Origin of the sequence: Embleya hyalina (assembly GCF_003967355.1) — a bacterium.
In the GTDB taxonomy this organism is placed as follows: domain Bacteria; phylum Actinomycetota; class Actinomycetes; order Streptomycetales; family Streptomycetaceae; genus Embleya; species Embleya hyalina.
In genome coordinates this window covers 1-57671 of sequence record NZ_BIFH01000041.1, presented here as the reverse complement: position 1 = coordinate 57671, position 57671 = coordinate 1, and the positions used below count along the sequence as shown (strand labels likewise).

The 57671-nt window shown below is 70.5% G+C and carries 48 protein-coding genes and 7 pseudogenes (1 of these 55 running past the window's edge); 35 read left to right on the top strand and 20 right to left on the bottom strand.

Annotated features, from left to right (window positions below; genetic code table 11):
- On the top strand, window positions 1-1939 hold the 3' portion of the coding sequence (locus EMA17_RS41165; RefSeq protein ID WP_246127230.1) for a dipeptide ABC transporter ATP-binding protein. Its footprint begins 44 nt before the window's first position; 1939 of the gene's 1983 nt are visible here — the last part of the coding sequence; its start codon lies beyond the left edge, outside the window; its stop codon occupies window positions 1937-1939.
- Between the two features lie 401 nt (window positions 1940-2340).
- Window positions 2341-3069, top strand: a complete 729-nt coding sequence (locus EMA17_RS41160; RefSeq protein ID WP_126642351.1) for a GntR family transcriptional regulator — start codon at window positions 2341-2343, stop codon at window positions 3067-3069.
- Between the two features lie 15 nt (window positions 3070-3084).
- On the opposite strand, the pseudogene EMA17_RS41155 reads toward EMA17_RS41160, so the two are convergent.
- A pseudogene (locus EMA17_RS41155) lies at window positions 3085-3491 on the bottom strand (transposase); the annotation flags it as partial.
- Between the two features lie 388 nt (window positions 3492-3879).
- Here EMA17_RS41155 and EMA17_RS41145 point away from each other — a divergent pair.
- From EMA17_RS41145 to EMA17_RS41130, 4 genes and pseudogenes are all read left to right on the top strand, one after another.
- Window positions 3880-4785: an alpha/beta hydrolase family protein gene (locus EMA17_RS41145; RefSeq protein WP_126642350.1), complete on the top strand. Its 906-nt coding sequence runs from the start codon at window positions 3880-3882 to the stop codon at window positions 4783-4785.
- A 132-nt stretch (window positions 4786-4917) separates the two neighbouring features.
- Window positions 4918-5889, top strand: a complete 972-nt coding sequence (locus tag EMA17_RS41140) for an alpha/beta hydrolase family protein (protein ID WP_246127229.1) — start codon at window positions 4918-4920, stop codon at window positions 5887-5889.
- A 111-nt stretch (window positions 5890-6000) separates the two neighbouring features.
- Entirely contained in the window at window positions 6001-6387 is a 387-nt protein-coding gene (locus tag EMA17_RS41135) for a DUF2255 family protein (RefSeq protein WP_126642349.1), read from the top strand.
- 162 nt (window positions 6388-6549) lie between these two features.
- Window positions 6550-6785: pseudogene (locus tag EMA17_RS41130) on the top strand (transposase family protein); the annotation flags it as partial.
- A gap of 3 nt (window positions 6786-6788) precedes the next feature.
- Here the strand turns inward: EMA17_RS41130 and EMA17_RS54780 are convergent.
- Window positions 6789-7706, bottom strand: coding sequence for a sulfurtransferase (locus EMA17_RS54780; RefSeq protein ID WP_246127237.1), 918 nt, complete (start codon window positions 7704-7706; stop codon window positions 6789-6791).
- Between the two features lie 264 nt (window positions 7707-7970).
- A pseudogene (locus tag EMA17_RS41115) lies at window positions 7971-8521 on the bottom strand (TetR/AcrR family transcriptional regulator); the annotation flags it as partial.
- Between the two features lie 82 nt (window positions 8522-8603).
- Between EMA17_RS41115 and EMA17_RS41110 the strand changes: the two are divergent.
- Window positions 8604-9524 (top strand): NADP-dependent oxidoreductase, encoded by a 921-nt coding sequence (locus EMA17_RS41110; RefSeq protein ID WP_126642419.1) that lies wholly within the window; start codon window positions 8604-8606, stop codon window positions 9522-9524.
- Between the two features lie 433 nt (window positions 9525-9957).
- Here EMA17_RS41110 and EMA17_RS52765 read toward each other — a convergent pair whose 3' ends face one another.
- Window positions 9958-10269, bottom strand: a complete 312-nt coding sequence (locus EMA17_RS52765; RefSeq protein WP_170222339.1) for a hypothetical protein — start codon at window positions 10267-10269, stop codon at window positions 9958-9960.
- Between the two features lie 218 nt (window positions 10270-10487).
- On the bottom strand, window positions 10488-10841 hold the full coding sequence (locus EMA17_RS41100) for a hypothetical protein (RefSeq protein ID WP_126642348.1): 354 nt from the start codon (window positions 10839-10841) through the stop codon (window positions 10488-10490).
- Between the two features lie 434 nt (window positions 10842-11275).
- Between EMA17_RS41100 and EMA17_RS52220 the strand changes: the two genes are divergently transcribed.
- Window positions 11276-11446, top strand: a complete 171-nt coding sequence (locus EMA17_RS52220) for a hypothetical protein (RefSeq protein WP_160161745.1) — start codon at window positions 11276-11278, stop codon at window positions 11444-11446.
- A gap of 87 nt (window positions 11447-11533) precedes the next feature.
- Here the strand turns inward: EMA17_RS52220 and EMA17_RS41095 are convergent, their stop codons facing one another.
- Both EMA17_RS41095 and EMA17_RS41090 read right to left on the bottom strand, forming a co-directional pair.
- Window positions 11534-12187 (bottom strand): response regulator, encoded by a 654-nt coding sequence (locus tag EMA17_RS41095; protein WP_126642347.1) that lies wholly within the window; start codon window positions 12185-12187, stop codon window positions 11534-11536.
- Window positions 12184-13137, bottom strand: coding sequence for a HAMP domain-containing sensor histidine kinase (locus EMA17_RS41090; protein WP_126642346.1), 954 nt, complete (start codon window positions 13135-13137; stop codon window positions 12184-12186). The genes EMA17_RS41095 and EMA17_RS41090 overlap by 4 nt, the downstream gene beginning before the upstream one ends.
- A 337-nt stretch (window positions 13138-13474) precedes the next feature.
- On the opposite strand from EMA17_RS41090, the gene EMA17_RS41085 reads away from it, so the two are divergent.
- The 3 genes from EMA17_RS41085 to EMA17_RS41075 all read left to right on the top strand — a co-directional run bounded on the left by EMA17_RS41085 (window position 13475) and on the right by EMA17_RS41075 (window position 16416).
- Window positions 13475-13945, top strand: coding sequence for a cation:proton antiporter regulatory subunit (locus EMA17_RS41085; protein ID WP_126642345.1), 471 nt, complete (start codon window positions 13475-13477; stop codon window positions 13943-13945).
- A 4-nt stretch (window positions 13946-13949) separates the two neighbouring features.
- Complete coding sequence (locus EMA17_RS41080) at window positions 13950-15167, top strand: cation:proton antiporter (protein ID WP_126642344.1); 1218 nt, start codon at window positions 13950-13952, stop codon at window positions 15165-15167.
- A gap of 139 nt (window positions 15168-15306) precedes the next feature.
- Complete coding sequence (locus tag EMA17_RS41075) at window positions 15307-16416, top strand: acyltransferase family protein (RefSeq protein ID WP_126642343.1); 1110 nt, start codon at window positions 15307-15309, stop codon at window positions 16414-16416.
- 375 nt (window positions 16417-16791) lie between these two features.
- Here the strand turns inward: EMA17_RS41075 and EMA17_RS41070 are convergent, their stop codons facing one another.
- Window positions 16792-17328, bottom strand: a complete 537-nt coding sequence (locus tag EMA17_RS41070) for a hypothetical protein (protein ID WP_126642342.1) — start codon at window positions 17326-17328, stop codon at window positions 16792-16794.
- Between the two features lie 583 nt (window positions 17329-17911).
- On the opposite strand from EMA17_RS41070, the gene EMA17_RS41065 reads away from it, so the two are divergent.
- Window positions 17912-18406, top strand: a complete 495-nt coding sequence (locus tag EMA17_RS41065; protein ID WP_126642341.1) for an NUDIX hydrolase — start codon at window positions 17912-17914, stop codon at window positions 18404-18406.
- Between the two features lie 310 nt (window positions 18407-18716).
- The gene (locus tag EMA17_RS41060) at window positions 18717-19856 is read left to right on the top strand and encodes an NUDIX hydrolase (RefSeq protein ID WP_126642340.1); all 1140 of its coding nucleotides are present in this window, start codon (window positions 18717-18719) and stop codon (window positions 19854-19856) included.
- An 811-nt stretch (window positions 19857-20667) separates the two neighbouring features.
- On the opposite strand, the gene EMA17_RS41055 is transcribed toward EMA17_RS41060, so the two are convergent.
- Window positions 20668-21486 (bottom strand): hypothetical protein, encoded by an 819-nt coding sequence (locus EMA17_RS41055; RefSeq protein WP_126642339.1) that lies wholly within the window; start codon window positions 21484-21486, stop codon window positions 20668-20670.
- 257 nt (window positions 21487-21743) lie between these two features.
- Between EMA17_RS41055 and EMA17_RS41050 the strand changes: the two genes are divergently transcribed.
- Together EMA17_RS41050 and EMA17_RS41045 are read left to right on the top strand one after the other, a co-directional pair.
- Entirely contained in the window at window positions 21744-22076 is a 333-nt protein-coding gene (locus tag EMA17_RS41050; RefSeq protein ID WP_126642338.1) for a hypothetical protein, read from the top strand.
- 47 nt (window positions 22077-22123) lie between these two features.
- Window positions 22124-22711, top strand: a complete 588-nt coding sequence (locus EMA17_RS41045; RefSeq protein WP_126642337.1) for an SMI1/KNR4 family protein — start codon at window positions 22124-22126, stop codon at window positions 22709-22711.
- Between the two features lie 221 nt (window positions 22712-22932).
- Here EMA17_RS41045 and EMA17_RS53065 read toward each other — a convergent pair whose 3' ends face one another.
- Both EMA17_RS53065 and EMA17_RS41035 read right to left on the bottom strand, forming a co-directional pair.
- Complete coding sequence (locus EMA17_RS53065) at window positions 22933-23436, bottom strand: hypothetical protein (RefSeq protein ID WP_174861513.1); 504 nt, start codon at window positions 23434-23436, stop codon at window positions 22933-22935.
- A gap of 132 nt (window positions 23437-23568) precedes the next feature.
- A complete protein-coding gene (locus tag EMA17_RS41035) occupies window positions 23569-23880 on the bottom strand; it encodes a hypothetical protein (RefSeq protein ID WP_126642336.1) in 312 nt (103 codons plus the stop codon).
- A gap of 309 nt (window positions 23881-24189) precedes the next feature.
- Between EMA17_RS41035 and EMA17_RS41030 the strand changes: the two genes are divergently transcribed.
- Complete coding sequence (locus EMA17_RS41030) at window positions 24190-25191, top strand: AraC-like ligand-binding domain-containing protein (RefSeq protein ID WP_126642335.1); 1002 nt, start codon at window positions 24190-24192, stop codon at window positions 25189-25191.
- 344 nt (window positions 25192-25535) lie between these two features.
- Window positions 25536-25979: a hypothetical protein gene (locus EMA17_RS41025; RefSeq protein WP_170222340.1), complete on the top strand. Its 444-nt coding sequence runs from the start codon at window positions 25536-25538 to the stop codon at window positions 25977-25979.
- 543 nt (window positions 25980-26522) lie between these two features.
- Here the strand turns inward: EMA17_RS41025 and EMA17_RS41020 are convergent.
- Window positions 26523-27140, bottom strand: a complete 618-nt coding sequence (locus EMA17_RS41020) for a lanthionine synthetase LanC family protein (protein WP_126642334.1) — start codon at window positions 27138-27140, stop codon at window positions 26523-26525.
- Window positions 27141-27729: 589 nt separating this feature from the next.
- Between EMA17_RS41020 and EMA17_RS41015 the strand changes: the two genes are divergently transcribed.
- The 5 genes and pseudogenes from EMA17_RS41015 to EMA17_RS41000 all read left to right on the top strand — a co-directional run bounded on the left by EMA17_RS41015 (window position 27730) and on the right by EMA17_RS41000 (window position 31880).
- On the top strand, window positions 27730-28998 hold the full coding sequence (locus EMA17_RS41015) for a helix-turn-helix domain-containing protein (protein ID WP_160161744.1): 1269 nt from the start codon (window positions 27730-27732) through the stop codon (window positions 28996-28998).
- 481 nt (window positions 28999-29479) lie between these two features.
- Window positions 29480-29668, top strand: coding sequence for a hypothetical protein (locus EMA17_RS54775; protein WP_246127227.1), 189 nt, complete (start codon window positions 29480-29482; stop codon window positions 29666-29668).
- A 241-nt stretch (window positions 29669-29909) separates the two neighbouring features.
- Window positions 29910-30287 (top strand): annotated as a pseudogene (locus EMA17_RS54770) (acyl-CoA dehydrogenase family protein); the annotation flags it as partial.
- A gap of 325 nt (window positions 30288-30612) precedes the next feature.
- Window positions 30613-31500 carry a phenylalanine 4-monooxygenase gene (locus EMA17_RS41005; protein ID WP_126642332.1) on the top strand — a complete coding sequence of 296 codons (888 nt, stop codon included), beginning with the start codon at window positions 30613-30615 and terminating at the stop codon, window positions 31498-31500.
- Entirely contained in the window at window positions 31497-31880 is a 384-nt protein-coding gene (locus tag EMA17_RS41000) for a 4a-hydroxytetrahydrobiopterin dehydratase (protein WP_371863122.1), read from the top strand. Before EMA17_RS41005 ends, EMA17_RS41000 begins: the two co-directional genes overlap by 4 nt.
- 126 nt (window positions 31881-32006) lie before the next feature.
- Here EMA17_RS41000 and EMA17_RS56180 read toward each other — a convergent pair.
- Window positions 32007-32652 (bottom strand): annotated as a pseudogene (locus EMA17_RS56180) (transposase).
- Window positions 32653-32713: 61 nt separating this feature from the next.
- Window positions 32714-33094 (bottom strand): annotated as a pseudogene (locus EMA17_RS54755) (hypothetical protein); the annotation flags it as partial.
- A gap of 289 nt (window positions 33095-33383) precedes the next feature.
- On the opposite strand from EMA17_RS54755, the gene EMA17_RS40985 reads away from it, so the two are divergent.
- Window positions 33384-33851, top strand: coding sequence for a VOC family protein (locus EMA17_RS40985; RefSeq protein WP_126642330.1), 468 nt, complete (start codon window positions 33384-33386; stop codon window positions 33849-33851).
- 57 nt (window positions 33852-33908) lie between these two features.
- Here the strand turns inward: EMA17_RS40985 and EMA17_RS40980 are convergent, their stop codons facing one another.
- Window positions 33909-34382, bottom strand: a complete 474-nt coding sequence (locus EMA17_RS40980; protein WP_126642329.1) for a peptidoglycan-binding domain-containing protein — start codon at window positions 34380-34382, stop codon at window positions 33909-33911.
- Window positions 34383-34982: 600 nt separating this feature from the next.
- Here EMA17_RS40980 and EMA17_RS40975 point away from each other — a divergent pair.
- From EMA17_RS40975 to EMA17_RS40960, 4 genes and pseudogenes are all read left to right on the top strand, one after another.
- Window positions 34983-35717, top strand: a complete 735-nt coding sequence (locus tag EMA17_RS40975; RefSeq protein ID WP_126642328.1) for a dienelactone hydrolase family protein — start codon at window positions 34983-34985, stop codon at window positions 35715-35717.
- Between the two features lie 466 nt (window positions 35718-36183).
- Window positions 36184-37002, top strand: coding sequence for an LPXTG cell wall anchor domain-containing protein (locus EMA17_RS40970; RefSeq protein WP_126642327.1), 819 nt, complete (start codon window positions 36184-36186; stop codon window positions 37000-37002).
- A 179-nt stretch (window positions 37003-37181) separates the two neighbouring features.
- A pseudogene (locus EMA17_RS40965) lies at window positions 37182-37526 on the top strand (MarR family winged helix-turn-helix transcriptional regulator); the annotation flags it as partial.
- 125 nt (window positions 37527-37651) lie between these two features.
- Window positions 37652-39034, top strand: coding sequence for an MFS transporter (locus tag EMA17_RS40960; protein ID WP_126642326.1), 1383 nt, complete (start codon window positions 37652-37654; stop codon window positions 39032-39034).
- A gap of 270 nt (window positions 39035-39304) precedes the next feature.
- On the opposite strand, the gene EMA17_RS40955 is transcribed toward EMA17_RS40960, so the two are convergent.
- The 3 genes from EMA17_RS40955 to EMA17_RS56170 all read right to left on the bottom strand — a co-directional run bounded on the left by EMA17_RS40955 (window position 39305) and on the right by EMA17_RS56170 (window position 40942).
- Window positions 39305-40219, bottom strand: a complete 915-nt coding sequence (locus EMA17_RS40955) for a PfkB family carbohydrate kinase (protein ID WP_246127224.1) — start codon at window positions 40217-40219, stop codon at window positions 39305-39307.
- A 288-nt stretch (window positions 40220-40507) separates the two neighbouring features.
- Window positions 40508-40642 (bottom strand): hypothetical protein, encoded by a 135-nt coding sequence (locus tag EMA17_RS56175; RefSeq protein WP_371863121.1) that lies wholly within the window; start codon window positions 40640-40642, stop codon window positions 40508-40510.
- Between the two features lie 21 nt (window positions 40643-40663).
- Window positions 40664-40942, bottom strand: coding sequence for a helix-turn-helix domain-containing protein (locus EMA17_RS56170; protein ID WP_371863120.1), 279 nt, complete (start codon window positions 40940-40942; stop codon window positions 40664-40666).
- Between the two features lie 129 nt (window positions 40943-41071).
- Here EMA17_RS56170 and EMA17_RS40945 point away from each other — a divergent pair, with 129 nt between their 5' ends.
- The 7 genes from EMA17_RS40945 to EMA17_RS40915 all read left to right on the top strand — a co-directional run bounded on the left by EMA17_RS40945 (window position 41072) and on the right by EMA17_RS40915 (window position 52033).
- On the top strand, window positions 41072-42538 hold the full coding sequence (locus EMA17_RS40945) for an MFS transporter (RefSeq protein WP_174861512.1): 1467 nt from the start codon (window positions 41072-41074) through the stop codon (window positions 42536-42538).
- A 415-nt stretch (window positions 42539-42953) separates the two neighbouring features.
- The gene (locus EMA17_RS40940; protein ID WP_126642324.1) at window positions 42954-44573 is read left to right on the top strand and encodes a serine/threonine-protein kinase; all 1620 of its coding nucleotides are present in this window, start codon (window positions 42954-42956) and stop codon (window positions 44571-44573) included.
- 76 nt (window positions 44574-44649) lie between these two features.
- Window positions 44650-45897, top strand: a complete 1248-nt coding sequence (locus EMA17_RS40935) for a serine/threonine-protein kinase (RefSeq protein WP_246127223.1) — start codon at window positions 44650-44652, stop codon at window positions 45895-45897.
- A 227-nt stretch (window positions 45898-46124) separates the two neighbouring features.
- Window positions 46125-47888 (top strand): SidA/IucD/PvdA family monooxygenase, encoded by a 1764-nt coding sequence (locus EMA17_RS56165; protein ID WP_371863119.1) that lies wholly within the window; start codon window positions 46125-46127, stop codon window positions 47886-47888.
- Between the two features lie 613 nt (window positions 47889-48501).
- Window positions 48502-49458 carry a sensor histidine kinase gene (locus EMA17_RS40925; RefSeq protein WP_160161743.1) on the top strand — a complete coding sequence of 319 codons (957 nt, stop codon included), beginning with the start codon at window positions 48502-48504 and terminating at the stop codon, window positions 49456-49458.
- A 187-nt stretch (window positions 49459-49645) separates the two neighbouring features.
- The gene (locus EMA17_RS40920) at window positions 49646-50350 is read left to right on the top strand and encodes a response regulator (RefSeq protein ID WP_126642321.1); all 705 of its coding nucleotides are present in this window, start codon (window positions 49646-49648) and stop codon (window positions 50348-50350) included.
- 159 nt (window positions 50351-50509) lie between these two features.
- Window positions 50510-52033 (top strand): nitrilase-related carbon-nitrogen hydrolase, encoded by a 1524-nt coding sequence (locus tag EMA17_RS40915; protein WP_126642320.1) that lies wholly within the window; start codon window positions 50510-50512, stop codon window positions 52031-52033.
- A gap of 272 nt (window positions 52034-52305) precedes the next feature.
- Here the strand turns inward: EMA17_RS40915 and EMA17_RS40910 are convergent, their stop codons facing one another.
- Window positions 52306-53313 (bottom strand): outer membrane protein assembly factor BamB family protein, encoded by a 1008-nt coding sequence (locus tag EMA17_RS40910; RefSeq protein ID WP_160161742.1) that lies wholly within the window; start codon window positions 53311-53313, stop codon window positions 52306-52308.
- Between the two features lie 2043 nt (window positions 53314-55356).
- Between EMA17_RS40910 and EMA17_RS40900 the strand changes: the two genes are divergently transcribed.
- Window positions 55357-55977, top strand: a complete 621-nt coding sequence (locus tag EMA17_RS40900) for a hypothetical protein (protein ID WP_126642318.1) — start codon at window positions 55357-55359, stop codon at window positions 55975-55977.
- Between the two features lie 314 nt (window positions 55978-56291).
- On the opposite strand, the gene EMA17_RS40895 is transcribed toward EMA17_RS40900, so the two are convergent.
- Window positions 56292-57386 carry a barstar family protein gene (locus EMA17_RS40895; RefSeq protein ID WP_126642317.1) on the bottom strand — a complete coding sequence of 365 codons (1095 nt, stop codon included), beginning with the start codon at window positions 57384-57386 and terminating at the stop codon, window positions 56292-56294.
- Between the last annotated feature and the right edge of the window lie 285 nt (window positions 57387-57671).

The window sequence follows — 57671 nt, the reverse complement described above, 5'->3', positions numbered from 1 at the left end:
GACCACGAGCACCGTCCTGAAGGTGCGCGACCTCGGCGTCGACGCGGTCGGTCCGGACGGTACCGACCCCATCGTGTCCTCGTTCGACCTCGACCTGGCCCCGGGCGAAACGGTCGGGATCGTCGGCGAGTCCGGGAGCGGAAAATCCCTGACCGCCCGCGCCATCATGGGTCTCCTGCCGGGATCACTCGTCGCCCGCGGCCAGGTCGAGTACGGCGGCCGCAACCTCCTCGAGCTGTCCGAACGCGAGTGGAGCCACGTCAGAGGACGCGAGATCGGGTTCGTACTCCAGGACCCGTTCACGATGCTCAACCCCGTGTTTCGCTGCGGGCGCATCATCGAGGAGTCGTTGATCCGGGATGGCCGCCGACGCCCGCCGCGATCCGAGCGCAGGGCGGAGGTCCTTCGCCGACTCGCCGAGGTCGGACTCACCGACCCCTCCGTGGCGGACCGGTACTCCTTCCAGCTCTCCGGGGGAATGCGCCAGCGCGTCGCCGTGGCCGCGGCGCTCGCCCGCGATCCGAAGATCTTGATCGCCGACGAACCGACGACGGCTCTGGACGTCACGACCCAGAAGGAGATGCTCACCCTGCTGCGCGGCGTCCAGAAGGCGCGGGGAATGAGCCTCGTACTCATCACCCACGACCTGCGTGTCGCCTTCGCGATGTGCGACCGCATCCACGTGATGTACGGCGGCTCGCTCATCGAGGTCGCGCCCGCCGCCGACCTGGAATCCAGGCCGCTGCACCCCTACGCCCAGGGCCTCCTGCTGTCCGAGCCCTCGCTCGACCGCCGGGTCGTCGAGCTTCCCTCCATCCCCGGGTCGGTCCCCAAGGCCCGCGAGGTCGTGGACTGTTGTGCCTTCGCCACCCGGTGCGAGTGGGTCGCGGACACGTGCCGCCAGGGACGGCCGCCGCTGCTCGAAGTCGGCAGGCTGCGCCGGTCGGCGTGTGTGCGTCTGCCGGAGATCGGTGCCGCCATGGACGCGAAGCGCGCCCGGATCGACGTCGCGGAGCCCCCGACGAGCGAGGCGCGGTCGGAGCGACCGCTGATCGAAATCCGGGACCTGCGCAAGGAGTTCCGCATCGGGAAGCGCACCGTCACCGCGCTCGACGGGGTGTCGCTGTCGGTGAACCAAGGCGAGAGTGTCGCCATCGTCGGGGAGTCGGGCTCGGGCAAGACCACCCTCGCCCGTACCCTCCTCGGGCTCGAGCGGTGTACCAGCGGAGACATCTGCATCGACGGCGTTCCCGCGCACGACTGGTCCAAGCTGAGCGCCGCGGACCGACGTCGCCTTCGTGGGACCGTGCAAATGGTCTTCCAGGATCCCTACGCGAGCCTCAACCCGATGCGAAGCATCGGATCGACCCTGTCCGAGGCGATCAGGTCGCACGATCGCGGCGTCAAGGACACCGCGGGAGGGGTGGCCGACCTGCTGAAGACGGTCGGTCTCCCTCCCGCGTACGCACAACGCAAACCGGCCGCCCTCTCCGGCGGAGAGCGTCAACGTGTCGCGATCGCCCGGGCACTCGCGGTCGACCCGCGGCTCCTGGTCTGTGACGAACCCGTCTCCGCCCTGGACGTCTCGGTACGAGCCCAGATCGTCAACCTGTTCGCAACGCTCCGGCGCGAACGGGGAGTCGGCTTCATCTTCATCACGCACGACCTTTCGATGCTGCGGCAGATCACCGAGCGCGTCTGCATCATGCATCGCGGACGTCTCGTCGAATCCGGTCCGGTGGACCGAATCCTCGACCATCCGACCGACCCGTACACCGTCAAACTGTTGCAGTCGATCCCCCGGTCGGGTGCCGCCTGGATCGACGCACCCGTCACGACGGAAGCCCGACGCACACCCGCAGGCGGCGGGCGGCGAACCGGCGGACGCGACCTCATGGGTGAAGTGTGCGACGGCGGAGATACTCATGGGGCGGCGTGATCACCCCGGTTCCCGAACTCCTGCGAACAGGACCGGCTCGTCCAGGCGAGGATCGCTTCCTGGACCGGAGAGCGGTTGCCTGCCTTCACCTCACAGTGCCTGGCGCAGACGTCGAGCCGTTTGCATGCGGGCGGGTCGGCGCCGGCGAGGTGACGTCCACCTGCGGAACCTGCCGTCGGACGGGTGACGCAAATCCAAAACCGCGCCGCGCCGGCTCGCCGCCCCAGCGATGGCGCCGTGTTCCCGACCCTCGCCGAGGCGCCGCGCCGGGCGCCCACCACGGCTTCAGCCCCTGCCTGCACGGCGAGCCTGCCGCCGACCCGACCCGACCGGAGCGGCGGGTCCACGGTGACATTGCCCAGTGACCGTAGACACGACCACGCCATCGGAGGAACCACCGGATGATCGCAGACGCCGAGGTGTCGACCGGACCAACCACCTCCGTGGCGGAAACCGGAGACCAGCCGCTCAACCTGCCGCGCGTGCAGGGGCACAGGAGCCTCCGCGACCAGGTGACGCACGCCCTGCGCACCGCACTCGTCGCCGGCGAGCTACGCCCCGATGTGGTCTACTCGGCGCGCACCCTGGCCGCCCAGTTCCGCGTCTCGGTCACCCCGGTCCGCGAGGCCGTGCTCGACCTTGTCAGGGAGGGCCTGGTCGAGGTGGTCCGCAACAAGGGCTTCCGGGTAGCCGTGCTCTCCGGCCGCGACCTCGACGAATACACCGAGATCCGCTCGCTGATCGAGATCCCGGTCACGGTACGCCTGGCTCGGACGGCCGACCGCGCCGCACTGGAGGCGCTGCGCCCGCTGGCGGCCGCGATCGTGGCCGCCGCAGAGCGGCGCGACCTCGTCGGATACCTGGAATCCGACCGGCGGTTCCACCTCGGCCTGCTCACCCTCGCCGGCAACCAGCGCTTGATCGAGGTAGTCGGTGACCTGCGCAAGCGCTCGTGCCTGTACGGCCTCATGGCGCTCCCCGAGCGCGCCGTGCCGGTCGTCACGGCGCAGGAGCACGCAAAAATCCTCGATTTGCTCATCGCCGGAGACGGTGAAGGCGTACACCGAGCCATGTCTGAACACCTCGGCCACATCCGCTCACTGCGGACCGACCCGACGCACGAACCGTGATTCCTGATCTTGTTGTCAAGCGGCGAGGGTGACGGATGGTGTGGGCTGGTAGCACCGTCCGTCACTCCGTTCCGCAGCAGGGCCTACAGGACGTTGACGCGGCGGCGGGCGAGGGCGAGGACGGCCTGGGTGTGTCGCGTGCCCTCGGCCCGCTTGCGGTCGTGGAACCGTCGCGACTCCTCGCAACAGCGGATGCCGATCAACGCGGACGTGCAGAACACGCTTCGGAGGCGCCGGTTGTAGCGCTGCGGGCGGCGCAGGTTGCCGCTGACCTTGCCCGAGTCGCGCGGGGCCGGGGCGACGCCGGCGAAGGCGGCGAGGCGGTCGGGGGTGACGAACGCGGCCATGTCGCCGCCTGTCGCGGCGAGGAACTCGGCGCCGAGGAGTGGTCCGATGCCGGGCATGCTCGCGATCACGGCGGCGTGTTCGTTCGGTCCACCGAGACGGCGCGTTCCCGGGGTCGGGCGAGTCGGCCGGCTCGATCGCGAGGGCGACGCACTCTTCGATCCGATGGCGGTAGGCGGCGACGACCATCTCCGCGCGATGGGGAAAGTGTCAGTACACGGTGCCCAAACCCACTCGAGCGCGGCCGGCGATGGCACGAATGGGCGCGTTCACGCCTTGCTCGACGAAGACCCGGGCCGCTGCCGTCAAGCGTGCCTGGCGGGTGCGCCGGGCTCCGGCCGCCCGGGCGCCTCCTTCTCGCGGCACGGCCCCTCCTTGATTAGCGGAACACGGTTCCGTTAAAGTAAACGGAACGTCGTTCCGCGAAGTATGCGGCACGTGCCCTCCACGAGGAAACGAGCACCCATGCCTATTTCCGCACAGCAGCCGACGATCGCGATCAAGCCGATCGTCGTTCCCGCCGATGGTCGAGACTTCGAGTTGCAGGTGAAGGTGACCGCCCCCGTGCGGGGCGCCGATCTGCCCGTCATCGTGTTCTCCCACGGCAACGCGTGGTCGATGGACGGCTATGAGCCGTTGGTCGACCGCTGGGCCGCCGCGGGCTTCGTCGTCGTCCAGCCCACGCATCTCGATTCCCGCCGGTTCGGCATCGGGTTCGACGACCCGCGCTTCGGTGCCATCTGGCGGGTTCGGATCGCCGACCTCCATGGTGTGCTCGACCACCTCGGCCACGTCATGGAGCAGGCCGGCCTCGCCGACCGGGTCGACCGGTCACGAATCGCGCTGGTGGGGCACTCCTGGGGCGCCCAGACCGTGGGCGCGCTCCTGGGTGCCCGTGTCCTCGACGACGCCGGCAACCCCGGTGAGGACTTCTCCCGCGACGGCATCAAGGCCGGCGTCCTGATCGCCGCGACCGGAACGGGGGACTCCCTGACCCCGTTCGCCGTCGAGCACCTGTCCTTCATGAGGCCGGACTACGGCACCATGACCACTCCCGCGCTCGTCATCGCCGGCGAGAAGGACCAATCCAGGATGTCCACCCGAGGCCCGGACTGGTTCTTCGACGCCTACCGCCTGAGCCCCGCGCCGAAGCGACTGATGATCGTGGCGAACGGCGAGCACACCCTGGGTGGCATCGCCGGGGAAGCCGTGACCGAGACCACCGACACCGACCCCGCCCGCGTGACCCTCGTGGCCGACGCGGTCGGCGCCTACCTGTTCGACGCTCTCGACATCCGCACCGACGCCTGGTCCGAGTTCCGCGTTGCGGTGGAGACCGAGCGGAGTGCATCCCTGCGGCGCAAGGACTGACGCCCGCGATCCCTGCTCCCGACCCCCGCCCCGGGTCGCACAGACCGGGGACGGTCGGTCGCGGGGCCTCGGTACCCGCCGAGGCACCCCGGAGCGCACTACCGGTGGCCCCTGGGCCGGATCGGAGACCTCATGACCGAACACATCACCATCCCCACTCGGGCAGGCGAGCCACTGTCCGGACCGCTCGTCTCGGTGGCGCCCATCGCGTTGCCGTCCCAAAACCGGCCGGCCGAGCTTCAGTTGCGGGTGACGGCGCCGATGACGGACCGCAGGTTGCCCGTGGTCGTCCTCTCCCATGGGCACGGTCCTTCCCAGTACGTCTCGTCGCTGTACGGGTACGCCTCGCTCGCGAACCACCTGGCGGCCAGTGGCTTCGTGGTCCTTCAGCCCACCCACGCGGACTCACTGACCCTCGGGCTGCGCGGTGCCGACTCCCCCGAAGCGCCGCTCTACTGGCGCTCACGCGCCCACGACGTGTCACGCGTGCTGGACCATCTGGGAGTCCTGGCCGAGTTCGTGCCCCAGGTCGCCGGACGCCTCGACGTCGACAACGTGGCCGTCGTCGGGCATTCGATGGGCGGTCACACGGCGGGGATGGTGCTGGGCGCCCGCCCGCGTGACCCGGCCACCGGGGAGCCGGTGAACGCCCGCGACGAGCGGATCAAAGCCGGCGTGATGATGGCCGCCCCGGGTCGCGGTGGCGACGCCCTCGATCCGAACGCGGCGCGTCGCTACCCGGTCCTCGCCGACACCGACTTCACCGCTATGACCGCACCCACGCTGGTCGTCGCAGGCGACCGGGACCATGCCCGGCACCTCAACGTCATCGGCGCCGCCTGGCAGGCGGACGCGTACCACCTGGCACCCGGCCCGAAGTTCCTGCTCGACGTGCACGGCGGCGAACACAGCCTCGGAGGAATCTCCGGATACGACGTCGCCGAGACCACCGACGAGAGCCTCCCCCGAGCGGCCATGGTGATGCGCCTGACCGCCGCATTCCTGCGCACCCAACTCGGACTCGACCCCCACGCCTGGACCGAGGCGACGACACGGCTGGCTCGCGAGTCAGCCCACCTGGCAACGGTGCGCGAGAAGAGATGATGCGGCACGTGGGCTCCTGATCCCTCCCGCCCCGGCCCGTGACCGTTACAGCCGCCATGCCGACCACGGGACGGCGTCGACGACCGTCCACCTCACCGACCGAGGACCGCCATGACCCGCTGGACCCACGACCGGTTCCACCACATCGCTCGCGGCAACGATTTCCGCATCGCCCCCGACCGCGACGCCAACCTGACCCCGGGACGGTTGATCCGGATCTGGGCAGTGACGATCGAGGAGGACATCTACGCTCGCTCCGCCAACCCCAACTCGCGATGTTTCGCCTCCGCGGTGACCCACCGGCGCGGCTCCGTGTCCATCGACGGCAATGCGCTGCCTGCGGAGTTCACCCTGGTCACCCGGGACGCAGTCAAGGACCACGTCGACGACGCCTACCGCAACAAGTACGCCGACGACCCCCACCTGTCCGAAGACCTGCTCAAGAGCTCACGCAACCAGATCGCCCGGGTTCGACCGCTCAAGTCTCCATCCACGTAGCGGTTGGCCGCGGCCGTCGCGGGCCGGCTGCTCGGGGTCGGCGCCAAAAGCGCATGTCCACTCGACCCGGCTTGCCGCGTCGTCGCGGACCTGGGCGTGTGTTCCGGAAGCTTCGCCCATGTGCCGTCCGCCTCCCAACGGGCGAACCGCTCGCGGACCGGCAAAGGCCGGCCGTGGGCGGTGCCGTTGGAGGACCGGGTGTTGCCGATCTCCACATACCGGCGTGCGAATCTGACACTGCGGCAGCTCGCCCCGCTGTTCGGCATATCGAAGTCCGCCGCGCCGCCGACCGCGTCGTCAACCACCACGGCCCGCTGCTCGTGCTCCAACCGTGTAAGCGGTTCCGCATGGACACCGTCCCGATCATCGACGGCCACCTCGTGCCCACCCGCGACCACGACTCAAACGGTCGGGTGGCGGGGAGCGGTGGGGTTGTTCGGGTTGCTCAGCCACTCCATCAGGCCGCCGTCGTAGACGCTCACCGTTGTGTGTCCGGCGTCCACCAGGCACAGCGCGACCAGCGGGGCGTTGAGCCCGGAGTTGCAGTACACGATTGCCGGGCGTTCGGCGGGGATGTGCTCCAAGAGCCGCCGGCGGTCGGGGCGGGGGCGGAGGGTGGGGGAGCCGGGCCAGTTGATCGAGGGGTAGGGAAGGGCCTCCGTACCGGGTTGGCCCAAGGAGGGGAACGGTGCGTCGAGGCTGCCGGGCAGGCTGGTGGACATGACCTGGGCGGCGCCGGGGGGAAGGACGGACACGTCGTCGGGAAGTTCGGGGACTGCGTTGACCAGGGTCGCGCCGCCCGGGTTGGTGATGGCGTCGAGGACTTGGGCGCGGTCGGCCCACATGTCCGTCCTGGGACGGGCTGTGAAGACGGCCGGGGCAGGCGTGATCTCGCCGGAGGAGATGGGGCGAAGCTCGGCCGTCCACTTGCGCAGGCCGCCGTCGAGGAGCGCCACCCGTGTGTGCCCGGCGGCCTTGAGGATCCACCAGAGTCGGGCCGCGTTCTGCCCGAACTCGTTGTCGTAGACGACGACGGTCGTCGCGTCGCCGACGCCCAGGCGCCCGAAGACCTCGGCGGCACGCCCGGAGCCGGGGCGGGTGATGCCGAATGGGCTGTCGAGTTCAACCACATCTTGGACCAGGTCGGCGAACACGGCACCAGGGATGTGGGCGCGCCGGTAGGCATCACGCATCGGGCGCAGGTGCGGGGCATCGGGCGCCAGCAGTACCGATGCGTCGAGGATGCGCAGCGCGGGGTCGTCCAGATGGGTGGCGAGCCAGTCGGTGGTGACCAGCGCGCTCGGGATCTCGATAGCCATGGAGGTAAATGACCACAGACGGACGATCCGAGCAAGATTTCTTGCCGAAACAGCAAAGTGCGGCCGGCGGGCGGGTACTCGGAGCACCGATCCACCACGCCGCTTGTGCGTGCGGCGGCGTTGGCCTGGTGTCAGGGCCATGGCTGAGATCGAATCCTTTCCGTGCATGTTCCCGAACACGACCTGGAGGACCTGCGGGAGCGTCTCGACCGCGTCCGGTAGTGACCCGCAGGGTTGTTGACATGACAACTGGCGCACGGTTCCGGCCGCGCGTACTTCGGTGAGTGCCTGCCGTGCCGGCGGGCAGAAGTCCTCGTCGTTGGCGGTGTCGATCCACCGGTCATAGGCGATCTCCCAGACGAGCGTGCCCAGTTTCGCGGCCACGCGCGCGGTTGGGTCGGGGACTCCGCGGTGGTTGAGGGCCTCGATCATCGAGGCGGTGAGGTCGATTCTTTTCAGGGCTGCGCGTTCGCGCAGTTCCGTATGGGCGTTCGGCACGGCCTGGCGTCGGCCGCTGAACTCGCGGCGGTCGGCGGTGAAGAACGTTCGGCCGAGCGCGTCGAGAGCGTTCGCCACCGAGTCGAGCGGCCGGCTGCGGGCGGCGCCGAGGCGATGCCTTCGACGAGCAGATCGGTCATCGTGCCCGTGCCGAAGGGCACTTCGCGCTTGTCCGGGAAGTGCCGGAAGAACGTGCTCTTGGTGGGTCCTGCGTGCTCCGCGACCTCGATCACGGTCGTGTTCTCGTAGCCGTGCTCCTCGAAGAGGTCGAGGGCGGCGGCGAGTCGTCCCGGTGCGTCGGGTTGCCGGCGGGCCATGGGAGCAGTGCACGGGACTTCGTCCCATCACTGGTGTACGGTTATGAGACCAAGTCCCATCACTGGCCGGGAGAGGTCACCGATGAGTAAAGCTGTCCGGTACCGGCGATTCGGCGGTCCCGAAGTGCTCGAACTGCAGGAGATACCCGAGCCGCACGCCGCACCGTTCGAGATTCGCGTGCGGGTCACGGCTGCCGGGTTGAATCCGATGGATTGGCAGATCAGCACGCAGCCCGACATGGCGGCGCGGTTCGGCATCACCTTGCCCGCCGGGTTCGGCAGCGATTTCGCGGGGGTGGTGGACGAGGTGGGCGCCGAAGCCACGGGATTCGCGATCGGCGACCGGGTGTACGGGGCCGCGATCGGCCGGTCCGTCGCCGATTTCGTGCTGGTCAAGACGCCCGCAGCCCACCTGTGGCGCACCCCGGAGAGCGTCGACGACGAGGTGGTGGGCACGCTTCCGGTGTCCGCTCTGACGGCCTCCGCCGCGCTCGCCGCGATCGGGCTTCGCGGCGGGGACACCGTCCTGATCGGTGGGGCCGCGGGTGGCGTGGGCATCTTCGCCGTGCAGTTGGCGAAGCTTGCGGGTGCCCGGGTGCTCGGCACGGCTTCCGAGGGCACGTTCGGCTTCCTGCGCGGGCTCGGCGCCGAACCCGTGGCGTACGGCCCCGGTTTGGCGGACCGGGTGCGGGACCTGGCGCCCGAGGGGATTACCGCCGCGACCGACCTGTTCGGAAGGGAGGCGGCCGAGACCGCGCTCGAACTCGGCGCGGCACCCGAGCGGATCTCCGTCGTAGCCGACGGACCCGCCCCGCCGCCCGGTGTGCGCAAGGTCGGCGCCCTCGATGCGGGTCCGGGCGCCATGGAACGGATCGCCGACGCGATCCATGCCGGCGAGATCACGGTTCCGATCGCGGCGACCTTCCCGGTCGAGCGGATTCGCGAAGCGGTGACGACGCAGGCCGAGAGGCATGTTCACGGAAAAATCGTGATCACACTGTGAGCCGGCACAAGGCGGACCCGTAGGTCTTCGCGCTGGACCAGGTCGCCCGGGCCCACGCCTGCGGCGAGACCGACCATACCTGCGGCATCTGTCCCACCGCTCGTCGCCGGCCCACGACCGGCCGGCCCGGACCAAGCCATGCCGCCCGGCCCCGAATGTCCGGCAACCACCGGGGCGCAACCGTGCCCCGGCGACGCAAAGGCCCGTCACCCTGAACCGCCAACGGGGCGGCGGGCCCGGCCGGGACACTCCCAACCACGAGACATAGTGCGCGGACAACGCCCTCCCGCCGCGTTGGGCCCGCTCGTCGAAGGGATCCACCGGATCCCGGAAATCACTTCGGACGGCCTTCGGTCGAGACTCCGCGGCACGCCCGCCCGGCGTCGAGGCGATTCTCGTTCGGGCCTCCATCGAACAGCGGACGCCTGGCCGGCTACGCGCCTGCGCCAACGACGAGGGCCGGTTGTTCCTGCTCGACCGCAACCGCACCAACCGTGTCCGCTGGTATCCGATGGTTGTCCGCGGCAACCGCGAGAAGCACACGCACCCGCTGACGCCTTCCCAGCCGCCGTACGCGACCGGCGTTCGGCGACCGGACACACGCCTCGGGGGCCGCGATCGACCGCCGGACCAGGGGCAGGGCCGCCGCGGCCGCGGTTCCGAAGGGAGCCAGGGATTTCAGTGCCGCCGCGGTGATGTCCCAGTGCCCTTCGCGTACGGTGATCTCCAGCGTGTCGGCGATCACGGGCACCGCGTCGGGATGCCCGAGCCCGGACAGAGCGTTCAGGAGCGCATGCGCGGTGTCCGAACGGCGCGGTCGTGAGATCGGCCTCGCGCAGATACCGACCCACCCGGGGCACCAACTCCCTTGACGCCGTAGGTAGTTGGGCCGCTGCGGGGAATGCCCGCCAGGTGTGGGTCCCGCCGCGCAACGCCACGGGCAGACACGGCAGTGCCCGCAGGTCACCGTGCCGGGCCGGCGCGCACACCGCCGCCTGATGGGCCCGTCGCACCTGCCTCGCGGGCGGGTTCGGCGATGGCACGACAGGCGTCCGGGACGGTGACCGTTTCGGCGGCCAGTTCCGCATCGTCCGTGTCGAGTTGATCCGCGACCAGGGCCACGAGGACGGCGTGGTCGCCGCGCCACGTCTTCATCAGGTCGAAGCTCACGCGCACCGCGTCCAGCCGCGTACCCGGGTCCGGGCTGCGCAACTGCGCCGCGAGCGTTTCCGTACGCCAGGCGACGCGTTGGCCGAGCGCGTCGTGGAGGGTGCGCGGCGTGCGGGTGGTGAGGGGGCGAGGGCTCTTCGTCGTCACCGTCGGCAGGCAGCGGTCCCGGGGCGGGTGTGGTCCCGGCGGTGGCCCGTCACGGTGGGTGGCCCGGTCTCCGCTGTTGGGCGATCTCCCGGATCGGCATCGTCGTCCGCAACGGCGGGCTGCGGGATGGCGTTGCGTGCGCCCATCTCGTAGGTGTGTGCGCCGCGGCACTGGGGGCACCTCGGTGGGGTCTCGGCCACGTCGTTCATCGGTCTTTCCTTGCGTTGTTCGTTTCCGTGCGTTCTCTTGCTGCCGGTCCGGTGTGCGTGAGATGCGTTCGATGATCGTTCCCGAGGCGTTGGCGCCGTTGGCGCACATGGTCGCCGGCGCGGTGCTGCGCACTCTGCACGAAGGCATGCCCGCCGGCACCTGAGCTCCACCGGGACGGCGCGGCCCGCCTCGGGCGAACCGGATCCCCCGACAGGACATGCCCGATGAGCGACGTACTCGACCTGCCGTTCGTGGACGAGGCCCACGAGGGCGAACTCGACCCGAACGACGCACCATTGGTGACGACGGTGCGGGTGTCCGCCCGGGCCGGCATGGTCGCCGGGGCATCGTCACGGTGTCATCCAACCAGGCCCACGCGACTCACAACGGCATGACCGGGCCGACCTCTTCGCGACGGGGCAGTCACACGCGTGGGGCGGTGGTGAGCGGAGTCGGTCTCGGCGGTTGCGCCTCGCGGACGGTCAGGGTTCGATCAGTCCCGCGCGGATCGCGTACCGGGTCAGTTCGAGGCGATCACGAAGGCCGAGTTTCTGCAGCATGTTCGCGCGGTGGCGTTCGACCGTCTTGGCGCTGATCACCAGGAGGTCGGCGATCTCCTTCGAGGTGTGGCCCTCGGCGACGAGCTTCAGGACCTCTTCCTCCCGGTTCGTGATCAGTCGGGCGGGCAGGCGCCCGCCCTGCCGGGCGCGCTCCAGGTAGTCGCGGACCAGCGCGGTGACGGCACCCGGGTAGATGAACGACTCCCCTCGCATGGCCGCGTGGCACGCCTCGACGAGGTCGCGGTCGGCGACGGACTTGAGCACGTAGCCGCTCGCACCGACTCGGAGTGCCTCGAAGAAGTACTGCTCGTTGTCGTACATCGTCAGCAGCAGGATCCGCAGATCCGGCTGCCTGCGGGCGAGTTCGCGGGCCGCCTGCAACCCCGTCATCCGCGGCATGGCGATGTCGAGGATGGCCAGGTCGACGTCGCGTGTGCGGAGCCGGGCCACCGCTTCCGCTCCGTTGTCGACTTCGGCCACTACGGCGAGGTCGGGTTCGCCGTCGAGGATGAGCCTGACGCCCCGGCGCACCAGTGCGTGGTCGTCGGCCAGAAGGATGCGGGTGGGGTCGGTCACGGCGTACCCTCCACGACGTCGGAGGGTGCGTCCAGGCGGATCTCCGTGCCGCCTGCGGGTCCGGTTCGCACGCTGAGTTCCGCGCCGATCAGCAGGGCGCGTTCGCGCATGCCGGCGATGCCCGCGCCCTCCGGTGCGCCTTCGATTCCCTTGCCGTTGTCGCGGATCACCAGTTCGACCCCGGTGTCCGACGCCTGCAGGTGCACGTCCGCACGGTCGGCGACGGCATGGCGGGCGACGTTGGTCAGGCTCTCCTGGGCGACGCGGTAGACCACGAGTTCGGTCTCCGGATCCAGCACGGGCAGGTCCGGTCCGAGGTGGTGGCGGACCCTCAGCCGCGGTGTGTCGATCTCGGCGGCCAAGGCGCGCAGGGCGCTCGCCAGGCCGAGGTCCTCCAGTACGCCTGGGCGTAGGCGGCGCGCGATGCGCCGGATCTCGTCGAGACCGGCGCGGGTGGTCTCCTGGGCCAGGTGCAGGTCCTCGCGCAGCGGCGCGGGAGCGTGGTCGGCGGTGTGTTTGAGTTGCAGGAGCACACCTGTGAGGGTTTGGCCCACTTCGTCGTGGAGTTCCTGGGCGATGCGTCGACGTTCGGCTTCCTGGGCGCAGAGAATGCGTGCGCTGCTGGTGGCGCGCTCGTTTTCCAAGCGGTCGAGCATGGTGTTGAAGGTGGTGATCAGGTCGGCGATCTCGCCGGGGCCGGTGACGCGCGAGCGGGTGCCCGGGTGCAGCAGGTCGGCGGTGGTCATGGCACGGGACAGGCGTTGCAGGGGCGACAGGGCGATCCTCAGGATCGCGGCGTTGGCGAGCAGCATCGCGGCGAGTCCGGCGGCGATGACCAGTGCCTGGCCGAGGTGGACCGGGGTGGAAACGGTCACCGGACCGAGCAGCAGGGTCGCGGCGAGGATCAGCACGGCGCCGTTCAGCAGAAAGATGCGCCAGAACAGCGACACGAGTGTCCACCCCCGGTTCCGCCGCGTCCCTCGTTGTCGTAGGAAGCGTGCTCTTGGCCCTGTGACCTGCGGAAGGTCCGAGATCCCCGGAGCAGTCTGATCGAACACGGCGGCGTTCGTCCATCCGTGACGACACCCATATCGCCGCATGCATCGCAGGTGGCACTATGTCGGACCGGCGAGACGCACCGCTGCCGGTATGGCTCGTCGCGTCGATTCGTACAACGACCCCGCGCCGCCCCGGCGTTTCGGTCGCCCGCACCGCGCCCACGACGCCCATTGACGCCTGCGGCGCCCGACATCTTCTGCAAGGGAGTTACCCGTGCCCGTCCCGCGGATGAGTTCGACTCCGCTGCCCGGCATCGGCGTCCGCTACGACCTGACCACGCGCGAGCGGCGCCGTCTGTCGGTGGTCGCCCACCGGGACGGGAGTCGGACGGTCAACGTATACCGCTCCGACGACCCGGACGCCTGCGCGCAGTCCGTGCGATTGAGCGGCGCGGAGAGCGCGTCGCTGATCGACGCGCTGATGCCCGCGCATCACAGCCCCACCATCCTGCACACCACCGATCTGGGGTTGGTCGCCGAACGGGTCGAACTGTCCGCGCACAGTCATTGGAACGGGCGCCCGCTGGGGGACACCCGGATGCGCACCGCCACCGGTGTGTCGATCGTGGCGGTGCTGCGCCGGGCCGGGGCGATTCCCGCCCCGGCGCCGGACTTTCGTCTCGCCGGTGGCGACACCCTGATCGTGATCGGTACCCGCGAGGGCGTCGAGGCGGCCGCAGTGATCCTGGGCCGGGAGTGAGTGCGTGGATTCCGCGGTCTTCCTGATCGAGTTCGGCGCCATCATCCTGGTGCTCGGTGTGTTGGGCAGAATCGCCGGGCGGTTGCGGTTCTCCCCCATACCGCTGTATCTGCTCGCCGGTCTCGCGTTCGGCAGGGGCGGGCTGTTGCCGCTGGGTGCCAGCGAGGAGTTCGTCGCCATCGGCGCCGAGATCGGCGTCATCCTGCTCCTGTTGATGCTCGGCCTGGAGTACACGGCGACCGACCTGGTGACCAACCTCAAGACGCAATACCCTTCCGGGCTGGTCGACTTCGTGTTGAACGCGCTGCCGGGGGCCGCGGCCGCACTGCTCCTCGGTTGGGGCCCGGTCGCCGCCGTCGTGTTGGCCGGGGTGACCTGGATCTCCTCGTCCGGGGTGATCGCCAAGGTGTTGGGTGACCAGGGATGGGTCGGCAACCGGGAGACTCCGGTGATCCTGAGCATCCTGGTGCTGGAAGACCTCGCGATGGCGGTCTACCTGCCCATCGTGACCGCGCTGGTCGCCGGAGTCGGTCTGGTCACCGGCGGGCTGACCCTGGCGGTCGCGCTGGGCGCGGCGGGGCTGGTCCTGTTCGTCGCGGTCCGGTTCGGTCGGCTCATCTCCCGCTTCGTCTCCAGCGACGATCCCGAGAAGCTGCTGCTCGTGGTGCTGGGGCTGACCCTCCTCGTCGCCGGCGTCGCACAGCAGCTCCAAGTGTCTGCGGCCGTCGGGGCGTTCCTGGTGGGCATAGCGCTGTCGGGCGAGGCCGCCGAGGGTGCGCACACCTTGCTCAGTCCGCTGCGCGACCTGTTCGGCGCCGTCTTCTTCGTCTTCTTCGGCCTGCACACCGACCCGACCGGCATTCCGCCGGTGCTGGCGCCCGCCCTCGCCCTGGCGGTGATCACTGCGGGGACCAAGGTGGCCACCGGATACTGGGCCGCCGGGCGGGCCGGAATCGGTGTCAAGGGTCGATGGCGTGCCGGCGGCGCCTTGGTCGCCCGGGGCGAGTTCTCGATCGTCATCGCGGGCCTGGCCGTCACCGCGGGCACCGAACCACAACTGGGTCCGCTGGCCACCGCCTATGTCCTGATCCTCGTCGTCGCCGGCCCGCTCACCGCGCGCTACAGCGAGGCGATCGGCGCCCGCCTCGCCGCACGCGCCACCGCACGCTCCGTGGAACCGGCGCCGGCCCGGGACGGCGACCCCGATCCGGTGGTCGAGTAGCCCGAGGCCGGGGCGTCCCGACGCCGCGCCCGAATCCACCTCCCACGGCGGCCCACAAGGGGCGCCACACGGTGTCACCGCCGTGCGTTCGCTTCGTCCTGCCGCCGCAACACCGGATCACCCTCGGGAGTCCTCGTCCATGTGTCCCGCCGACCGGCCGAGCACGAACCGCAGGCTCAGCTGGGACGTACTCCGGGCGGCGACCGCACTGCTGGTGATGCTGTACCACAGCACGTTCATGGCCACCCATTTCCATCCGGAACTGGGCACGCCCGCCGTCGAGTTCCCGTACGCCGTCGGGGCGAGCACGCTGTTGATCGTCTCCGGCTACTTCGCCGCCGTGTGCGTACACCGTCGTCCGGCGCTGCGCTGGTGGGTGGGGCGAGTGTGTCGGCTGCTCCCCGCGTTCTGGGTGGCGGTGCTCGTGACGACGTTGCTGATGCGGATCGCTTCCCCCGTCGGGTGGTGGTATCCGTCCTGGTCCGACACCGCCCTGAACATGCTGATGGTGTGGCCGTGGACCCCCGACGCCACCCCGTACGTGGACGCGTCCTACTGGACCCTGCCCGTGCAACTGTCGGCCTTCACCGCCGTGTTGCTCGTGGCCTGCGCCGGCCGTCGCAGGCCGGCGACTCCGGTGTTGTTGTGGGGCGCGCTGGTGACCGAGATGTTGCTCTTGCCCATTCGGCTGCACACTTCCCACGAACCGTTCCGGATGTTCCACGACGGGTTGGGCTGGCATCGCGTCCACCTCTTCGTCGTCGGGGTCGCCATCCATCTCGTGGCGACCCGGCGGGTGCGGCGAGGCCACGGCGTCGCGCTCGTGGTGGTGGGGCTCGCCGCGCACCTGACGCAGACCCGGGAAACGGGCACGACCGTGGGCGTCGCACTGCTCACTGCGGCGGTGTGGGCCGCAGCCGTCGGTCCCGACTGGGACCGCGCGATCCCGGCGGTCCTCCACCCGTTCGTACGCTGGTTCGCCGGAATCGGCTACGGCGTCTACCTCATGCACCAATCGCTCGGCTACGTCGTCATGGGCCGCCTCCACGCCCGAGGTGTCGGACCCTGGGGCCAGGTCCCGGCGCTGATCACCACCGGAGTGCTGCTCGGCTGGCTCCTGACCATCCTGATCGAACGCCCCATCCACCGTCGCCTGATCACCCTGCTCAATCCCCGGCTTCCGACGGGCGGCGCGGTCCCGCGCGTCACCAGCCGTCGGGCCCCGGTGTCGTGCGATCCTCCCGGGTGAGCGGACCAACCGATGACGCCCACCGGCCCGCAGCCGGCGGGCCGATGCGACGGCACAGGCTCGGGGACGGCGTTCAGCTCGTCCTGTCTTTCAAACGGTTCGGATCTGTTCAGCACTCCCGGCGGCACGGGAGAAGCCAGAACCTGCCATCTCACATCGGACAGATCCGTGCCACACACAGCTCGTGGCCCGACCATCACCCGTGTTCTTCGAGGGAGGCGACTACGAAGTCGGCTTCCCTTCGCGCGCTGCTGCCATCGGCCGGGGCCCGGCGGATGTCTCACGTCCCCTCCCAGCGCGCCGGATCCCGGCCGCGCCCCCACTGCCTCCGCCAGCGCAACCGTGAGGGTGGTCTCGTCGGTTGGTGGTGGCGTGTCAGCGGTAGTCGTCGGAGTGGCCCTGCATCCAGGCGTTGATCCGGTCCCGGGTGCTGATCAGTGCGGTCTGGTGCTTTTTCAGGTTCTCGAAGGATCGGTCGCCGCCGAGTTCGGTGTCGAGTGCCTTGATCAGGGCTATCGGTTCGGGGAAGTGGCCTGCGCCCTTCGGATCCGTCTTCATCGCCCGGTCCAGGCGGTGCAGTTCGTCGTGGACCCGTCCCAGGAAGTAGGCGCAGTTGCTCGGTGTGCAGGCTTCTTTCAGGGTTGCCTGGAGCCCGGCGAACGCGTCCCGTACCTTCACCTTCGGTACCGCGGCCGACGGCGCGATCGACGCACCGGCGGACGCCGAAGTACGAGCAGGGATGGGCGAGTCGGTGCCGAGTGTGCGCGAGGGCACGGGCACGCTCGCCGGCGCACTCGCCGCGGCCGCCTCCTGCGATCCGCCGTCCGAGGTGTCGCAGGAGACGCCGAACACGACGGACACCGTCACGGCGAGCACCGCGCCGCGCACCGATGGTGTGAACGACGGGAACATGGAAATCCTCCTGCGATCGTCGAGTTCCACGAACATGGCGTCACGCACAGACACCGTCCGGCTACCGCGATGAAGGTACTTCGAAAGCCCTGCGGGGATCGACCGGCTCGCCCCTGTGACGCCACGGCCGACGGGATGTTCGCCGAGTCGGGTCGGCGCCGTGATGGGCCGGATCGCGGAACGTGGCGGCGCCCGCCGTATCGACGGATGGCCCGCGTGGGCACCACCCCGGCTCCCGGACCGCGTGACTCCGCCTCGGACGCCGATTCCGCCGTTCCGCACGGTGAACCCCGGCGTCGCGCCGGGAGATGGCCAGTCGTTGCCGGCGGATGCGGGTCGGAGGGTAGGGCCGAAAGCACGTTCTGCGGTCACTTGTGATCCACACCGATCGGTCGCCGGATTGTACGAGGGCGGCCGCTTCCGCACGACTTCACTCATGCCTGTCGGTGGCTGTCCCTACACTCCGCGTGATGACTTCGAATCTGCTCTTCCCTGTGTTCCACATCGCACTTCCCAGCCTCGACGGCGTGATCACGACACCCGGGGTCGAGACCGGCGTCTGCCGGCGGTCGGGAGTGTCGCGATGAGCGGGGACGAGGAAGTCTCGGTACCGAACCGGCGTGTCGAATGCGGTACGCGGGGCGTCCTGAACGTTGTGGGCGTCCACCTTTACGCGGAGGACTCCCGCGGGCGGGTCCTGCTCGGACTACGACACCCCGATTCCCCGTACGCGCCCTCGACGCACCACTTCCTGGCCGGACACTGCGAGCAGGAGTCCGCCGTCGCCTGCCTGGTGCGTGAGGCCCGGGAGGAGGCCGGGCTGGTGATCCACCCCGACGACGTCGAGTTCGTCCACGCTCTCCACCTCCCGGGCGCGCCGGGAACGTGCCCGCGCATGCAGATGGTCTTCCGCGCCCGACGGTGGACCGGCACGCCCGAGGTCCTCGAACCCGACAAGTGCCTCGGCTGGGGATGGTGGCACCCCCACGACCTTCCGGACCCGACCGTCGACTACACCCGCGCCGCGATCCGAGCCATCCAAATCGGCCATCTCTACACGGAGTTCGGGTGGACATGACACCGTGCGTCCGTCACCCGCACGGCCACACGAGGACGTCGTCGATACACGCACCCGCTCGACGACGAGGGAGACCGGCGCGCGCCGGCCCGGCCTCAGGGAATCGAGTGCGAGCGATGGGAACGGCTCGGGCCGGCTCCCCACGACCGGACACCCGCAACCCCCGACCGCCGACGGCGCCGAACACGGGCCGCCGCCCGACCCGACACACGGATGCCCACACCCCACTCCGCGAACAGGAAACCGATCCACCTGCCGGCCCGTGCCGACTCGGCATGCCGGACGACAGAGCTACCCACGAAGGGCACCCATGGAACCGGCCGCACACCCCGGAACCGGCAATCCGGTCGACGTGCACGTGCTGCTGTATCGCGGAACCCGGCTGCTGTTCCTGCGCCGCAGCCGAACCTCCCCCTACGCCCCCGGGTTGCTGTGCCTGCCCTCTGGCAAGGTCGAACCCGGCGAGGACGTCGTCACCGCCGCCGTCCGCGAAACCCGTGAGGAGACGGGCGTCGTCCTGCACCCGACCATGCTCCGCTGCGACCTCGTCCTGCAACACCGGCCACCCCGGGGGCCGTTGCGCATCGGCTGGTTCTTCACCGCCGAGGGATGGCCCGGCGCGCGCCACCCCACCGTCCACGACACCGTGTACAACGCCGAACCCCACAAACACGACGAACTCGTCTGGGCCGACCCCGACAACCCACCCCCCGACCTCGTTGCCTACACCCGAGCCGCCCTGCACGCCATCCGCGCCGGCACCCCCTACGCCCTCCACCTCCAACAACCCCATGACACCGTCCACGACAACCGACACACCGAACAACGCCTGACCGCCATCCGCGCTGCCGACCACGGCAACGCACCGCTGCGCCGCGAACTGGGCCTGGAACCCGCCCCGCGCATGGGCCGGCCTTGGGTCTGGCACCCCGGCGAGCCCGTGCCGGAGGCGCTGCCCGTCGCGCAGTCGTCGGGGTGGCTGTTCGCCGACGACGGGCGCGTACTCCTGGTCGCGGACCGGGGCATGCTCGCGCTGCCCGGCGGCGCCCCCGAGGACGGGGACGCCGACGCGTGGGCGACGCTCACCCGCGAGGCGTACGAGGAGGCCGGCGCTGTATCGGGAGCGCACACCTACCTCGGGTACCTCCACGACCACGACGCCCTGATCTACGGCGGCGCCCCCGTCGCCCGCGTCCGCTACGCGGCCCGCCTCGCCCGCCTGGGCCCGGCGCGGCCGGACCCGGCGACCGGACGGGAATGGCGTCGACTCCTGGTCGACCCGGCAACCGCCGTCGACCTCCTGGGCTGGGGCCGCGACGGACTGCGCGAGGCCCACACGGCACAACGCCGCGCACACGAGATCCTCGGCGTACCCGTCGCGGGGGACAGAACCATCGTCGAAGTCCCGCGCGACGGGCTCTCGACGAGGCCGGGACGGGCGCGCGGCTGAACCGGTTTCGGGTCGGCTCGCGGGCTCGATCGGTCTCGACACCACGGCCTGCCGCCGCGCCGCGGCCGGACCAACGGTCACATGACGAGGGCTCCGGCGAGGCTCCCATGGTTTGTCCGGCCGCGTTCGAGTTCACCGGCGACCCAGCCCCGTCGCGCACGACGTCGTCCGCTCCCAGGCGGCGTTGTCCATGCCCCGCCGACGCATGGTTCGACGGTGCGTCGGATCCGGTCCCAGGCGTCGCCCGGAATGCTGTCCCACACGGTGTAGGCCCGCGCGTCGGGGCTGCCGAAGAGCGCACAGGTGACGAGGGTGTCGCCCGCCCGCTGTGTGTCCGGGAAGAATCCCAGGTCCGATGAACCGATGCCCCGCGAGCCGGTCTCGCGTCATACTGCGCGCCCGGCGACAGCCGGGGCGGGGGCGATTCGGACGCCACAGGGACGGCGGTCCGGGCCGCGTGGTGAACGCCCGGACCCACCACGTTGTCGGGTGTCGAGAATCCGTCGACGCCGACCGGCCGACATCGACCGTCCCCGGCCTCGAAGGCTGCCGGCAGGAACCGGCGAGCGTCGCGCTGCGAGCGGCGCGGAGTTGGCCCATCGCGCCGCAGTCGTACTCGGCCGTATCTGCAACGGCACCATCCACGCACCTGCGGCGGCAGGCCGGCGCGTGCGACAGACGCCGCCCCGCAGTCGTCGGATCACCTCGGGCGTGGTCGCGGCCTTCGCCGAGCGCAGCCGTTGCAGTCCCTCGGCGGGAAGGGCGGTGGCGTTGCTGCGGTGGACGATTTTCTCCATGGGTGGCTCGCGCGTCAGGCTCGTCGACTTGGTGCGTCGGTTCCGGCGGCCACGCGTGCGCGTGCGGGCCCGATGGCGGGATGCACGGGCCACCGGCGCTCGGCCGCGGCCAATGCCCGACGCGCGGCGGGCAGGTCCCCGGCGGCGGCAGCGCAGATCGCGACCAGACACTCGGCCTCCGCCCGGGGCACACGACCTGGCCGCGTCCGGGCGCGCCGACGCCACCTGCGCGCCTGGGCGGTGGCGCGGTCCACTCGGCCTTCTCGCAGGTCCAAGGCGAATTCGGCCATGCAGCCCCTGCGCCGATGGGCTCGCGTGGAACCCGTCACGGCCGGGGGCAGCGTGGGCAACACGGCGGCCGGCTCCGCCTGTCCCAGGACCAGCAGCATCGCGGCGTACTCCGTGCTCTGGTGTGCCACCTTGCGCCGTAGCGCGTCGTCGTGGGGGTGCGTTCGCAGCCAATCCTGCGCGGCTTCGACGCCTTCGGTACCTCGGCCTCGTGCGAAGAGCACCATGGTCAGGCACTGCACCTCGAGTGCCCGTCCCACGGGAGTGTCGGGGAACTCCCGCAGATGGGCCTGAGCCCTCTCGACGTCACCGCGGAAGAGCGAGCGCACCAAGCGTCGGGTCCGTACCACCGCGGCCCGATCGACCTTGTCCAGACGCAACGGCAGTCCCGAGCGGACCCGTTGGTGCATCGCCATCCCGTGCAGCGCCACGTAGGTCACGGCGATCGCGGCCACGGCGCCCCACGGCCCACTGAACAGGAGAAAGGGGATGGCGAAAAGGGCCGCCGGTGAAAGCGGCAGGAGCGCCCGAAGCAGTGTGTGCACGCAGCGAGTATGGACCGGCCCCTCGCCGCCCCCGCCGCCGACCCGTGAGGCTCGTGAAGCCGTGGATCTTCTCAGGGCGGGGGGTTCCTCGCGGTACGGGTCGTCGCTGCGGCGGCGGACGACCGACCGCCGCGCCGACCCGCCGCGGGTGGCGGAGGTGGGGCGTCGATGACGCGCGTGAGCGGTGTCGTGCCGAGCGGAACCCTTCACGAACCGGGGAGACTTGCCTCATCGTCTGTGGGCCGCCCGGAACGGTGGTGGCGGAGCCGGAGAGCGAGAGCTTCCTCGAAGTGGTGACGTTGACGTGGCAGGGTGTTGTGGTGCCGGAGTGGTGCGTCGGCTCGGCCCTGAGCCATCCGGGCCCGGCCGACGCCGCCACCCTCACGCCACCCGTCGTCAGTCCGACCGCATGGACGAACCGAGGTGGTGTCCCGGCGGACGCTGGACGCTTGTTCGTCGCCGGAGAATGGGTGTCTTCGGCAGGGATGGTTGTCGAGGAGATGTCGGCAAAAGCGGGCGCGTGCACCCTACTGCGGATGTTCGGCCGCGCCGGCTTCGCCCGTCTACCCAAGCGGGTAGTGCTCCGCTGACCGTCCCGTTGCGGCGGTAGGCTGCCGGGGACGAAAGAAGAATTGCCGTGGACGCCCGCATTCCCCGGATCGGCCGCAAGCCGGCCGCCATCCCCTTCCGGCCACACCGCAGCCACTCGTTCGGAGAAGAGCGGCACCGGTTCCGTCTGGGAGCCCCGTTGGCCGCTGCCCGACTGAGCGGCTTCGAAGCCGAGCACGACCTGCTTCTTCCCGCCGCCTACCGACAGTTCCTGCTGCACATCGGATGTTCGGGCGCCGGGCCGTTCTACGGTCTCGTCGACCCGACAACTCGCCCTGTGGCGTCGATCCACACGATGGATCCCCCCGGCGAAAACCGAGGATTCGATCTTGTTCCCGCAACCGGCACCACGCGCGACAGGTTTCTGTCCATCGCCGAGACGGGCTGTCTCGATCTGGTCCTCATCGCACTCGAGGGGCCCCTGACCGGCCGCGTCGTGATCGGCAACGGCTCGGGCTGGTGTGGCCCGAACGTCTCGTCGGCCGCCGACTTCCTGGCCTGGTACGAACGCCGGCTCGACCACATGGCCGCGGGCAAGGACAACAGAGCCCTGGAACTCACCTCGCCTGCCCTCCGGGCCCACCCGGAGCGATACCGCATGGCCCCACTCCTGTGACACACGGCCGGCGCTCCACACAACCGGGTCGGAGCCGGAATCCGCGAACATTCACGACCGAGAGCATCCGCAACCGCTGCCCGAAGTCCTCGACAAACGCCGTCGTCAGAAATGAACGAAGCCAGGCCTCGAAGGCTTCACCGAGGCCGAACCCGCCCACGAAGCGCCTGTGTACGGGCCGCCGCCGTTCCGGACAGGGACGATTGGCTCGCGCACGCCGTCTACCACCGCACGTCGCGTTCGGTGGACAGCCGCACCCGCTCCCCGCTCGGTTCTCGGCCGGGGCCACGGGTGGGTCGTGGTGTGTTGGCGGCGCGGTGCCAGGTCGCGGTCCATTCCTCCGTTCGGCCGGTAGTCGTGTCCGTGTCCCGTCCGGCGGGCGGCGGGCGGCCCTCCGGGTACAGGTCGTCCTCGAGTTCGGCGTATTGATCCGGGGTGAGGGTGGGCGTGAACCCGGTGGGGAAGCGGTGCATGAGCGGGTGCACCTCGAGGTTCTCCGCGCCGTGCTCGGAGCAGACCGACGCGAGGAGGTGCTCGCCCTCGCCGCACCGGCCCCGGTCGTAGGCACGATCGTGGGTGAGGCACACCCGCACGAACCAGCCGCAGTCGTCCGTCTCGAACGGCTCGTGGAACGACGGGTCCCGCACGACCTCGATCACGACGTCCTGGTTGTCGAGGCGGGGTATCGGCCGAGGATCGCGCCACAGCAGTCGCGGAGGGAGCATGCCCTCATGATCGCGCACGACGTCCGGGACACCCCGAACCTTTCGGCCCCACGGGCGCGCGCCCGAATGTTCGTGATCCCGACCTCGACCCCCGCCGCCCTGTGGGTGGTGCGCGGTCGCGTGGTCGGGGCGTCAGATGGTGGCGAGGGCGGTCAGGAGGGTGTCGGTGCGCAGCCGGAGTTCGGGCGTGTCGGCCCCGGTGACCCGGACGGAGGTTTCCTCGCCGTCGACCGCGCGGGCGAGCGCGACGACGAGCGTGGCGTTCGTGCCGGCGAGGGGGTACGTGTACCACCCGTGTGGCGCCTCGTCGTCGGTGTCCTCGACGCCGACCTCGACGGTCTCCCAATCCGTGCCGTCGAACGCGTAGCCCGCGTAATGCGACAGCAGTTCCAGGAACGCGCGCAGATTGCGTCCCCATATCCATCCACCGATCGGCTCGCCCACCCGCGTCCCCCCGTCCTGGAGAAAACAGCATGACAGGCGGGCCCCGGGACGGCACCGGCGACGATCGGTGGTGCCCGAGCGTCGTGGGCGAACTCCTGTCGATCCGGTCGGCCGGCGGCCGGCGTTTCCCGCGCCGCTGGTGGGGCCACCGACAGACTCGGAAATGCGCCGACGATGCCGGTGGCGCGGGGGCACAGCCCAGTCGTGAGAAGAGGCGTTGCAGCGCATGTGGCTGAAGCGCTGCTGGCCTGCGGACGCTTCCTCGTGCCATGTTCGAAGCTTCGGGACGACCGGCTACGGGAGCTGAGAATGCTCGTGACGGAGTTCAGTACGAACATCGTGGCGGCACCGGAGCGGTTCGCCTTGTGGGAGGACGCGACGGAACGGTCGCACATGCGCAATCGCCTGCACAGCAACGACCGCAACGACTTCCGCGCCGAAATGCGCGGCTTGGACCTGGCGGAAGTACAGGTGGCCGCGCTCGCCTACTCGCATCTGGAAGTCGTGCGGACACCGCGGCTGATCCGACAGTCCGACCCCGAGGTGTATCAGATCAACTACTTTCTCGGTGGACAGGGCATCGTCTCCGCGGGCAAGTACGACACGACGGTGCGTACCGGCGACCTCATGGTGATGGACAGCAGCCGTCCCTACCGAGGTGATGTCCACGCCGATCCCGGCAGGTGGTCGCACATGACCGTGCAGTGTCCGCGGGGACTGCTGCCGCTACCGGCGAAGACGATCCGGCGCCTGTTCGCCGTTCCGATCAGCGGGCGCAGCGGCATGGGCGGGATGTTCGCCCGCTGGCTGTGCGACCTCAACGCGCGCGCCGACGAGTTCACTCCCGACGACGTCCCCACCCTGGCCTCGGTTACCGTCGATCTCCTGGGATCCGTGATGGCCCGCTGCCTGGAGGCGGAGGAGACGCTGAGTCCGGAGGCCCGAAGGACGGCTCTGCGTGCGCGAGTCGTCGCGTTCGTCGAACGGCACCTGGCCGACCCGGACCTCACGCCCGGGGCGGTGGCGGACGCTCACCACATCTCCCGGCGTCTCCTCCAGCAGTTGCTCGCCGAGGACGGCACCTCCCCGGCGGCCTGGATACGCCACCGCCGCCTGGAACACTGCCGGCTGGATCTGGCCGCACCCGGCCTGAACGCCCTCCCCATGCGGGCCATCGCCGCCCGCTGGGGCTTCACGGACCCGAAGCACTTCAGTCGCCTGTTCCACGCCACCTACGGGATGCCGCCACGGGACTACCGGGACCGGTCGCGTCAGGCGTGCGCGAATCGGCACCAGCTCTGCGCGAATTGACACGGGCGAGTGTGGTTGCCTCCGACATGCTGGTTCCGGAAGCCGGTCATGGAGCAGCGAGCGAGCCGTGGCTTCGCCCCGCGGTAAAGCACGGCGCCACCGGGCGCGATCGCTCGACGGGCTTCCGGTTGTTCACGCACGCCCACGAAGCCGAAGGGGGCACACGCATGCGTACTTGCGCCTGGCTGACCGGCGTTGTTCCGGGCGCAGCCCTGGTGACCGGGCGGCACCGTCGCCACCGCGCATGCGACACCCGCGTCCCCTGAGACGAACTCGACCACCTCCGACGCGGAAGCTTCGCATACACCGACATCCGCGCAATCTCACAGGAAGGCAGGAAGAAGATGCGAACCAGGTCCAAGGCTCTGGCTCTTATCTCCGCCGGGTTGCTGGCGCTTACTTGTTCGGGAACCGCGCACGCAGCAGACGGAAAGCAACTGGCGACCGATTCGTCCGGTCCGAGCGGACCCCACGGCTGGAAGTGCACCGATATCGGAACCACGTACGCCGAGGCCTGCTTCGCCGGTGAGGGTGAATGGTTCAAGATCCGGGACGCGAACGCGGACAACTACCCTGTCGTGATTCTGTGGGAGTTCTACGACAGCGACACTGGCCAGTCCCGTTCCGGGCAAATCTGGAACACGGCCGGGAAGGACGCCGGCTGGCGGTACCTGAACAAGTCCTTTACCGAGAACAACGCGGTGGCATTCCGTGCTTGCGCGGGTAACTACAACAACAACACGTATCTCCCCAGCACTTGCACCATGGAGACCATCGAGGATACCTGAGACGGCAGCGAGGCTCCGTGTTCCTGCGACCGGACACCGTCTCACCAGCGACCTTCGTGAAAGCACAGACCGTCTCGCCCGGTGATGTCCTCTTCCGGCGCGATCAACTCGCCGCGACGGAGCGGGACCACATCGCGGTCCCGGAGGCATCGAGGACCCGGTACGTGAACCGGGACCCTCCCGACGGCGGTATCCGGATCGTCGGGGCCCGCACTCGACCGTCCCGACCGTCGGGTCCGCGCGAAATCCCGCACAGCGCGCGATGATTCGACCATGGGGTGACCAACGATCGAAGGGGGACGATCGCATGGGCACCTGCCGAAGGTCCACCAAAGGCAGCCGGGGCGGGAAGACCTGCGGCAACAACGCCCGTCCCGGCGAGCGCTACTGCGCCAAGCACTCCAGCGGCAAACGACCCGGGGGGATCGCGGTCCCGGAAGAAGTCCGCCTCTGGCGACGGCTGCGGCGGCTTGTTCATCCTGGCGCTCACCACCCTGATGCGGGCCATGGCTTCGGCGTGTTCGGGAACGGTTACACCGTGTCTCATCGCCGTCGACATAGTGCCAGGACGCCCGTGCATCCGTGCGCGATGCCGAGGTTGAGGTGACCGCCGGGCCAGTGGGGCGAGGGTTGTCCGGTCGGCGAGTCCCGGGTCCACCAGCCGGGAAGTTCGTCGGTGCCCGAGCGGATCGGGTGGGTCAGGCGCGTGAGGTAGCCGAGGACGTCCCGGAGGCGCAGGGTGACTTGGCCTTGGTGGAGAAGGTAGGCGCCGAGGCCCGTCATGCCGCCCACGGGGTCGTACTCGCGCAACGCGGGCAACTCGCCGCGGTCGATGCGTTCGTGTGCCCGGCCCAGGCGATGGCGGATGCGTGCGGTGATCGCGCCGTCGAGCACCAACTCGTCGACGAGCGCGGTGTTGCGGTCGGTGAGTTCGCGAAGTGCGGTGGGTGTCGCGTGTCGCGTTTTGCGTCGGGCCTTGAACTTGCCGACGAGGTTGCCGTGTTCGTGGACAACGTCCCGGCGTAGTCCGCATTCGGTGATCGGTTCGGTGACGGTGGGTCTGCCGGAGGTCGAGCGCAGTGGTGTCCCGGCGAGGAGGCGGTCGGCTGCCGCCCGGATCGGGGTGCGTTCGTCCTCCCGGTTGCGGGTCCGTCGGGCCATCAGTGTTCCATCTCGGGTGATCGAGGCGGGCGGGATCGTTCGTGGTCTTCGACGATCGCGTGCACGGCCGCCGCGTGGGCTCCGGTGCGGTCGCGGAGGGGGTGGGGTGCGAGGGGGTCTGCGGCGTGGGCATTCAGGGTCGCGAGCCGTGCGGAGGTGGTCGATGTCGCGGTCGGTGTAGCCCAGGTTCCCGGAGGTGACCGCACGCCCGGCCGTCGAGGGCTTCCGGGCGATCCACCGCCGCGCCGAGGTCACTGCCGGTAGACCCAACCCGGCCTGTGCGCTCGTCGTAGGTCGGCGAAACGTTGAACCGGGTCGGCGGCCACCGGGCGGGCGCCCCAGCGGCCACGGTTTCGACACGACCGAAATGCTGCGCGGCAGCCAGGGCTCGGGCAGGAACCCACCCACGTGACGTGCGCCGGAACGGCCGGCGAGGCTGGGCGTGAGGAGCGACGTTTCAATCGTTGAAGTGTTCTACAGTTCATGGGTCCGGCTCCGGCCGTAGCAGCTCTGGGCGGGCCCCGACGGATCGACCGTTGTGGCTGCCGCAGGAGCGTCCGCACGCCTGCTCATGCTCCCGGGAGGTTCCATGACCAACGACGTCCTCCAGTCCCTGGTCGACAACCTCGCCGACCGCCTGCGCCGGTCCGTCGTCATCGACGACTCGTCCTTCCGGCTGCTGGTGGCGAGCCGGCACTTCGGCGACGAGGACGCGGTCCGGATCGCGACCGTCATGAACCGCGAGGTGCGTACGGACGTCGTCGAGCGGATCGTGTCCGCCGGAGTGGCCTCGTGGACCCGGCCGGGCCGTGTGACCGTGGACATCCCAGGGTGCCTGCCGCGGTGGTGCGCGCCGATCCGCTGTCGCGGTGAACTGCTCGGGTACCTGTGGCTCATCGACGCGGGAGAGGGGCTGTCCGAGCCGGAGGCCGACCTGGCAGTCGACGCCGCCGAACGCGCCGGCATCGCGTTGTACGAGGACGCGCACGGGCGGGCAGTGGCGCACCCTCGCCATGAGGATGCCCTGCGGGCCCTGGTCGGCGGGTCCCCGGCGGCCCATCGCCGGGCCGTGGACGAGCTGAGCGCCGACACGGTCCTCGGTGCACCCGGTACGGGGTTCCAGGTCGTTGTCGTCCACGCCGTCGTCACGCGTGACCGGGCGGGCTCCGGGAAGACCACCGCTCGCGCCGACTGCGACGTCGCGTTGGCGGCGGCCGTGGTCGACGGGCTGCGCGCGGTCCCCGGTGAACGCCTCCTCTCGGTGGCGGACGAAGGCTGCGCCTGGGGGGTGCTGGTCGCTCCGGGCGGGCCGCCTCCCGGGCGGGCGGAGGCGTTTGCACGCACGACCGCTGCCCGGTTCGCAGCGCTGACCGGGCAGGCCGCGGGCGTGGCGGTGGGCGTCGGCCCCGTGGTGGATCGCGTGGACGCGATCGCCGACGGGTTCGAACGCGCACAGCTGGCCGCCCGCGCCGCCGCGGTACTGCCCGAGCGCGACGGCTTCGTCCGTTGCGAGGAACTCGGACCCTACGAAGTGTTGCTGCGCATCCCACGCGAAGATCTGAAATCGCTGGCCCGGCTACCGGTGATGCGGGCACTGGACGCTGAGGACAGCCGGCAGGTGCTTGCCGAGACCTTGGAGGTGTACCTCGACAACGCGGGGGACGTGCGACGGACCGCGGAAGCGCTCTGCGTGCACCGGGCCACCCTCTACCACCGCCTGCGCAGGATCGAGTCGGTGACCGGGTGCTCCCTCCAAAACGGAGACGACCGACTCGCCCTGCATCTCGCGGTCAAAATCCGCGCATTGGCGGGGGGGTTGCATCCCTCGCCCCGACACCGTGGCGCGGACACGTCATGAGCCCCGAGGCACACGTTGCCGGCCACCGCAGCCGACACCGGCGGTAGCGCCGACGACGGCGTCCCACGAAGATGCACGCCATGGCGGGTGTCCCGCGGGCGAGGCTCACAGCGCCGCCGTGACCGAGACCGCGCCTGGCGCGCATGCACCACCGATCCCTACACCGCTCGTCTTACCCCGACCGCCTTGCCCGGAAGGACGCGGTGCCCGTGGAGCGCCGGCTCCCCACGACCGATGCCCACCACCTCATCGCGCGTGGCGTCGCCGACGAACATCTCGCACCCCAGGTCGCGCACCACGAACACAACGACAACTGTCTGGTGGACGCGTTCGCCGCGCCGGCGCGCGCCGACCTGCTCAGCCCGCCCTACAGCCGGGCCCAGGGTGGCGGCGAGCAACCCTACGAGGTCCACCTGCGGGTCCTGGAGGAACTCACGGAGCGCCGGGTCGCGGTCAGCCGCACACGCTTGCGGGTCTGCCGGTGGCCGTTTACGGCAGCGCGGCCCAGCAAACGCGCCCGCTTCCGGACATGCTCGCGGGGCAACGGCTCGGCGGCCTCGGCATCTCCGAGCGGCACGGCGAATCCGAGACCCCGTTCGGCTGCAGCGCTGTCAAGGCCGATGACGGCCACGTGGTCACCGGGGTCACGCGACGCACGATGCCCGGCTGAAAAGCCGGCTTCTACATCCTGTTCGCCCGCACCGGCCCCGAGCCCGAGGCCGTCTCGTGCTTCCTGGCGCCCGGCGCCGACGAGCGGATGCACTTCGAGGCCCCGGCGTCGACTGTCGGCCTTCGGACGGTGCCGACCGCGACCGGGTACTGGGACGGCGCCCTCTTCGAACCCGACCGGCTCCTGGGCGTGGAAGGCCAGGGCCTGAGGATCGCCGCCTGCACGACCGGGACCGGCGCAGGCCGCGTTGGACGCGTCCGTGCGCTACGCCGCCGAGCGCACCGGTTCCGGCCGCCGGATCGCGGGCCGACTCGGTCTCGGGCACCTCCTCGCCGGCATGGCGGACGCCGTCGACTCCGCGCGGGCGGTGCACCTCGACGCGCGCGCCGCCGCGTTCGCCGCCCTGGCCTACGTTCGGCACGCCTCCGCGGTCGTCGGCACGACCACAGACACCGCAATGGCTGTCACCCAGGATGCCGTGCAGGTTTTCGGTGATGCCGCCGGCCACGCGATACCGCCGGTGGAGCGCTCGATGCGCGAAGCCAAGGCCTCGCAGGCCATCGCGGGCAACACCCGCATGCAACGCCGCGCCATCGGCCGCGCCTTCGCCGCCCGGTAGACCCAGGAGGTCCGGTGGGCGAGGTATGCCGTCCCCCGGGTCGAACCCGGCTCACCGCATGGCGGCAGACCGCGACGGATGTCGAATTTCCCGCGCGCGATTCGCAACGCCCGGCTGATGCCCCTGCCTGCCGGTCCGGGGAAGGATGGATCCACCACACGGGCGCCAAGGACGCATCCGCGCGGCGGACACCGCCCGCTCGCGGCCCTCCTGCGACTCCACAGGGCTGCGGCGCGGCTCGATGCCCGGCGAAAACGGAGCAACACGTGCCGCTGCACCCGGCCCGGCGCTGTCGGCACCCCAATACATCCCCCCGGAGGCCGCGATGTTTGAAGAAGCCCAGTATCTCGCGCCGGTCACCGTGCGCGCCGACGGCGGCGTCGAAGTCGAACTCGCCCACGGGCACCCCGGCTTCGCCGACTCCGCCTACCGGGAGCGCCGTAACCGTATCGCCGAGCAGGCCCTGGGACACACCGTCGGCGCACCGATCGCCGACGTGGCCTACACCGACGAAGAACACGAGGTCTGGCGTGTCGTATCCGAAGAACTGGGCCGCGCTCACCGTCGGTTCGCAACAGCCGAGTACCTGCACGGCACCGAACGCCTCGGGCTTCCCGCCGACCGGATCCCCCAGCTCCAGGAAGTCAGCGACGCCCTGGCGCCGCTCACCGGATTCCGCTACCTCCCGGCCGCGGGACTGGTCGAACTTCGCGAGTTCTACGGATCGCTGGCGGATTCGTACTTCCATTCCACGCAGTACGTGCGCCACCACAGCGTGCCGCTGTACACCCCGGAACCGGACGTCATCCACGAAGTGATCGGCCACGCCAACGCACTCGCAAGCGACCGGTTCGCCGCCCTCTATCGGCTCGCCGGGCAGGCCGCGCGACGCGTCGAGACGCACGAGGCACTGGAGTTCGTGTCCAAGGTCTTCTGGTTCACCCTCGAGTTCGGCGTCATGACCGAGGTCGGCGAAACCAAGGCCTACGGCGCGGGCATCCTGTCGTCCTTCGGCGAGACCCGCGAGTTCCGCGGCATGAACATCCGTCCTCTGGACCTCGCGGCCATGGGCACCACGCCCTACGACATCACCCGGTACCAGGACACTCTGTTCCTGGCCGAGTCGATGGAGCACCTGGAGGACGTCGTCGGCACCTTCTGGGCCACCTGTGACGACGACACCACCGCGCGCCTCGCCGTACCCGCCGGGTGATCGCCCGTCGCGTAAGCAACCCCGGCGGTCCTCGCTTCACACAGCGGGACACGACACGACGATCCGGAGAGAGAAGAGTGCCGCCACACCCCCTGACCGAAGCCGAACTCGCAGAGACCGTAGCCGGCTTGCCCGACTGGACGTACGAGCACAGCCGGCTGACGAGCACCTTTCGACTGCCGCGGCCTTCCGTGACACCGTTCCTCGCGGCCGTGGCAAAGGCCGAGGACGCCGCGAACCACCACGCCGTGATCACCCTGCTCTACGACAAGGTGTCCCTGGCCCTGCAGACTCACGACGCGGACAACAGCGTCACGGTTCGCGACGTCGCTCTCGCCCGCGAGATCTCGCTCCTGGCGCGGCAACACGGCTCGCACTGACGCCCACGACGGGCCGTCGGCTTCCCGTGCCGTGCTGTGCCGTGCGGCACAGCGCCGGGGCGGTGCCTGCCGCAGCCCCCAAGGATGTGGGCTGCGGCAGGCACGAAGAGGGCATCTGATCTGCGTTCAGGCCGAGATGGTGTGGAAATGCGTTTCCGTTCGCCAGGAAAGCGTGGATTCCTCGGTCAGAGCGCGGCTCATTGTGTTGGCCATGGCCCAGTGGATCATTGCCCCGGATCGTTGGGGCAACGTTTCGTAGTCCCGTGCAAGGCGCCGGTGTTGCATGACCCGGCCGAATGTCCGCTCGACCATCCAGCGCTTCGGCAATGGTTGGAATCCGCGGGAGGAGGGGCGTTTGACGACCTCCACGTCGATGCCCAGGGTGGCTCCGTGGTCGATCGTGGCGTTGGTGTAGCCGCCGTCGACCCGGATCTTGGCCACGTCGGGACGTGACGCGGCGACCCTGCGTCCCGACGACCGACGGGGCCGGTCGCGCAACAGGTTGTGGGCCCGATGCGTGGTGCCGTCGCTTTCCCGCTTCGCGAAGTAGTCGTACACGGTCTTCGCACGGCGGGAAGTCGTGCGGCAGGTACTCCGACGGGATACCGGTGCGGTTGACGTAGAGGATCGCGTTCACGATCTCGCGCAGGTCGTGCACTCGGGCCTGTGCGCCCGGCCCGGTTCGCCGGGCACGCCAGGCTGTGAAGATCGGTTCGATCAGGGCCCACCTGGCATCGGATACATCGCTGCGATACGAACGTCGAGGAGTCATGAGTCCTGCAACGACCCGTCGCCGTCGCCATCACGGTCACGCCGACCGGATCGAATCGCCATCAACATAGATCAGATGCTCTCTTGCCGACCCAACCGACCCAACCGACCCAACCGACCCAACCGACCCGCGCCTGGGCGGGGCGGCGTGTGTGCCGCTCCCGCCGCTCGGGGAACGGAGCGGGAGCGGCAGCGGGAACAGCAGCGGCAACGGTGGCAGGGGTTGCCACCGCTTCGGCTCGCCGTGGTCGGTCGGCGATCTCCGGGTACCGCGCGTCGAACGCCGGGCACACGGAGCGGATGCGCGGCAACGCGGTGAAATTGTGCCGCGGCGGCGGACACGAGGTCGCCCATTCCAACGAACGCCCGAAGCCCCACGGATCGTCGACGGCGACCTTGTTGCCGGTCTTGTACGTCAGCCACACGTTGTACAGGAACGGCAGGGGCGGTCGGCGGCTCCCGGACCCGGAACCGCCGGGCCGCAACGAACCGATGCCGACGACCGCGTCCTCGATCTGGGTGCTTTCAGGCCATGCGGGTGAGTGACAACTCGGCCTGCGGCGTGCCTGGCGCGCGGTGCTGCGCCGCATGCCACGCTCATCTGACGTATCCGGTATGCCCGACATGCTGCTGTGCCCGGCATGCTGCTACGCCCGGCATAACGCGTTGCCCGAACCGACAGTCGCGCCCGACCGTCGGCCGTATCGCCACCGACCCGAGAGGCCGGCGACCGTGAGCGTCAAACCTGTGCCCGAGGAGTACCCGCGCGTCACGCCCTACCTCTGCGTCGACGGAGCGGCAGCCGCGATCGACTTCTACGTCGCCGTCCTCGGCGCGACCGAACGCATGAGAATGGCCGCGCCCGGCGGCAGGATCGGCCATGCCGAGCTCCGACTCGGGAACTCGATCGTCATGCTCGCGGACGAGTTCCCGGACATGGGCTTCCGCAGCCCGAAGGCCGTGGGTGGTACGCCGGTGACCCTTCACGTGTACGTCGAGGACGTCGATTCGGTCTTCGCCCGCGCCCTCGCCAAAGGCGCCCGGGAACTGCGGGCGGTCAAGGACGAGTTCTACGGCGACCGGACCGGCCAGTTCGAGGACCCCTTCGGTCACCGCTGGAGTGTCGCCTCGCACGTCGAGGACGTCTCCGAACAGGAGATGGCGAAGCGGGCCGAGGAAGCCATGCAGAGCGGCGGCTGAACGGCGAGGGCCGGTGCCGACCCGGTCGCCGGCGACGGCCCCGCGGATCGCGGTGGCTCAGTGCAGCGACGGTACGACGTCCCAGCAGCCGATCGTGCGCCACGATCCGGGGCCGGAGCCGACCTCCATGACCAGGTACAGCACTTCGCCCACGATCGGATCCACGACGCCGTCCTCCGGGAGGCCCAGGAGGTGTTCCAGGCGTCGGGTGTCGGCGGTCGTCTCGGGGCCGTAGACCCCGTCGGGATAGTGCGTGCCGAAGCCGGTCGAGTAGTACATCGCCTGGACGCACTGGACGCCGAAACCGGGCGCGCTGTCCGGACCGATGTCCGGCACCCCCGGGGCCGCCCCGGCCGGCAGGACGGCGGGCCCGGCGAGGGCCAGGGGCACGGCCAGGGCCGCACCGACAAGGGCGCGGATCAGCGGGCGACGAGCGACGGTGCGGGCGCGGGCGAGTGTCCTCGGCATGGCGGTCCGCTCCGGCCGGCGGCGTCGCGCGACGGGCCGGCCCAGGGTGGGGGAGAGGTTCACGACCGCAACAGTGTCCGCGCGGGTGCCGATCCGGAAGAGGGTTCGGCACGACGAACCGATTCGGCACAGGTCCATGCCGACCGGGTCGGGGTCGACCCGAGGGGTTCGTGGCGCTCGCTGTGGAACGCAGCGGGCCTCCGACGGTCGACGGGCAACACAAAACGACCGTGCGAGTCGTCATCGACATCGACCGAGCCGAAGCCCCGACCACTCTGCCGACCCCTGGAGGCCGCCGATCTCCTCCACCGCCAACGGCACAGCAAACAGGTCCGGTTGCTCCCCATGCCCCGAGGCACCGCCCTGATCGATCGCCTGACCATCCCCGACCCGGCCGACCCCGCTCGAACTCGCCTGACGGCGGCCGACATCGGCTCCAGCCGGTGAGCCATGCGGGCCACGTGGGCTATGTTGTGGCCATGACTACCGGGACGGCATCGCGCCACACACGGATTGGTGACCCGGTGCCCTTCTGAGCGCCGTACGGGCCGTACTCGGCCCGCCGTCGGGTCGCGGATCCGGCGCCGCCGCGCGGGCTCCGCCCCCTGTCGTGTTGATCACCGCTCCACACAACACATCAACCACGACAGGAGAAGAGAACCCATGCCCATCGAGACACCGCACATCCCCACCGCGGACGGCGCGGCCGACGCGTTCGCCGCCTTCCCGGACGGCGGCGGGCGGCACCCGGGCGTGCTGATGTACGCCGACGGCTTCGGTATCCGACCCGTGCTGCGGGAGATGGCCCGCGAACTGGCCGGGCACGGGTACTACGTACTCGTTCCCAACCTCTTCCATCGACACGGCCCGGCTCCGGTGATCGAACTTCCCGAGCACATCGCGGAGGAGAGCAGGCCCGCGATCCTCACCCGGCTGATGCCCTTGATCGAGGCGCACACCACGGAACGTGTCCTGAGCGACGCCGACGCCTATCTCGCGTTCCTCGACGCTCGGCCCGAGGTCGCCGCCGGACCGGTCGCGGTGATCGGCTACTGCATCGGCGGCCTGTGGGCGACGCGCACCGCCGCGGCCCACCCCGGCCGGGTGGCGGCCCTCGCCGCATTCCACGCTCCGGTGGGAGTCGACGGACCGGAGGGTTTCGCCGCGCTCACCGCCGCGGTCCACTTCGGTCACGCCCGGAGCGACTTGACGTCCGAGGCGCTCGGGGAGCTCAACCGGACTCTGGACGCGGCGGGTATCGACTACACGTCCGAGATCTACCCCGGCACCGTCCACGGCTTCACCATGTCCGACACCGATGCCTTCGACCCCGCCGCGCTGCGCCTTCACTGGGACCGCCTGCTGCCCCTTCTCGACCGCACCCTTACCAGGAGCTGAGGCCCCGGCCCGGCCCGATCCGACGTCTTCGCGGCGCACCCGTACATCCACTTTGCGCGGACCAACCGCCTTCGGGTGGCCGGGCGTTGCGCTCGACCGGGTCACGGGCGGGCCGGCGCCGGTGATCGAAGGGAGAGAGTTCCGTTTCCGTGTCGAACCGTCATCCTCCATCACGGTCCGGGTCGAATGCGCTCACGCATTGATCATCGGCGATGTACGTCGGGTATCGCCGCGTTCCCTGGCGGTCCACATGGATGACGTTGATGCCATGACCCTGTAACAAAGGCTCCCCGTATGCACGGAAAGCGGAACACAGATGATCATTTCGGAGCGCGATCGGGCTTGGTCGAGGCATCCGTTGTCGGCAGTATCTCGGCGCGTAGGCCCTTCGGCGTGACCTCGTCCGTCCGGATCGATCACGTCGATCCCGGGGCTTCGCTCATTACACATTCGGGGAGCTCAAACCGTGTCACAGTCAGTCAACAAGAAGGCCCGAAGCGCCGCTCTCGTCGGCGCGCTCGCCTTCGCGGCGCTTCCGCTCGTCGGCGCCGGCACCGCCCACGCGACCGGGGATTCGCAGGCACCGCAGTGCACCCAGGTCACCGACACCTCGTTCGTCTACACGGTCAACGACGGCCCTCCCGTGAAGTCCGGCACCGGCAGCAAGCAGATGCCCGAGCGACCCAAGAAGGTCGTCGTCAAGCTCGGCGACGAATTCGCGTCGTTGCTCGAGCAGGGCTGCAAGTACCCGGTCCAGCTGTCGACGTACTCGACCCAGGGCCCGAACTGGGCAACCTCGGGCACGCAGAAGTTCATCGGGTGGCAGACCGACACGATCACCAAGCAGAACAAGACGGTGACGTTCGACGCCACCAAATACCCGGTGCCGTGCTTCGTCCAGTACGACCTGCTCGGGAACCACAAGAAGTACGACGGCGGCCAGTACCCGCTGCCGCACTACGACGACGTCCACATGGACAACCTGCTCGGCGCCTGGAACGGCGGCACGAACGAGAAGTGCACCGGTACACCGACGCCTTCCACCCCGGCCACCTCCAAGCCGCCGACGACTCCGCCCGCCACCTCGGCGCCGTCGACCGGCTCGGCTCCGACCACCGCCACACCGGTCACCACGACCGCGGCTCCGGGGACGAAGTTGGCCGAGACGGGGGGCGACGACAACGGCACGGCCATCATCGGCGCGTCCGCCGGCGGGGTGCTCGTGCTCGGCGGCGGTCTGTTCTACGTCAGCCGCCGCCGCGGCAACCGCGGCACCGCGACCTGACCCGACGGTGAGCAACGCCCGACGCCCGACATCGGCGCCGGGTGCAAGCCGTCCGATGGAACGCGCGACACCGATCGACGCTCTCGGTTGATGCGGATTGCGTGTGGCACCGGTCTCCGGCGGCGTGTCGCCGGAGACCGGTGTCGCCGTCTCGGGACGGGCACGCGCGGCGCGGCGACCGCAGCGGTCTTCGGTACATCCTGAGCACCCGCGAACTCGGGCGACGCGCCCTGGTCACGGCCGGGGCCATTTCCCAACGGGTGGCCCGCGCCGAACGGGAGGGCCTGGTGACCCGGCATCCCGGCACCGGGCGCCCCCGTACCCTCCAGGTCGCCCCGACCGCGGCCGGGCACGATCTTGTCGAGGCCACCGTGGACCAAGTGCTCCTGCGCGAAGCCGAGTTGATCGAAGGACTCACCCCCGACCAGCGGCAGCAGCCGACGGAACTGCTTCACCTCCTGCCGACGGACGTGCAGCGGCGCGTCGGCGACGACCGCGTCACCCACGTGGGCGGCGAGGCGTGACAAGCGCCGGGTCATCGGGGAAAGGGCACCCGCGTCGTTCCTCCGTGCAGCCGCACCGGTCGGAGCCTGCTCCGAGGCGCGAAAGGAGACGTTCCTCCGGCCGCCTCGCCCGGTTCCCGCCGACGGTGCCGGCCGCTTGCCTGGCCTTTTTCGTCATCACGCTGGACACCACCGTGGTCAACGTTGCCCTGCCGAGCATCGGCCGGCAGTGGGACGGCCAGGTTTCCGCCCTGCAGTGGGTGGTCACGGCGTACACCTTGTTCTTCGCGGCCCTGCTGCTGTCGGCCGGCGCCATTTCCGACCGCATCGGCGCGAGCCGCGCCTTCATGATCGGGCTGTCCGTCTTCACCGTGACGTCCGCGCTGTGCGGGCTCGCGCCCAACCTCACCGTGCTCATCGTCGCGCGGGCACTTCAGGGTGCCGGAGCCGCCGTGATGATGCCCGCCTCGCTCGTCCTCGTGCGCCAGGCGTACGACTCCCCGGCTCGGCGCGCCTGCGGAATCGCGTTGTGGACCGCCGGTGGCGGTGCGGCGGTCGCGGCCGGCCCCGTGGTCGGCGGCGCGCTCACCACCGGACTCGGCCGGCGCTGGATCTTCTTCGTGAACCTGCCGGTCGGCGTCGTCGCCCTCGTCGCCATGCGCCGGGCACCCCGCTCCGCACGCGGGACGTCCCCGATGGACCCGGCCGGCCAGGTCACCGCCGTACTGGCTCTGGTGGCCCCGGTGTTCGCGGTCATCACCGGCGGGTCGCACGGATGGACCGGCCCGATGACGATCGGCGGCTTCCTGGTCGCCGTACTCGCCGGCAGCGCGTTCCTTGTGATCGAGGCCCGCAGCAGTGATCCGGCCGTACCACTCGCCTTGTTCCGCAACCGCGCGGTGGCCGTCTGCACCAGCGTGGGACTCGCCCTGAACTTCGGCTACTACGGCCTGGTCTTCGTCTTCACGATCTTCTTCCAGGAGTATCGCGGAGCCTCGGCGCTCACCGCAGGGCTGATGTTCCTTCCGATGACGGCCTTCACCATCCTGGTCAACCTGCTCGCCGGCAGGCTGACCAATCAATTCGGGCCGCGCCTGCCGCTGATCCTGGGCCAGGTCGTCCAGGCGGTCGGCATCCTGGGCCTGCTCCTCGTCCACGAGGACACTCCCACACCCTTGCTGCTGAGCCTGCTGGTGCCGCTCGGCATCGGCGGCGGACTCGCGGTCCCGCCGTTGACGGCGGCCATGCTGGAGTCCGTGCCGCCCGAACGGGCGGGCCTGGCCTCCGAAGTGCTCAGCGCCGCCCGGCAGTTCGGCGGCGCGGTCGGGGTCGCCCTGCTCGGCGCGCTGATCGCCGATTCCGCCCACTTCATGACCGGGATGCGGATCAGCCTGATCATCGCGGCGGCCGTACTGGTGGCCACCACACTCGGCGTGGCCCTGTTCCTGCCCGGCAACGACAAGGCCGCGACGCCGGATCGACGAACACCGCGACGGGGACGGGCCGTCGATCCCGTGCGGCCCGGGTGAGCGCCCGCGGCGCCCAAGGGCCGGTGTGGCCCACGCCCGTCCGCGGGGCGGACCGCGTCGCCGCCGAGCCGGACCGGGCTCGTCGCATCGTGCGTCGGGGCACGCGTGGGACGCGCTGACCGCGCTGGGCACGCTGACGGTGCGCGCGTTCCACCGGTGCCTCGGCACACGCGCCGGCGGGACCGTCCGGGCGCCGGCGCCCGACGCGCACCCCCCGGGCGCAGGCCGCCGCGCACTCGTGCGGTGACGCGTGCGGCCGGGCGAGTCGACCTACGCCTGCATCCAGTCGCGCGTACCGAACGCCTCGCACGAGCGGCCGGCGATTCCCGCGGCGAAGGACAGTGCGGCGACGAACGGCTCATGATCCCCGTTGCGTTCGCCGGGCCACCCGGCGACCGCGTACGCCAACGCCCCGTGCAGCACATCACCCGCACCCGAGGTGTCGACGACCCGCACGCCCGTCGGGATCGCGACCTCGCCACGAAACACCGGCCCGGACGCCCCGCGAGCGCCCCAGAGAATCGACAGCCCACCGCGACTGACCGCCGCGAACCGGACCCCGCGATCCAGCAGGTATGCCACGACGTCGCCATCGCCCCCCGGCGGCCGGAACGCCGCGGAACACACCGCGATGTCGACGTCGCGCAACAACGCGTCCGTCCCGTCCTTCCAACTCCCACCGTCCAGCACCACCCTCCGCCCCGAATCCCGCGCTTGTCGGGCCGCACATCGCGCGACCTCCATGTGGTGGCCGTCCACAAGCACGACGCCGGTCTCGCGCACCAGGTCGGCGAGATCGGGCGGCGCCGTCACCGCACTCCCGACCGCATTCGTCGACACCACGGCCCGCGCTCCCGTCGACGCCGTCACCCAAACGGACGACACCGACGGAGGAGAGGTACGTCCCGCCTCGGCATCCACGAGCCGCAGCGACCCCGCCCCGCCGCCGACTCCCGCCAGATCCGCGCGAATCCCGTCCGCCAGCGGGTGCCGACCGACTCCGGTCACCAACACCGCGTCCCCGCCCAGCGCCGCGAACGTCGCCGCGGCATTCGTCGCGGGTCCACCCGCGGCAACCCTCTGGCGCAGCGCGGTCACCTTCTCGTCGACCCCGGGCACCCGCTCGACCGCCTGGATCACGTCCAGCACGCACAGCCCCACGAACAGCCCACGCCGCCCCGTCACAGCCTCATCCACCTTCCGCCGGTGTTGTCCGGTACGCCCCCACTCCGACATGCGTCCGAGGGCCGTGCGAACGCGATGATCGGCGGCACCTCCGGTCCCGCGCGCCAACCCGATGCGCGAGCGAAGTGCCAACGCCTGAGCCGACGTTGCCCGCCGGTCCACCACTGCGACGTCATGCTCTCCTCATCGGAGAGAGGCAACGGCTCCAACCTCGGACCACGACGAGGAACCGACGCGCCAATCGAAGAAGTTACACGGCAACCAACGAGCAACCACCGGCGCGGGACATCAGGCGACCGGTTCGGCGGTGTCGGTGCGGGCGCCGGTCAGGATCGCGTCGAGCAGGCCCGGGTAGCGTGCGTCGAGGTCGGCGCGGCGCAGCGAAAGCAGGTTCTCCCGGCCGGAGGGTTGCCGGGTGATCACGCCGCTGTCCCGAAGAACGCGTCAGTGGTGGGTCATGGTCGACTTCGAGGTCACGCCCAGGACGGCCAGTACGCTGCCGCAGTTGTGCTCACCGCCCGCGTCGAGCACTCGGACGGCGCCCAATCGCAGTGGGTTGCCGAGTGCCGATAGGACGCTGTCGATCCGGACCTGGTCGCGGTCCGGGTGGCGGAAACTGATTCTCTCGCTGTACAGCGACAGTCGAACAATTCGTTGTGCGGATCCCTTGACGTGCGCGGACGCGGGTTCGGGCGGGCCGGGGGCGGGGGCCTTCGGCGGCATCGGCCTTGTCGGATCGTCCAACTGTACGCAATTATTCGTACGGTTGTGATCGGCCGGTCGACCCGGCCCGTCGGTCGCCGGAACCACCCCATGACCCGACCCACGCGACCCACGAAGGGGCGTATCCGCATGCCTACTTCCTCCGCGCCGACGCCGACGGGCGGCTCCGCCGGTGGCACCGGGCGACACCTCGGCTGGACACTGACCCTGTTGGCCCTGGCGCAGCTGATCTACGCCCTCGACCTCAACATCGTCTTCGTCGCCCTCCCGGAGATCGGCGACGACCTGGGCTTCCCCGGGCAGACCCAGCAACTCGTGGTCAGCGCCTATGTCGTCTTCGCCGGTGGCTTCCTGCTGGTCAGCGGACGCGCGGCGGACCTGCTCGGTCGGCGCCGGACCTTCGTGGCGGCGCTGCTCGTGTACGCGCTGTCCTCGTTGGCGGGCGTTCTCGCGCCCGACTCCGGCACGATCATCGCGGCGCGTGCGATCCAGGGCATCGGCGGCGCGCTGTTGCTGCCGGCCACCCTGTCCCTGATCAACACCCTGTTCGAGGAGGGCCCGAAGCGTAATCGGGCACTCGCGGTCTGGGGCGGCGCGGGCGCTGGCGGGTTGACCATCGGCGCCCTGCTGACCGAGAACTTCGGCTGGCCTGCGGTGTTCTTCGTCAACGTCCCGCTCGCCGGACTGGCCGCGCTGTTCGTCATCCCCCGCGACCCGGCCCGGGGCATCCGCCGCCGGTTCGACCTGCCCGGCGTCCTCGCCGTCACCGGCGGCTCCACCCTCCTGGTCGCCGCCCTGGTCGAGGGACCCGAACTGGGCTGGGGCAGCACGTGGGTGACAGGTGCCTTCATCGCCGCCGTGCTGCTGCTCACGTTCTTCGCCGCCATCGAGGCACGCACCGCCGACCCGCTGATGCCCTTCCGGCTGTTCCGCAATCGCAGCCTCACCGTCGGGACGAGCATCACCTTCCTCTACGTGGCCACCTTCGGCGTACTGCCGTACTTCCTCACCGTGCTGATGCAGAGCGTGCACGGCTACAGCGCGCTGGAGACCGGTCTGGCCTTCCTGATCCCCTCGGCCGCCATCGCCGTCGGCACCCAACTCGGCGAGCGCCTGGCCACCCGGATCGGCAATCGCGGCACCCTGGCGATCGGCTTCGTGACCGGCGCGATCGGTACCGCCGCACTCGCCCTCGGCTTCGACGACGGCGCCGGATACGGCCTACCGGTGCCCGGACTCGTGGTCTCCGGCATCGGACAGGGCATCGCCTGGACCGCCATGTGGATCGCCGCCGCCACCGGTACCCCCGCCGACGAACAGGGCGTCGCCAACGGCATCGCCTCCAGCACCCTCAATCTCGGCAACGCCATCGGCCTCGCGGTGTTCACCGCGATCGCCGACGTCGGCACCGAGGGCAAGAGCGGCTCGGCCCTGCGCGCGGCCACTGCCGATGGCGAGTTCCTGGTGGTGCTGCCGACCGCCGTCGGCATGGTGATCGGCCTGCTCTGCACCCTCGGACTGCGCCGACCCGCCGCCGCGGCCTTGCCCGCCGCCGCCCCGATCCGCGGCGACGAAGTGGAGTCCGCCCGCCGCTGAACCGCGCCGCGCCCGGGGACGTGGTCGGCGCGGCCGATGAACTATTGGGCAAGTGAGGTCACCGTCTCCGCCGGCCGGGGCGTGAGGATCCGGAACCACGCCGAGGGCGATTACGTGACGCGCGAGCCCCGACCGTTTCCTCGGTGCGGCGGGCCTGGCTCGAATCGACTACGAACATCGAGCGCCGCAACTCGCCCGGTGGACATCCGGTGCAGGCCGGCGGGGCACCGGCCCCACCGCGTGCATCCCTTCCGCAGGCGGCGGGCGTGCATGTACGAGATCTCCTCCCTGGTGATCCGCGGCCCCGCGACCCTTGGCTGAATGATCCGTCGGTGACGGATCGAACTCGCCGCCTTCGCGTGGTGGTTGGGCGCCGGATACACTGCCGGCGGTTCATACGGGGGAGGGGGCGGGCATGTCCGGACCGGGCATCGAGCCGTTGCATGACGGCGATCCGACGTGGCTGGGGCCCTATCGACTGTTCGGCCGGATCGCTTCTGGTGGGATGGGCCGGATCTATCTCGGTCGCGGCATCGACGGTGATCTCGTCGCGGTCAAGACGCTGCTCGCCGACGGCGAGGTGAGCGCGGTGAATCGGCGTCGCTTCGCCCGTGAGGTCAAGATCGCCCAGCAGGTGCGCGCCGAGCACACGGCGCGTGTTCTGGCCGCCGACCCGGGCGCCGAGCGTCCGTGGATGGCCACCGAGTACGTTCCGGCTCCGTCGCTCGCCGAGCTGGTCCGGCATGCCGGGACATTGTCCGGTTCGGCGGTGCGTTGGGTGGCCCGCGGCACCGTGGAGGCGTTGGTCGGTCTGCACCGCCAGGGCATCGTGCATCGGGACGTCAAGCCGCAGAACCTGCTGCTGCCCGCCGAAGGCCCGTGTGTGATCGATTTCGGGATCTCGCACGCCCAGGATCTGACGCGGACCTCACTCTCGCTGGGGACCATCGCCTTCACCTCCCCCGAACAAGCCCGCGGCGAAGAGTCGACCGCCGCGTCCGACGTCTACTCGCTGGGGGCCACGCTCTTCCATCTCGCGGTGGGCCGTGCGCCCTATCCGGTGGGTGAGGACACGATGCGGCTGCTCGCCAGGGTGGCCGACGCCGATGTGGATCTCACCGGTCTGCCCACCGAGTTGGCGTGGGTGATCGGGCCGTGCCTGGCCCTGGAGCCGGGTGATCGGCCCACATCGGAGGAGGTCCTGTCGAGGGTGGCGGTGGACCTCGCGGAGGCACCGACTGCGGAGCGCGTCGTGGGGTGGCTGCCACCGCGATGGTCGGCATTGGTGACGGAATATGCCCGGCACGGACGGGACTTGGCTATGTGGTCGTGGGACGAGGACGCCACGCACACGGATGTCGACCACACCGCGGACGCCACCACCGATGACGCCGCCACCACCGGCGCCGAGCCGCCGGAGGCTCCGCCCGGAAGGCGGAGCCGAGCACTCGTTCGAACGGTCCGGCTGCTCATGGTGTCCATCCTCGTCGCCATCGCCGGATTTGCCGGAATCGCGTACTGGCAGAACGAACGCGCCAAGGAACCAAGTTCCGCGGATCGAGCCTTCCAGGCACTTGCTCCGGGCGACTGCCTCGATTCGACGCCGGTCGCCGGCGGGTGGACGAAACGCGCTCCGAGAGTGGTCGACTGCAACCTGACGTACGCCTATGCGCGGGTCACCTCGGTTCCCGGCGTGAGCGGCGGATCCTGCCCGAGTCGCCCCGAAGTCATCGGCTGGCTGCGCGCGTTCCCGCAGGGACAGACGTTCGTGCTGTGCGCGGAACGCCTCTATCGGGTCGGCCAGTGCACCGTGGGCAAACGCGAAGGGAGGAGCATCACGAATGTGCAGGTGCACGAGGTCTGGGATTGCCGAACGGCACAACTCCCCATCGGATACACCGAGTTGCTCCGCATAGCCGAATACCCCGCGGCCGGGCATGAATGCCGCGGGCCCGACCGGGATACGGCGGATTCCGGCGAGTACGTCCGCTATGTGGTCCGGACCGGCGAGGTCGCATGTCTGGTGCGACTGTGACGCCCGCCGACGCCCGGCGACTCGCATCCGCCGGCCGGCGCCCACCCGAGGGATGGCCTTCGATGAACACCACCCGATGAACGCCCCGAACGCCCCCGGCACACCACCCCCCACCGCGATCCGACTCGACCCGCTGAGCCGCGACGACCCGGACCGCCTCGGCGACTACCGTCTGATCGGCCGACTCGCCTCCGGTGGCATGGGTCGCCTGTACCTGGGACGCTCGACCGCGGACGGCAGTCTGGCCGCCGTCAAGACGCTGCTCGCCCAGGGGGGAATCGGGGAGGTCGAGCGTCGCCGGTTCGCCCGCGAGGTCGAGCTCGCACAGCGCGTACGCGGCGAGCACACGGCGCGAGTCCTGGCCGCCGACCCCGAGGCGGCCCGTCCGTGGATGGCGATCCGGTACATTCCGGCCCCCTCGCTCGCCGAACTCGTCGCGTCCCGAGGCCCCGCCGACGAGGCGTGTGTGCGTCGACTGGGCGCAAGTTGTGCCGCGGTATTGCTGGGTCTGCACGAGATGGGCATCGTGCATCGTGATCTCAAGCCGCAGAACATGCTGCTGCCGAGCGCGGGCCTGAGGTTGATCGACTTCGGCATCTCGCACGCCGCAGACATCACCCGGACTCACCTGACCCTCGGCACCATCGCGTTCACCTCTCCCGAACAGGCTCGGGGCGAGCCGTCCACCGCAGCGTCGGACGTCTACTCGCTCGGGGCCACGCTCTTCCACCTCGCCGTCGGGCGTCCGCCATACCCGGAGACAGGGAACGACCTGCGCCTGCTGGCTCTGGTCGCCCGAGCCCGGGTCGATCCGACCGATGTACCCGCCGGACTCCGGGAGTTGATTCTTTCCTGCCTGGTTCTCGAACCGGACGATCGGCCACGGACTGCGGACCTGCTCGGCGCGTTGACCGAGCCGGGGTCGTCGCCGTCCCTGCCGAACGCCGCCGACTTGCGCATCCCCGACGGCTGGCGCGCACTGATAGACGCCTACGAACACGAGGGCCGCCAACTCGACGCGGCAGGACCGCCTTTCGCCCGCCCCACGATCGCCACCGCACGGCCGGGGCCGCCCTCGCCGACGCGACCTGTCGTCACCCGAGTCGATCGCACCATGCCCGAACCGGCGTGCCGGAGACGTTCCGGACCCCGGCTCGACGAACCCGCAGACCTCCCGCGCAGGTTCATCGGCCTGTCCTCGGACGGGTGGCGGGCCGCGGCGAAGGCGAGCACCGCACTGACCGTACTCGTCGTCTACACCGTGCTGCTGCTCGCCGTCCTCGCGGTGGTGGTCGTCATCGTCGTCGCGGTCGCCCGCGAATGATCCCCGTCGGGATCGCCCTTCCCGACACGCTCGCAGGCCCCACAGTCGCCGCCGCCGCTCGGTCCACCATCGGCGGTCGACGCGGACCGCAGTGTCGACTCGCTCTCGCCCGATCGCGCCGGCCGCCCCTGACATTTCGAGCGTAGGGCGATCCCGGGCCGGGAGGACGTCACCGGCTTCCGTAACGCCGAGCGGCCTGCCGGCCTGCCGCCGGCGCGGACCCGGCCGTGGTGAGGATCCCGTCGACGACGAGGTGGCGCGCGTGCGCGCCCGTACCGGTCGATGGACGTGCAGGATGGGCCGATCTCGGCACCGGCCATCGGGGCAGGGCAGGGCTCCCGTCGAGCACGCGCGACCGCACGTCAAGCCCGTTGCTCGGGGCCTCGACGTCCGGGGCGGGGACGTCTTCGCACGGTGCCCCGACGACCCTGGCCCCCCTCGGGGCGCCTGTCCGCGCGGACGGTGACGATCTCGTCGTTCGGGAAAATCGACTGGCGCCGCAGGAGGCCGAGAGGGTGATCGACCATCTGCGCGACAGAGGCTCGGGGGCGCTCTTCCTGGAGAAGCAACCCGAGTTCGGCCGGCATCGGGGCATGCTTGTGGACGGCGCGACCATGCAGGTCTCCTTCCTCGAGGACCTTGCCACGATGCGCAACCCCACCACCGACTTCGGCTTCGTCGCGTATCCGCACTCGATCGGGCGCCTCGTCGACTTCGTCAACCACAAGGTGTTCTTCCCGCTGCGGGCGGAGTTCCACGGCTACCTCGAATGGGCCGCGGCGCGCGTCTCCCACCAGGTCCGCTACGGCGCCGAAGTCGTCGCCGTGGAACCGGTCCCGACGGACGGTGAGATCACCGCGTACAACGTGGTCGTAGCCGGTGACCCGCGCGGAAGAAACCCGAATCCGTCTCGCCGGTTCGGCGGGACGAGATGTGGAGATACCCGCGTTGGGAAAAGGCGTTCGGCTCGACCCCATCGGGCGCTCGGGGGTGCCGATGCGCAGTGCCTGTCGGTTCCTGCATCGGAGTGGCGGTATCCGTCCTCTCCTCGGCAGCGATCAATGGCTCGGAGCATTTTTGCCATCCGCAGGCTCAATGACGGAACACACGAACTTTCCATATGGTGGCAGCCCAACCGAAGGATCGTAGCGGTATGGCCGGTGAGCCGATTTCGGGCGAGCCATGGAATGGCACTGGAAAGTTGTCGATCCCGAAGGGCCAGGTCACGGCATGCTGCACGGGGCTGTGAGGCCGGCGACGCCGCCCTTTCCAGGGTTGACCATGAGCTATACGCACAGGGTGCGGACCCCGGACGATGGGGACATCAGGTTGTGCCGGTGATCGATTCGTGCGACACACCCGCTGCCCGAAGGATGGTCTTCAGGGAAACGAGCACGGTTCTCGGTCATCGAGGATGGCCGGCGTCGTATACAAGACGCATCCGGCAAGTCCGTCGCAGGTTGCGTGGTTCCTCTCGGAGCAGTCGACGGCAAGGCGCCCCAACGCCCGCAGGCCGACCCCGACATGACCGTGGAAGCGTTCGCGGAATTCCGCAGCGGTCCCGGAGACCGAGACCGGTCCGAATTCACCGAGCCTGCAACGGCCATGGGCCTCGATGGGAAGTCCGCAGGCATGCAATTGATGTAGCGGGCGGGCACCTTCGCCCGGCCGGCGCGCCGCGCCGCAGGAAGGCGCGGCGGATCGCACGTCAGTGCGCAACGGATACGCGGCCACGAGCGCGGCCCACATCCGGTTCGGCGTCGGTACGACCTTCGGCATCACCCCTCGGACGATCCGCGCTCGGCCGCGAGAACCAGCCAGGGTCCCGGTCGGGCGCAACTCCTCCTTCACCCGCCGAAATGCAACCGTGGGCATGGGATTTCCGCCAACGGAAGGACAATGCCATGACCCTGGATCACACCAACGACACGAAGCCGCAGACGAGTTCATGGCGCGGGTTGTTGGCCGCCGTTGCACGGCGCCCGCCCTGATGGGCAGCCTCGGTGGTCGGCACAGGCAGGATCCTGTGCCCGGCGTGCCCGCCCTTGTCGGCGTCGCGCGCGTCGGCCCGCGCCGCGGTCGTTCACCGACGGCAAACAGCCGCCGAAACCGCCCACCCCCGCCGCGCCCCCGAGCCCACCGGCGACTGGAGCGCGACTGTGTCCGGTCGATGTTCCCGCGCGGCTCGTGTTCGACGCGCAGCGAGATGCGCCCGTACGATTCGTTCGTCACCCGCGGCGGATGATTCCCCACACGGGAGGCCCTGTTGTCGCCGGTGCCCCGGACGCGCGATCGGCCGCGTCGGCGAAGCCGGGCTCCGCGATTCCCGGTCACAGACGGAGGGCCGCGTCCACGGTGCCCCGACCGCGCGTCAGGTCACCGGCCGGGTCCCCGCGGTCCACGGTGGGCAGCGCACCACCCGCCGAACCCTTCGAAACCATCCCGGGCGGGGATCCGGCCCGGCCGGTGCGGTCCATCCCGTGTTGGCCCGACCGGCGGCGGCACCGAGACTGCGATCCGATACATTCCGGCACGCGGACCGCAGGCGACGGGAGCGATGTGGAACGTGCGGCGACGGCCATCCGACGACTCGCGGTGCGCCGCGTGCCGAATTTGCGCGTCGTGGGCGTGTCGCCTCGCCGGGCCGACGCGGCGATCACCGGCGCGGTTCTGCTCGGCGCGGTCCTGCCGATCGTCGTCGTACCGCCGATCGTGTGGTGGACCCTGTTCGCCGCCGTCGCGACCGCGCTGCCGCTGCTGTGGCGCCGCCGCGCGCCGATCGCCGCCTCCGTCGTCGTGGGCGCGGCCACCACCGTCCTCGCGCTCGACCGGCAGCTCCCGCCACTCCCGTACGGGGCACTGGTGTGCGCCTACACCATCGCGGCCTCCGCCCCGTCCCCCCGCCGCACCGCGACCCTCGTGGCCGGCACCACGGCCGTCGCGCTGTCCCTCGTCGTGGCCCACGAGGAAACGCCCTACTACGCGTACACGGGCATGGAATTCGCCACCGCCCTCGCGCTGGGAAACGGCACCCGTGCGCGCCGCGCCCGGATCGAGGCGCTGGACGAGCGGGCCCGACGCCTCGACGAGGAACGCTTCGCCGCCGCCGCGCGCGAGCGCACCCGGATCGCGCGGGACATGCACGACGTGCTCACCCACTCTGTGGGCCTGATGCTCGTACAGGCCGACGCCGGACCTGTCGTGGTCCGCAGCGATCCCGAACGCGCGGAGGCCATCTTCGCCGCCATCTCCCGGACCGGACGCGAGGCCGTCGGGCAACTCCGGCAGATCCTCGGCGTGCTGCGCGTCGACGAGGAGATCACGACCCGGGGCGCCCAGCCCGGGATCGACGCCGTCGCGGACCTGGTCGAGCGCGTCCGTCGAGCGGGATTCGACGCCACGTTCGAACGGCACGGCGCCCCCGTCCCGGTGCCGAGCGACGTCGGCCTCGCCGCCTACCGAATCGTCCAGGAGTCGATCACCAACACCCTCAAGCACGCGCGCGCCATCGCCTGCGAGTCGACCTGCACTGGTCGGAGTCGGCCGTGCGGGTCACCGTGAGCGACAACGGACGCGGCCCCGACGGCGGCGATACCGGATCTCCCGGTTACGGCATCATCGGCATGCGCGAGCGCGTCGCGGCCTGCGGCGGTCGGCTGCGCGTGGGAAGGAACCCGGACGGAAACGGGTTCACGGTGGACGCGACGCTCCCCACCGGGGCGGAGCGCCCGGAACGGGGGAAACGAGCATGACCGAGACCAGGGCGACGGCCCGGGTGGGACCGCCGGGCGGCGCCGTCGTGCGGGTGGTGGTCGCCGACGACCAGGAACTGTTTCGCGGCGGCTTCTCGCTGATCCTCGGTGCCGAACCGGACATCGAGGTCGTGGGGGAGGCCGCCAACGGCGCGGAGGCGGTGCGCGTGACCGAGGCCCTACGCCCCGACGTGGTGCTGATGGACATCCGGATGCCTGCCCTCGACGGGGTCGAGGCGACAACGAGGATCCGCGCCACGACCTCGGCGAAGGTTCTCGTGCTGACCATGTTCGACGACGACGAGTACGTGCACGACGCGCTCAAGGCCGGCGCGAGCGGCTTCCTGCTCAAGGACATGGACCGCCACGACCTGATCCGCGCCGTGCGGGTGGTCGCGGCGGGGGAGTCGCTGCTCGCGCCGACCGTGACCCGCAGGCTGATCGACACGCTGGCCGGCACCGGCCGGCCCGTGCCCCGCCTCGCCGCCCGCCTCGGCGAACTCACGGCACGCGAGACCGACACCCTGCGCCTGCTCGCCGCGGGCCTGACCAACGCGGAGATCGCCGAGGCCCTGGTCGTGAGCGAACACACCGTCAAGACCCACGTGAGCAGCGTGCTGACCAAGCTCGGGTTGCGCGACCGTGCGCAGGCCGTCGTCTTCGGCTACGAATCGGGACTGGTCGTACCCGGCGACGGCTGAGACCCGGGCGGCCCCGCCTCCCTCCGGCCGGCGAGCCCGGGTTCACCCGCGGCGGCGATCCGCCGGACCCCCGCGGGCGACAGCATCGGAGAGTCGTCCGCTCCCGCCGCAGTCGGCGGAGGCGGAGGACACCCGCCGCTCGTGAGGAGTCCCGAATCCATGTCTGCCCTCGACCGCACCCGAACCCCGCCCACCGTCGGCCTCGACGCGCCTCCCCCGCCGCCGTCGCGGGGGCGGCGGATCCCGCTCGCTGCGGCGACCGCGCTGCTCTCGGCGGCCCTGTTCCGCTTCGGCACCGGCCTGGAACCGCTGTCGTGGCTCACCTGGCTCGCGCCGCTGCCCGTCCTTCTGCTCGCTCCGCGCGTCGGCGCCCGGTGGTGCGCGGCGGTCGCGTTCGCCGCGTGGCTGGGCGGCGAGACCGGCGTGTGGACGTACTACCGCGACGAGGACAAGCTGATGATGCCGCTGCCCGCGGCACTGGGGATCTTCGTGGGCACCGCCGCGATCTTCGCACTCGTGGTGCTGCTCGTTCGCCGACTGCTGCTGCGCCGCCGCTTCGTGCTCGCCGCAACGGCCCTGCCCGCAGCCTGGGCGGGACTGGAGTGGGTGGTCTCCGCCGCGACACCCAACGGTGCTTTCTGGAGCCTCGCGTACACCCAGGCCGACGTGCTCCCCGTGTTGCAGACCGCGTCGGCCACCGGCCCCTGGGGCATCACCTTTCTGGTCCTGGGCGTGCCGGCGGTCGTCGCCACGTGCCTGGCGCCCGCGATCACGGTGCGATCCCGCTGGATCGTGGGTGCCGTCGCCGGTGTCGTGCTGGCCGGAGCGCTGGGGTACGGCGCCGTCCGGCTGAATACGATCGGCGGGTCGAACAATCGCGTGAAGGTGGGCCTGGTGTCCACGTCCCGGGACGCCGAGGCGATACCCGTCGGCACCACTCGAGGGCGCGCGCTGTTGACCGATTACCTGGCGCAGATCAGCCGCCTGGCCGACCGGGGCGCGCGTGTGGTCCTGCTCTCCGAGAACACCTTCGAGGCGGACGAGCGCACGCTGCCCGAACTCTCCGACCCGCTTGCCGCGCTGGCCGTGGAGCGGCGCGTCGACATCGTCGTGGGCGTGCGGCTGACCACCGGTGGCGCGCTGTACAACACCGCGCTCGACTTCCCCGCCGGCGGGGGCGCGCCCGTGAGCTATCGCAAGCACCACATGGTTCCCGGACAGGAGGACGAGTTCACCGCCGGTGAGGGCGTCGCGTTCATGGCCGGGACGGGCCCGCGTGTGGGGTTGACCATCTGCAAGGACATGGACTTCCCCGGCCTCATGCGCGAGTACGGCGACCGCGGGACCCGACTGCTGCTCGCCCCGGCGTGGGACTTCGACACCGACGGGTGGCTCCACAGCCGCATGGCGGTCACCCGGGGCGTGGAGAACGGCTTCGCCGTCGCCCGCACGGCACGTCGAGGCGCGTTGGTGGTCAGCGACCTCAACGGCCGCGTGATCGCCGACAGCACCACCGGTGGCCGGTCCCCGTTCACCACCGCGCTGGCCGATGTCGAACTGTCCGGCTCCAAGACCCTCTACACCCGATTCGGCGACTGGTTCGCGTGGGCGGCGATGGCGATGCTCGCCGCCGCCGTGATCGGCGCGTTCGCCGGCAACGGCCGATCGACGCGCCGCCACTGACCCGAACGCCGGGCTCGCGCCACCCCCTTGCCGGGCTTGGCGTTCGGCTTCCGCACTGCCGCTCCGCCGAGGACGTCCCGCCGTCCCGCCGCGTCGCCGCCCGTGTCCGCTCAGCGACGCGGAATCTGGGCGGTCGACGCGGGATCGACCCCGACCTTCGCGTCGGTGAAGCGATCGGTGACCCACGCCTACGGGGCGAGGGGTCTGGTCGTCGTGACATGGCGAGGCCGGTGAGCCGGCGGCGTCCCGCGTCGCTCCGAAGCCGCGCAACGTCAGCCCGCGCGGGTCCGGAAGACGAACGCCCGGGTGCCGTCGACCACCAGGGCATGGTCCGTGCCCAGCGGCAGCGGCAGATCGTCGACGTCCAGGTCGCGAGCGAGGACCTGCTTGCTGCGCACGTCGAGGGCGATCGTGGTGCCGGCCCGGGTGCGTCCGTACAGGACGCCTCCGACGATGGCGTTCGGGGTGAACGAGATCTCGTCGTCGCTCTGTTGCCACAGGGTGCGGCCCGATGCCGGTTCCCAGGCGGTGCTTCGTGCACTGTCCGTTTCGGCGCCTTCGCCGCCCAGGACCACCACGCTGCCCGTCGGGTCGGTGACCAGGACGGAGAGCGACTTCGGGGAGGGGCCGGTGGCGGTCAGCGCACCGGTGACCGGGTCGTACAGGCCCACGAGTCGGCCCGAGGGGCGCTTCATCCATGCGATGACCAGCTTGCCGTTCACGGTGCCGACGACATCGGGCGCGTAGGTGGAGCGAAGTTGCAGCGGGTCGGTGTTCGCGGGCGTCCGGACCGTGTCGGTGTCCCATCGCCGTGCGCCCGTCGAGGCGTCGAACGCGACGAGCCTGCGGTGCCGGCTCAGGGTGTCGTCCTTGACGTCCTCGAACGTGAAAACGGTGCCCTCGACCAGGATCGGGCTCTCGCCCGCGCCGACGACGACGGCCGTGCGCCCCCTGGTGGAAATGGAGCAGTCGTCGCCCGGCTCGCAGGTGAAAACACGACCGGGGCCAAAGTCGTCGGCGCGCCGCACCCCGACGGAGGTGTTCCTCGTGCCGGTGGGTTCGATGATCCAGCCGTCCTGGACCCGTGCCTCGCCGCCACCGGGAAGTTCCACCGCGCCGATCCGCTCGCCGCGTTCGTCCCAGGCCTGGACGGTGCGGAAGGACGTTTCCCCGGTGAGACCGTCGGAGGGGACGACCCGTTCCCCGCGCACGACGATCGCCGGCTTGCCCAGCCAGGTCTCGCCCGTGACGACGCCGTCCAAGGTCAACGTCTTCCGCACGTTCCCCGTGGTGATGTCGCGCAACGCGACGGCAACACCCCCGCCGCTCCCTGGGCGCGATGGGCCGGCGACGACAACGGTTCGGTTCCCCAACGCGAACACCGGCCGACTGGGCCCGGTTGCGTGCTCGTCGGCCGATTCCCAGGACCACAAGGGCTTCGCCTCGAGACCGGGCAGGGTCGGACCCTGATAGGCGGGTTCGGTACGCGCCCCCGGGCGATCGGGCCGGGCGGCTCCGGGTCCGCGCCCGGGGGAGGAGGTACAGGCGGACGATACGGCGACCACCGCGGTGCCGAGCACCGCCACTGTGACCGCTCGAACGACGTAACCACGCATCGGACCCCCGTAATTCGATCTTTCCCGTCCGCGCCGAACGATAGAGCGCGGCCCCGAACGAGCCCGGCGGCGATCGGTTCGTGAACGGCACGGGTTCAACCGGATACGCGCTTGCGACAAGGCTGCCGGCACCCACGGGCGCTCGTGGTCGGCCGGCGAGGGAAGAGACCACCGTCCGGTTCCCGGTCGTACCACGGGATTTCGCAGTGGTCGGCGAGCGACCGCGGCGACCGCGTGCGGTACTTCTCCGGGTTCGGGGCGCGGAGGGGCCGAGGGTGTTGTGTGGGTCGTGTGGCCGGCGCCCCGAGGGGACGGCCGGCCGTTCCGTCGACGAGGGCGCTCGGGCCCACACGCGAACGCCTCGCGACACATCCCATGATGGCGGGCGCGACCACACCCGACGGGGCACCGCGCCGGTCGCGCCGCCGAATCCGCCCGATGGATGCATCACGGGTTCGGGCGCCGCCGGCGGCGCTGCCGACGACACCCCGCACGACGCGGCCCGGAGCCACGACCCGGCAAACGCTTCGGCAGGGCCGGAAGGGACCACGGATACCTACGACGGTGGTGTACCTAAATCGGTGTTCGGTACCAGCGCCGGTGTACGTACGGTTCCACGAGGAGGATCCCGACCCCTGCGGTCGCTGCGACGGCCGCGCCGGCGGGCGTTGCCCACCCGGCGGCGAGGACGCCGGCCGCGACCAGTAGGGGGCGCATCATGGTCAGCGGGCCGAGTCCGGTGAGGACGGCGAACGTGGCGAGGCGAAACGCCCTTCGACACCTTCCGCGACCCGCGGGCGCGGCGCGAACTGGTTGCCGAGACGTTCCGGGGTGACGGCTGGGAGGTGCCGCGGATGGTCGCCGCGACGCGGGAGGCGGAGGACCTGTTCTTCGACGTCGTCAGCCGGATACGGATGCCGCGCTGGTCGCGGGAACGGGTCGCGCCGGGATGTGACGATGGACCCGCTGCTCGCCGCCGCCCTGACCGCCCTCGACATCACCGATGAACCACACCCCGTGACCGCGCACCACACCCACGCCTGGCGAGCCGGCCGCTGGAAGATCAAGACGACCACCGAACCGGACGGCGCGACCCTTCTGCTCCACGAGGCCCGCGCCGTGTGGCTGCTGCACGCCGAGGGCCTGCACATCCCGCCGGCGCCGAACACGGACGTGTCGGTGACGGCGTCCGGACCGCGGTGGGGTTCCTGCCCGGCGTCGACCTGTGGCAGTGGTGCGCCCCGGGTCGAGTCCCCGACCCACCCGCCGACTTCGCCCGCCGCCTCCTGGACAGCGCACCCGACACCCACATCCACCTCACCCCCACCGACGAACACCACGCCCTGGCCGGAGCCCTGCGCCGGGCCTGGACCGGCACCCCACCCGAGACCACCCGCGACGTCGGCCCGATCGTCTACCTCGACGACCTCCTCCAGGACATTGCCACCGGGTCGCCACCGCGTCCCACTGTCCCGCGCACGCCCATGGCCCGCGCCGGAACTCGAAACCCTCCTCGAGCAGACGGCCCGAGAGCAGACGCCACGCCGCACCTGACACCGCACCGGCCTGCCCCCGCGCTCCCCGCGCGACCGGTGCTCGTCTCGATGCCGGCCGTCGGAAGTGTGCCTCGAATGCGAGAGACTTCGGCCCGACGGTGGTCATGATGGGCACCGTCGTACCGACGCCGTTCCTCGAGGGAGTGTCCCCATGGACGAGTTGCGCACCGACGTGCTGTACGCCGCCGAGCCGCTGATCGACGACACCTACGATCTCGACGACTTCGCCGGCGACCCGACGTATCCGGTGCGGATCATGGATCCCCGCCCGTGGGTCATGACCAGGTTTTCGGCCGATGCCCAGCGCTTCACGTGGCGGCCGGCCGAGCCCGGTGCGGGCATCGGGGACGGCGAGGTCGTGGGCATCCCCTGCCTGTCCTGGGGGAGTTACACCATCGACGACCCGGCCCCGGGCGCGGATACCCTCCTGTGGGTCCAACCCTGGGAGCCGTTGCCCACCGACGAACAGGCCGCGGCCGAGGAGTTCACCCGTCGCTTCCGCGAGATCCACGCCCTTCCCATAGGTACACCGCTCGCCCGGAACTACCTGTCACTGATGCCGCTGGCACGCGAGTCGATCCTGTGCCCCTGGCCGGACCTGGCCCGATACCGCGCCACCCACGACACCACCGCCGAAGCGGCCGAAGCACGCGCGCGTGCGCGCGACCGCCACTGGGACCGGATCCGGCGCCGGCTCGTCGCCTTGCGCCGATCCGGGGTCGAACCCGACACGATCAACGCCCTGCTCGACCACGTCCGGCCCACCGGATGAGCCGGGATGCCGGTACGGCGCTTCGCGAAGAAGACGACGGCGCATCGGGGACGTGCCCGCGTCCGCGGGAGCGCCGAGGTCGACGGTGGCGTTCCGTGGTCCACCCGACGGGACGGATCGGATCCTCCGCGAAGGGGTGTTCAGTGGCGCCTATCCAGTAGAACCGGTCGAACTCGCGTGTCCGACACGACACTCGCCCGAGCTCGGGCCGGCGGCGTGTCGAGGCGAGCGGGTCGTATCACGCGGCAGCCCGGAACGTCGAACAAGCGTTGCCCCCGATGCCAGGGCCAATGACCGGCGCGGTCCGTGGTGGCTCATGCCAGGGTGACATTCACGCCTTTGTCGGTCAGGACGTCGAGGACTTCCGCGATCAGGTCCCGGGACTGGCCGTCCGGGGTCAGCAACCGGGACAGGTGGTCGCGTGCGGTTGCGAAATCGCGCCAGAGCAGGTTCGCGGGGGCGGTATAGCCGAAGCCGCCGCGCAGACAGTCGAGGAGGGCGTCCAGGCAACCGCCGAAGTAGCCGCCCGGCCCGTTGACCGCCTCGCCGAGGGCGAGGTAGAGACCCGGTACGTCGGTGATGTACCGGCCGTCGAGTTCGAAGGCGTGACCGGCCGGCCGATTACGGACGGTCCGCCGACAGGCCCGTTCACGGACGAGGTCGAGCCAGGCTTCGCGGCGCCGGGTGTCGAGGCCGACCCAGGTGCCCGGGGTGTCCGGCGATCCGGCGAACCAGCGTTCCCAGATGGGCCGAGCGTATGCGGGAACGGGTGTGAGGAAGCCGCCGTCGAGCTCCAGGTCGATCAGATCCGTCCCGTAGGGGGACCGTCGCCAGGAGCCGACTCTGGCCCACAGCAGTCGATCGGTGAGGGGCTCGCCACGATCGTCGGCTATCTCCAAGGCGGCCTCCCGTAACTCCAACGCCTTTCGGGTGCCCTTGAGGAGCGCCGCCCGGAGTCGTTCGCTCGGGACGAGCCCCCGAAGGACGAGCGCCGGTGGTGACTGTACCGCCGGCAGGATGCGGGTGAATTCCCGGCAGGAGCCCAGCCACCGGTACCCGTCGTGCAGTCGGGCAGGGCCCCTGTATCCCTCGGGCGGACCTTCGTAGTCATCCAGGCCGGTGAGCACGAGAGCGTCCGTTCCGAGCTGCCGCCCCGGACTCTCGGCGTCCTCCAACAGCCAGGGATCCAGCGCGCTGTCCTCCGGCACCAGCCACACTCGGGTGCCGACCCAACCGCGTACCTCGGCGCGAGGAACCCAGCCGAACAACTCGTAGGTCCCGCGCCGGGGTTCCCCGAACAGCCCCGCCACCTCGGCGCAGACGCCCCAGAGATGGCCGTGCTCCGTCTCGACCAACGTGTACCGCGTCCGGCTGCGATGGCTCCCGTTCTCGTGCACGGTGGGAATCATGCCGGAACCGGGACCCTGCGGCGACGCCATTTCTCCCGCTGTCAACCACGAAGTCTCGAGACCCTGCGATCGATGACCGCCCCAGTGCGGTCTAGGCAGTGGCGGCCCGGGTCGGCGAAGGACGGCAGCAGGTAGCGGGGCGGGCGTTGCGGGTGGTGGGGCGGGAGGGTGCGTGGTCGAGGATGTCGAGCACGGTGCGCCCACAAAGCCGACACCACCTACCCAGCCGAGTTCCCCGGTCCTCGGTCGGGTCGTCGACGTTCGGCAAGCCGTCCGCCCGGGCTA

Bases quoted from the DNA above. Each gene is read 5' to 3' on its own strand.
- EMA17_RS41160 (WP_126642351.1), top strand. From the start codon at position 2,341: ATGATCGCAGACGCCGAGGTGTCGACCGGACCAACCACCTCCGTGGCG.
- EMA17_RS41145 (WP_126642350.1), top strand. From the start codon at position 3,880: ATGCCTATTTCCGCACAGCAGCCGACGATCGCGATCAAGCCGATCGTC.
- EMA17_RS41140 (WP_246127229.1), top strand. From the start codon at position 4,918: ATGACCGAACACATCACCATCCCCACTCGGGCAGGCGAGCCACTGTCC.
- EMA17_RS41135 (WP_126642349.1), top strand. From the start codon at position 6,001: ATGACCCGCTGGACCCACGACCGGTTCCACCACATCGCTCGCGGCAAC.
- EMA17_RS54780 (WP_246127237.1), bottom strand. From the start codon at position 7,706: ATGGCTATCGAGATCCCGAGCGCGCTGGTCACCACCGACTGGCTCGCC.
- EMA17_RS41110 (WP_126642419.1), top strand. From the start codon at position 8,604: ATGAGTAAAGCTGTCCGGTACCGGCGATTCGGCGGTCCCGAAGTGCTC.
- EMA17_RS52220 (WP_160161745.1), top strand. From the start codon at position 11,276: ATGAGCGACGTACTCGACCTGCCGTTCGTGGACGAGGCCCACGAGGGC.
- EMA17_RS41085 (WP_126642345.1), top strand. From the start codon at position 13,475: ATGAGTTCGACTCCGCTGCCCGGCATCGGCGTCCGCTACGACCTGACC.
- EMA17_RS41075 (WP_126642343.1), top strand. From the start codon at position 15,307: ATGTGTCCCGCCGACCGGCCGAGCACGAACCGCAGGCTCAGCTGGGAC.
- EMA17_RS41070 (WP_126642342.1), bottom strand. From the start codon at position 17,328: ATGTTCCCGTCGTTCACACCATCGGTGCGCGGCGCGGTGCTCGCCGTG.
- EMA17_RS41065 (WP_126642341.1), top strand. From the start codon at position 17,912: ATGAGCGGGGACGAGGAAGTCTCGGTACCGAACCGGCGTGTCGAATGC.
- EMA17_RS41060 (WP_126642340.1), top strand. From the start codon at position 18,717: ATGGAACCGGCCGCACACCCCGGAACCGGCAATCCGGTCGACGTGCAC.
- EMA17_RS53065 (WP_174861513.1), bottom strand. From the start codon at position 23,436: ATGCTCCCTCCGCGACTGCTGTGGCGCGATCCTCGGCCGATACCCCGC.
- EMA17_RS41030 (WP_126642335.1), top strand. From the start codon at position 24,190: ATGCTCGTGACGGAGTTCAGTACGAACATCGTGGCGGCACCGGAGCGG.
- EMA17_RS41025 (WP_170222340.1), top strand. From the start codon at position 25,536: ATGCGAACCAGGTCCAAGGCTCTGGCTCTTATCTCCGCCGGGTTGCTG.
- EMA17_RS41020 (WP_126642334.1), bottom strand. From the start codon at position 27,140: ATGGCCCGACGGACCCGCAACCGGGAGGACGAACGCACCCCGATCCGG.
- EMA17_RS41015 (WP_160161744.1), top strand. From the start codon at position 27,730: ATGACCAACGACGTCCTCCAGTCCCTGGTCGACAACCTCGCCGACCGC.
- EMA17_RS41005 (WP_126642332.1), top strand. From the start codon at position 30,613: ATGTTTGAAGAAGCCCAGTATCTCGCGCCGGTCACCGTGCGCGCCGAC.
- EMA17_RS40975 (WP_126642328.1), top strand. From the start codon at position 34,983: ATGCCCATCGAGACACCGCACATCCCCACCGCGGACGGCGCGGCCGAC.
- EMA17_RS56170 (WP_371863120.1), bottom strand. From the start codon at position 40,942: ATGCCGCCGAAGGCCCCCGCCCCCGGCCCGCCCGAACCCGCGTCCGCG.
- EMA17_RS40945 (WP_174861512.1), top strand. From the start codon at position 41,072: ATGCCTACTTCCTCCGCGCCGACGCCGACGGGCGGCTCCGCCGGTGGC.
- EMA17_RS40940 (WP_126642324.1), top strand. From the start codon at position 42,954: ATGTCCGGACCGGGCATCGAGCCGTTGCATGACGGCGATCCGACGTGG.
- EMA17_RS40935 (WP_246127223.1), top strand. From the start codon at position 44,650: ATGAACGCCCCGAACGCCCCCGGCACACCACCCCCCACCGCGATCCGA.
- EMA17_RS40920 (WP_126642321.1), top strand. From the start codon at position 49,646: ATGACCGAGACCAGGGCGACGGCCCGGGTGGGACCGCCGGGCGGCGCC.
- EMA17_RS40915 (WP_126642320.1), top strand. From the start codon at position 50,510: ATGTCTGCCCTCGACCGCACCCGAACCCCGCCCACCGTCGGCCTCGAC.
- EMA17_RS40900 (WP_126642318.1), top strand. From the start codon at position 55,357: ATGGACGAGTTGCGCACCGACGTGCTGTACGCCGCCGAGCCGCTGATC.
- EMA17_RS40895 (WP_126642317.1), bottom strand. From the start codon at position 57,386: ATGATTCCCACCGTGCACGAGAACGGGAGCCATCGCAGCCGGACGCGG.